The following is a 57,671-nucleotide window of genomic DNA, read 5'->3' on the forward strand; positions in this document are numbered from 1 at the left end:
GTTTTTACCTGTTATTTTTTTTATTGCAGAAAATAAAATAGGATGGAAGCAAACAACCAAATTGCATTTTTTTGCAATGGCTTCATCAATCACATTTTCTAAAGCATCATGACAAACTAAAATGCCAGTCGCTTTTGTGTTTTCGTTACCAATTATTAATCCTACATTGTCAAAATCTTCGGCATAAGCCAATGGTGCCATTTCTTCAAGGACAGAAAGGATTTCTTTTATCGTACTCATCTTTTTTAATCTTTTTTTGGGTATTTTATTAGTCTGTACGCTGTAAAATTAACAATATAATCAGTTGTTAGTATTTTGTATTGTTAGTGTTACGATGTTTTTAAAATTTCCGTCCAAAGATAAAATATTATACATTCGAAATATAAATTTATATCGAAAAATTATTATTTCATTTGCTATTTTATATGGCTTTTTTTATTAAGTGGTTAAGTATAATTATAGCATCAAAAGGTATAGTTATTTATATCTCATAAATAAACAAGATATTTATCAATCAAGAAAGTATCTGAGAAATCAAAAACACGATGAATTATAGGCTGGTGTAGTTAGAATATTAATATGATTTTGCTTTTAATTCTTTGTATTCAGCAGTCATCTCCAAAGCATTGTAAACACTTAAAAGGCTTTTAGATATCTCTTCGTCTTGAGGATTCATTTCATTTGCTTTTTGAAGATAAGGAATTGTGCTTTTATACATATCATCTCTTTTTACTTTTAAAATGTCATATTTTTTCATTTCTACTGGAGAAGTTCCTAATTTATCCATGTCTTCATTTATCGTGGCTACTTCTTCCAATTTTAAAACTGATAAATTTATATAGGCATTTATGTATTTAGGATCAATTGTAACGGCTTTCAAATAAAAATTTTCAGCTTCAGTAATGTTTTTTGCTTTTGCACTAAGAACTCCCAAATTATAAATTACATTGACATCATTTGGATTAGTTTTTAAAATCGGAGCTATTGTTTTTTTATAAGATTCATAGTCTTTGGATTCCAAAAATAAATCAGCTTCTGTCAATACCAAAGAAATGTCTTCAGGATTTTTTATTCGCGCATCTGAAATTACTTTTTTAGCTTTTTCCCGATCTCCATTCTGAGCATAAAGAAGGGCCATATTTTTATAAATTTCACCTCTTTTGGATTGTCTTTTTTCAGTTCTGGGTTTTTCATGTGTTCCAGCTTGAATAGAAAGTTCCCTGTCATAATTTGTTGCAAAATTATTTTCCGTTTTGGTTGTTCTGTTTATTGCAAAATAATTAGTGCCAATTCCGGAATAATTAATAGCTTTAAGTGTTTCGTAATGTTTAAGAGCTGTTGTGAAATCTTTTCCATTTACAAACGCAGATGCAGCATTATATAGATTAATAGTATCTTTTTGATCCAGTAAATAAGCTTCATAGCGTTCATTGGCACTGTCAATGAATTTTTTCTCTTTGGAGTCATTATCAGCTATTTTTTCCAATCTCTCTTTAATACTTTTATAAGAACTCTGAATCTGACCGGAATATCTTCTTTTTCCGGATTCAGATTCAATTTTGATTGTTTCTTTGTATGATCTTACGGCCAAAACTAAGTTTTCACCTTCACCTATTTTTTTATCAGCTAATCCTAATAAAGCATTTCCCTTAATAAAATAATATTGTGCTCTTTCTTCGTTATTGGAATTATAAATTTGATATTCAATACTTTTAAGGATAGTTATTGCGCCTTGTAGATTTCCACTGCTCATTTCTTTTTCAGCTTCTTTTATTTTATCTTTTTGAGCTTCGATTGTTCCGGTAAACAGTAATAAGATTAAAACAATAATGTAGTTTTTTTTCATAATTAGAGAATTGTAGGTTAAACAAATTTGAAGTTTTTTGTCGTGCTTAATAATATCAATTATGTTATTTTTTTGTGTAAAATCATGTTGTTGAACAAGATTTTTAACAAAAATAGCATTAAAAATGAAGTAGTTATGGTTTTTTGTAGAAATTTCATTGTTGGTAAATAGATTTCTGAATAAGATAAAAAACGCTATGTTAATTTAAAGTTATCATAATTACACCTACCTTTTTTTATTAAATATGAATACGAGAAATTTATCTTAATTTTGGTTGAGCTAATGTCAAGTTGTAATTTTTGCGATAAAATAAAATGAGATAATTTTTTTGAGATTTGAGAGGTATTACTGTTGCCTATTTAATTGTTTTGACCTTTTTTAGGTTTGGGATTGCTTTCGCTTTTATCATAAAATGTTTACTTTCGTAAAATGAATTTACTTCGAAAAATATTGTTTCCGTTTGCTGTTTTGTATGGCTTTATCACGGGTATTCGGAATTTTCTTTTTGATAAAGGGTTTTTAAAATCATATTCTTTTGATTTGCCTGTAATTGCTGTGGGAAATCTTAGCGTAGGGGGAACAGGAAAAACACCGCAAATTGAATATTTAATTCGATTACTTTCTGGTCAATATAAGGTTGCTACTTTGAGTAGAGGTTATAAGAGGCAATCTGAAGGTTTTGTTTTGGCTAATGAAAATTCGGATGCAGTACAATTGGGAGACGAACCCTTTCAGTTTTATCAAAAATTTAAAAATATTCAGGTTGCAGTTGATGCAAATCGAAAGAATGGTATTGAACAGTTGCTTTCTGGCTCAATTAAACCAGAAATTATTTTATTGGATGATGCCTTTCAACATCGAAAAGTAAAAGCAGGTTTTTATATTATGCTTACTTCATATGATGATTTGTATTGTAATGATTTCATATTGCCTACAGGAAATTTACGTGAAAGTCGAAGCGGTGTACAAAGAGCTGATATTGTAATTGTTACAAAATGCCCGCCTAGTCTATCTTTGGATGCTCAAAATGCTATTAAAAAGGAATTAAATCTTTCTCCTAATCAAAGTTTGTTTTTTACTTTTATTGAGTATGATGAGGTAGTTTATTCAAATAAAAAAACGATACAAGCAAATGATATTAAATCAATGGATAAATTGCTTTTAGCTGGTATTGCAAAGCCTGAATCATTTTTTGCCTATTTGAAACATGATAATGACGAATGCTTAACTTTTCCAGATCATCATCATTTTAACGAAAGTGAATTACAGGAAATTAAGAAAAAAGCAAATGGTGGAATTATCGTAACAACCGAAAAAGATTATGTTCGATTAAAAGGAAGTATTTTAAGTGAACAGCTTTATTATTTACCAATAAAAAGTTCTTTTCTTTCAGGTAGTGATGATTTTAATAAAAAAATTTTGAATTATGTGGGACACAGTACAAGAAACAGTTAATTACATTAAAGGCAAAATAAATTTTGACCCGGAGTATGGTATAATTTTAGGATCAGGATTGGGAGGCTTTACTGAGGAAATTGAAATTGAATATGTATTGCCTTATGAAGAAATTCCTAATTTTCCTGTTTCGACAGTCGAAGGACATAAAGGAGCATTGGTTTTTGGGACTATCGGGAATAAAAAAGTTGTTGCTATGCAAGGTCGCTTTCATTTTTATGAAGGATATTCCATGAAAGAGGTAACTTTTCCAGTTAGGGTGTTGAAATATTTGGGAATTGAAAAATTAATAGTTTCAAATGCTTCAGGAGGTGTGAATCCAAATTACAAAGTGGGCTCTATTGTAATTATTAAAGATCATATTAATTTTATGCCAGAACATCCTTTAAGAGGAAAGAACGACGAGCGCTTTGGTCCAAGATTTGTAAATATGAGCCAGCCTTATTCGGTAGAAATGATTGCTAAAGCTAAACTCATTGCACAAGAATTTAATATAGAAATTCACGATGGCATTTATTTAGGTCTGCAAGGGCCAACTTTTGAAACCTTGGCAGAATACAAAATGGTCAAAATTTTGGGAGCTGATTGTGTGGGAATGTCTACTGTTCCGGAGGTTATTGTTGCTCGTCATATGGAGTTGGAAACCTTTGGCGTTTCCATTATTACCGATATGGGTGATGAGGAAAGTATCCTTACCGTTTCACATGATGAGGTTTTACAAGCTGCAAAAAGTGCTGAACCTAATTTACGAATGCTTATTAAAGAACTTATTATAAGGAATTAAGAATTGCTAAAATTTTGTGCAATTGTTGTGTAGAAATCTTCTGGAATAAAAGGTTTTGTAATTACATCTGTCATACCATAAGAGATCAACATTTCTCTGTTTTCATTTAATGAAATAGCTGTAAGTGCAATAATAGGAGTTGTAATATCAAACTCTCTAATTTGTTGAGTAGCAATAGTTCCATTTATGCCTAATAGATGTACATCCATTAAAACTAAATCATAAGTATTATTTTTTAAAATTTGAATTGCTTCTTCACCATTGTCCAAAATAGTGCATATCATTTCTTTTCTTGAAAGCATTTTTTTGGTAATCATTTGGTTGATTTTGTTGTCTTCAACTAATAATATTTTTTTGTCTTTGAATATTTCTGGATTGTAATTTTTATCTTTTGATTTGATTTGAACTGGTTTTGTGTCTGCTTTAAAATTCAATTCGAATGAAAAAGTAGAGCCTTCACCAACAGTGCTTTTTAATCTAATGCGCCCGCCTAACATTCGAACGAGTTTTTTTACAATGGTTAATCCTAAACCAGTACCACCGAATTTTCTATTGATTTCAACTGATCCCTGAGAAAAACTCTCGAAAACTGTTTCTAATTTTTCTTCTGGAATTCCAATTCCAGTGTCAATAATTTGGAAATAGACTGTAGCATTTTCGTTGGTACTGTTTCTTAAACGTGCTATAACGCTAACAGTACCATTGTTGGTAAACTTAAGTGCGTTATTGATTAGGTTCATGAAAATTTGAGATAATTTTGTTGGATCACCAATTAAATTTTCCGGAACATTCGGATCAATTTTTAGAATAAATCTGTTATTATTTATGGTAGCAATTTCTTTAAGGGAATTTTGAATATCACTTAATAATTGTTTAAGATTAAAAGAAATATATTCAATTTCCATCTTGTTGGAATCTATCTTGTTTATTTCTAATATGTCATTGATAAAATTAGTCAAATAATTACCGGAGAACTTCAATGAAGACAGGTAGTGCATTTGTGTTTTTTTTGGATTTTCTTCTAAAAGTAAATGAGTTATTCCGTTAATTGCATTTAGCGGTGTTCGAAGCTCGTGACTTACTGTTGATAAAAATTCTGACCTTGCTTTTGAAGCCTCTTCGGCTTTATTTTTGGCAGCAATCAATTCATTGTTTTTTTCTTTTAATAATAAATTTGATTGATTACGTATAATATTGTTTTTGTAAAGAGATAAACTTAATAGGGAGAGGATGGAAATAATAGCAATAGCTAATATGCTAATTAGCTTAGAGAACTTGTCATTTTTTTCTTGCTCTTTGTTTTCTTTTGCCTTTAGTAAATCTTCTTGAATTCGTTGCGATTCTTTAAATGCTTCGTAATCGTTGACACCTAGCTTTTCATCATTTGCAAGAACAATACTTTCTTTTAAATTCAGATGTTGTTTTAAATAAGTGTAAGCAGAAGTCTTGTCTAATAGTTTGTCGTATACTGTACTTAGGGCTAATAAAATGCTTGACTTTTGATTAAGATCTTTACCTTTTCTATTTAATTCCAGTGCTTTATTGAAGTAGATTAAAGCCAAGTTATATCGTTTGTTTTTGGCTTCAATAGTTCCTATTTGGTATAGTGCTTCTGCTTTTGTGTTTGCTAAAACAGTATTTTCTGGTTTCGCGGCAATGATCGTAAAAAAAGCTGATGCTAATTTATCATTGCCCTTTTTTTTGGAAAGTATTCCTTTTTGCAGATTAATTAAATCAACATCTTTTTTAATGTTTAAATTTTCTTTAATTTTTTCGGCTTTGAGAATAGAAGTTTCAGCAAGATCATATTTCTTTTTTTCAATATAAACCAAACCGATGTAATAGTATGCGTTGGCCACTTTGTTATTAGGTTTTCTAGAAATACTATTGAATATTACAATGCTTTTGTTGAAAATTTCAAGAGCGTCATTGTGAAGTTTTAGATCAAAGTATATTTTGCCTAAGTTGAAAGTTTGATTGGCTTCGTCTTCAATTTTATTGTTCTTTTTACAATAATTTATTGATTTCTGAGTATATGATAAAACATCTTTATAGTTATTTTCTTTTACATTTTCTGCAGCTAATTTTGAGTAATATGCAACGCTGTCTATTGACACTCTTTTTTGAGGATAGAGTAGTGTTTGAAAGAAAAATAATAATAATAAGAAGTATTTCATGTGTTGCTATTTAGGATATGTGTTATCTCAGTATAGTAACTTATAGGTGATTACTTATATTTGTTTCACTAAATTTATTTTTTATTAAAACTCAATAATGAAATTAGATCAATGATTCGGGAAGAGTATCCAATTTCGTTATCATACCAACCTACTACTTTTACCATTTTATCGATTACGGAAGTAAGCTGAGAATCAAATATACATGAATTTTTGTTACCAAGTACGTCTACCGATACAATTGGATCTTCAGTGTATTCTAAAATCCCTTTCAAATTGGTTTCTGAAGCTAGTTTAAATGCTTCATTTATCTCTTCTATTGTTACATTTTGTTTTACATTGAATGTAATATCAGTTAGAGAACCATCTGGTACTGGGACACGAATGCCGCAGCCACCCATTTTACCATCTAGGGTTGTGAAAATTTTGGTTAAGGCTTTTGCAGCTCCAGTTGTTGTTGGAACAATGGATTGACTTGCTCCTCTGGCTCTTCGTAAATCTTTATGAGGCTGATCGTGTAAACTTTGGTCAGTAGTAAAGGAGTGGATAGTTGTGATATAGGCTTGTTCAATACCACAAAGCTCTTCAATGACTTTAATCATAGGAGCAGCATTGTTTGTGGTGCAACTTGCGTTGGATATAATGACCTCAGTTCCGTCAAGAATAGATTCATTAACGCCTAATACAATTGTTTTTATACTATCTACTTCAGATGGTGCAGACAGGATAACTTTTTTAGCTCCAGCCAAAATGTGAGCATTAATTTCATCAAAAGTTTTATATTTTCCAGTAGATTCTACAACAAAATCGATGTCAATGCTTTTCCAATCTAGGTTAGAAATGTTTTTTTCATGGAAAAATAAAAAATGTTTTCCATCAACTAAAATTCCTTTTTCGTCATGGTTTACTTTAAATGGTAAAACGCCATGAATACTGTCGTATTTTATCAAATGTGCCATCGTTTTTTTGTCGGCAATATCATTGATGGCAACTACTTCAATAGAAGGGTGGTTTAATAGAAGGCGAAATAAATTTCTTCCAATTCTTCCAAAACCATTAATAGCTATTCTTGTCATAAGATTTAAAGTCTTAAAATCTAAAGTCTTAAAGTCAATATTTCTTGCCTTTCGACTTTCTGACTTTCTAACATTCGACTATAATATATGTTTTTGTGCTTTATATGAAGATCGTACCAAAGGACCACTTTCTACATGACGGAAGCCAAGTTGCAAACCATACTCTTCATATTTTTTGAATTGCTCTGGCGTTATGAATTCTTTTACAGGGAGGTGTTTTTTACTTGGTTGTAAATACTGACCAATAGTAACAACATCAACGTTCGCATTTCTTAAATCACGCATGGTCTGGAAAACTTCTTCTTCTTGTTCACCAAGGCCTAACATAATTCCAGATTTAGTTCTGTTAATCCCTTTTTCTTTAAGATATCTTAAAACTTCTAAGCTTCTGTCGTATTTTGCTTGTATGCGTACTTCACGAGTTAATCTACGAACTGTTTCTACATTGTGTGATACTACTTCAGGATTAGCTTCTACGATACGATCGATGTTTCTTTCGATACCTTGAAAATCAGGAATCAATGTCTCTAAAGTTGTGTTTGGGTTCATTCTACGAATGGCTTTTACAGTTTCAATCCAAATAATTGAGCCACCATCTTTCAAATCATCTCGGTCAACACTTGTGACTACAGCATGTTTTATATTCATTATTTTGATTGAACGAGCTACTTTTTCAGGTTCATCCCAATCTACCGTTTCAGGTCTTCCGGTTTTTACACCACAAAAACCACAAGAACGCGTACAGACATTTCCTAAGATCATAAAAGTGGCAGTTCCTTCACCCCAGCATTCTCCCATATTTGGGCAACTTCCAGAAGTGCAAATAGTATTCAAGCTATATTTATCGACAAGTCCTCGAAGTTCTGTATATTTTTGTCCAATTGGTAGTTTTACCTTTAACCATTTTGGTTTTCCAACGGGTAATGTATTATCTAAAATAGTTTCCATATTTCAATTTTCAGACTGCAAAGATAAGGAATGTTGTTTTAGAATTAGAGTTCCATATTTGTGAATTTTAATAAAACTTGTTGGGTTATTGAGCTGATTTTAGGATTTTAAAAAATATTAACTTGAATTCGATTGCAATTTTAAATAAATGGCAAAAATGCATTAATATTTCTTTTTAGTCCTGATCTCTTAAATTACTACCGCAATTACCGTTGTCTTTTTGTTTGAAAAACAAAGATAAAATGAAGAACTGAAACTATATTTTAAAAAGCTAAATGTTTCTCCTTCAAAAGAAATAATACAATTTCAGTTTTAATTAAATTAATTTTTGAGTTTTAAAGGTTTTAAAATACGGAATTTAATAATAAAAGAAAATTCCGTATTTTTTAATACTTGTAGTATCTTTGTTTATTAAATATAAATCAAATATAAGATGGATACAAAATCATTATTACTAGGAGCTTTAGCTGTTTTGTTTGGAATTTCTACAGCAGAAGCACAAATTAATTTTAGTGAAAAAGCCTTAGGAGCTGTTCAAAAGGGAATGACTGGATTTACTTTTAGTGATGAAAATGCTGCAGCTATGTCTAAGCCTGCCGTTGATAAAATGGATACTGAAAATAAAGTAGCATTAGCTACAGATCCTTATGCGATTCGTTTGGCTAGAGTTTTTGGTAAATATACAAAAGGAGAGTTTTATACTTTGAATTACAAAGTTTATCTGACCAAAGATATCAATGCTTTTGCTACTGCAGATGGTAGCGTGCGTGTGTTTTCGGGTTTGATGGATGTAATGGATGATAATGAGTTAATAGCTGTTATTGGTCATGAAATAGGACACGTTAATAATCATGATTCCAGAGATGCTATGAAAGCTTTGTATCAAAAAGAAGCATTGATTGATGCGGCTGCTTCTCAGTCAAATACGATTGCTACGCTAACTGATAGCCAGTTGGCTAAGATTGGTAGTGCTATGATTGATAGTAAATTTAGTCGTAAGCAAGAGTCTGAGGCCGATTTATTTGCATATGATTTTATGAAGAAAAATGGCTATGATGTAAATGCAGAAGAATCAGCATTTAGAATATTAGCAAAAATGAGTGAGGGCAAGGAAAGTTCTTTTATTGATCAAATGATGAGTTCGCATCCTGATTCTAAACTAAGAGCAGATAATGCTAAAGCAAGAGCTGAGAAAGACGGTTTGTATAAAGCGTATGTGCAAAAACCAATCGTTAATACTCTTCCAAAGAAAACAACAACTAAAAAGAAAACAACTAAAAAGAAAAAATAATTTTTCGTTTTTAATTGTAGCAAAAAAAAGGAAAGCTGAATTAATAAAAATTCAGCTTTCCTTTTTTTAATTATAATCTAATTATTTTAAACTAGTTCGTTTGTATCATAATAGGCAAGTTATAGGAAGTTCGAACCGCTTTGCCATCAATCATTCCTGGGTTCCATTTGGTTTTTAATGATTTTAAAACACGAATTGCTTCTTTTCCTAACCCATAGCCAGGATCTTTTAGAACTCTAATATCTGTCATGCTTCCATCTTTCTCAATAACAAAAGAAACGCTCACACGGATGGCAGCTTCGCTATCTAGTTCAGGTTTTTCAAAATTATTACCAACATAAGTATAAAATTTATTGATTCCCCCAGGGAACTCAGGTAATTTGTCTAATGCTGTGCTTGGCATAATGGCATTGGTTGGAATACTAGGAGTGCTTACTACTGCAGTTCCTGTTGAGGGTTCTGTTCCTGTTCCTCCTCCTTCTGTTCCTGTTGCGTTAGTGCTAGGATTGTTTTTGAGATCATCATTAGTAACAATAGGTTCTTGGGTTGCTGCAGTTGCATGAACGATTTCGGGGTTTATAAGTTGTTGATTAGTATTGTTGTTTTCTGTAACTGGTTCTTGAATGTGAGGTACGATGGCTTCTTCAATCTCTGTTTGAGGCACAATAGGAGTTATATCTACAACTACTACCGGAGGTAAATCGGGGACTAAGGAAGGAATCCTATGGTCTGGATTTAAATAATTATAAATCACAGGAATACTAATGGCAGCTGTCAAAAGTAATACTCCCATAAAGAGAGCAAAAAAGGATGTTTTTGTGTTTTCCTGACGTAAATGATACGCTCCGTATTCTTTGTTGCGGTTTTCGAATACAACATCAATCCAGCTAGTTTCGTAGATGTTTAATTTAGACATAATTTACAGATTTAATGGTTAAAGTAGAGATTAAATCATAAGCTAAAGTGGTTTTAACTTCTAACGTATAGAATAAGAATATTATTATCTAAGATAATAAATATTTATTAATTATTTTGTTAAATAATTAAAATATTATACGCGTATGAATAAATACAGGAAATTAATGTCTAAAAAATTAACATTTTTATCTTCTGTTTTGAATAATTTCTGAGAGTAATTTTTTGGCACGAAGCAATTTGATTTTTACATTGCTCAAAGGTTCGTCAATTTTGTTGGCGATTTCCTGGTAGCTCATTTCTTGAAAATAACGCAATTGAATTACTTCTTGATAATGAGGTTTTAGTTCTTTGATGAATTGTAATAATTGAGAAAGATTTTGCTCAGTAATTAAGACATCTTCTGCGGATGGAGTAGTATCGGCAATATTGTAAGCCGTTTGATCTTGCTCGTCAGTAATTTCTATAAAAAGGCTTGATTTCTTTTTACGAATTAAATCGATATGTACATTTTTAGCAATAGAAATTAACCAGGTATTGAATTGAAATTCTGAGTTGTAAGTGGCTATTTTGTCAAATGCTTTAGAGAAAGTTTCAATAGTAATGTCTTCGGCTGTCGTTTCGTTTTCAGTTCTTTTTAGCATAAAACCGTAGACCTCATTCCAGTAGTAATCCAATAGAAAAGTAAAGGCAACTTGATTTCCTTTTTTTGCTTTCTCTATTTGTTTACTTATTTCCAATGTGCGGGTTTTGAAAAAATATTGGTTACAAATACATTAATTTGAGTGAATATAAGTATAATTTCTATAATAGGATACCAATATACTACATCTTTTTCTTTTAATTTTCCTGAAGCAAAGCCAATGATAATCCAAGTAACCAAATATCTAAATCCTATAAGGCTTAAAACCAATATCCATTGAAATTGAAAAACCAATAAGATAATAGGGACTAATAAGAATAATAATTGAGAACTAAAAAATAGACCAAGTTGTATTTTATCAAATGTTTTATAAAAGTTGGCTGTCGCAACGTGTCTTCTTTTTTGAATAAACCAATCTTTGTATGCGGTTTTTGGTGCTGAGAATGTGAAACTTTCAGGCAAATAACTAATAGTTGTATTCTCGGAATTTGCAGCCTGATTGATAAACAGGTCGTCGTCTCCAGAACGAATTTGTATATGGTCTATAAAGCCGTTTACATTAAAGAATTCATCTTTTTTGTACGCTAAATTACGACCGACGCCCATATAAGGTTTTCCTATTTTTGCCCAAGAAAAATATTGAATTGCAGTTAGTAAAGTCTCAAAACGGATTATCTTATTCAAGAAGGAATTATTAATTTTTTCATAAGCTCCATACCCTAAAACAATGGTTTTTTCTTTAGTAAACTGAGAAGCCATGGCAGTTATCCAATCTTTTGAAGTTGGATAACAATCAGCATCTGTAAATAAAAGATGTTCTTTTTGGGCAGCTTTGATACCTAATGTCAAAGCATATTTTTTGTTTCCCCAAAAGGCTTCGTTATTTTTTACTTTAACTAAACGAATATTTGGGTATTGTTTTTCAAATTCTTCAAAAACTTCTAAAGTGTTATCACTGGAAGCATCGTCAATCAAAACGATTTCGAAGTCTGGATAATTTTGTTCTGCTAATAACGGGATGTATTTAATAACATTTTCTTCTTCGTTTTTGGCACAAACTATAACAGAAACCGGAATGTTTTTTTGGCTGATTTCTTGTGTTTTAGCAAAAGAGAATTTTGCAAAAACAATTAGATAATAAAAAAGTTGAATAACAACTATGGCAATAAAAAAGTATAAAATAATTAGTAGCATCTTTTATTTTTTGGCTTTTAAAAACGATTGCAAATGTAATTAGCAATTGTGGATTATCAATATAAAATCAGTAATTACTTTAATTTTTCACCCATTTCTTTTGCTACAGCCAGAGATTGAGGGTTTTTGGTTTTTTCCAGTTCTGTAATAATGTTTGCGTAATTTTTGGCATCCCGATTTTGCGACATTTTTTTTGTGGCTTGAATTTCATCAATTTCAATTTCAAAAGCAATAATGCCTTTGGCTTCACGCATTGTTTTTGCAGATAAATCCTCGACACGAACCGGGTTTACAGAATTGGCTTCATATTTGTCAACTAATTTTTTTAGGGATTCTATAGCGGCAGCTTCATCAACAATCTTAATTCGGCCGTAAACATGTACGGCTAAATAATTCCATGTTGGTACATTTTCATGATCATACCAAGAAGAAGAAATGTAACTATGTGGTCCCGTAAAGACAGCCAAAACCTGATCGTTTTCTGCAAAACCTTCTGCTTGTGGATTTAATTTTGAGATATGCCCTTGCAAAATTTCTTTTCCATCAGGATTTATTTCAAGTTCTATGGGGATATGTGTAGCACATAGTTTGCCATTGGTTTGATTGATCAAAATGCCAAAACTATTTCCTTTCAAAAAAGTTCTGATGGATTCAGGATCTTCGTTTTTATATAAGTCAGGGGTATACATCTTTATTAGTTGTGAAATTATTTTAAAGATTTTCCAAAACAAATTGCTTCAGGTTTATCTATATATTTTCCGTAATTCGGTATAATTTTATATTCTTTTTTCGTGTAAAATTGAGTGGCTTCCTGATTTTTCAAACGAGTTTCCAAGATCAATTCTGAGTATCCAATCTTTATAGCATGGTGTTCCAAAAAGTTTAAAATTGTTTCTCCAATTTTATTTCGCGGTAATTTAGAATACATTCGTTTTACTTCACCAATAGTTTCAGAAATAGGTCTGATGGCTCCACAGCCTACAATTTCATTATTCAATTCAGCAACAACAAATACATATTTTGAATTATTGTATTCCCAATCTGTAAAAGAATTTTTTCCGTCACTTCCAAAACGAAGATAAAGATTTGCAGACAATTCTTCTATGATTGCTGCAGCTTTTTCATCATTTGGGTTCGCTATTTTTATAGAAAGTGTTTTAGTCATTAAATTCGAAATGAGTATTTTCTAAATCACATTTACTTCGGCTTCGATGTGAATGCCAAATGTATTGAAAACTGTATCCTGAACCGTTTTGGAAACTGCAAGAATTTCTTGTCCAGTAGCTCCTCCATAATTAACAAGAACCAATGCTTGATTTTTGTGAATTCCAGCATCTCCAAAACGTTTTCCTTTTAATCCGGCTTGTTCAATTAACCATCCAGCAGGAACTTTGACTTCCGTTTCTGAAATGTCAAAGAATCTCATTTCGGGAAATTTTTTATGAATTGGTTCGAAATCAGTTTTTAAAAGGATTGGATTTTTAAAAAAACTACCACTATTTCCTAATTCAGCAGGATCAGGTAATTTGCTTTTGCGAATAGCTATTACAGCGTTACTTACGTCTTTTAAACCAGGAGTTGTGATATCGTTTTTAGCTAATTCGGCTTGAATGTCTCCGTATGAAGTATTGATTTTGTGATTGCGTTTTGTTAGTTTGTAAATTACCGATGTGATTATATACTGGTCTTTTACTTCGTTTTTGAAAACACTTTCTCTATATCCAAAATTACATTCGTCATTGGTGAATGTTTTTATTTCCTGAGAAACAATATTCACGGCTTCACAAGAAACAAAAGTATCTTTGATTTCGGTACCGTAAGCACCAATATTTTGAACAGGAGTAGTTCCAACATTTCCAGGGATAAGTGACATATTCTCTAGTCCTCCAAAGTTTTGATCGATGGTCCAAAGTACAAATTGATGCCAGTTTTCACCCGCCTGACTTTCGATCCAAACAAAATCATCATCTTCTTTTACTATTGATTTTCCTTTTAAATCAATATGGATTACCAAAGCATCAATATCTTTTGTTAATAGCATATTGCTTCCTCCACCAAGAATGAATTTTTTTTCGTTTTGGTTTTGTACCAAAATTGTTTTCAATTCGGGGACAGTATGAACAGCAACAAATTGTTTTGCTTTGGCTTCAATGCCAAAAGTATTGTAGTTTTTTAAAGAAAAATCATTTAAAATCTCCATGTGGAATTGTAATTAAGTTCAGCGTAATTCGTAATTTTTAATTCGTAATTACAATTTAAAGAGTGTTTAGCTTTTGGAATTATTCAGTGTCTAAAGCTCTGTCGATAAAATTATTGAAAGGTTTCAAAGCGATCATTTTTTCTACGATCATTGGCACGAAATCTTTTTGAGTAACTAATTTTGAGTCGAATTTTTGAGTAGCAGTAAAGCTTTTTAATTTTAAAAATTCAACGGCGGGATCTTCTTTATCGTAGCCTTTTGGAGGATTTTTTAAAGTTGAATTCTCATCTCGATTTAAATTTTCATAAATAGATTTAAAACCTTTGTCATTAATAATCTCAAGTAAATCATCGTAGAAAAAGTGAATTTCTTTTCTGATTTTTTGAAGTTGGTCAGGTTGTGGGCAGTACAATCCACCGCCTACAAAACAAGTTCCATTTTCTATATGAAGGTAATAACCCGAAGCTTCTGTATGTTTGGCTCCCGCTGATATCCAAATCCCTAAATTGGTTTTATAAGGTGATTTGTCCTTGGCAAAACGAACATCGCGATTGATTCTAAAAGTACAATCTTTAACTTCCAGCATTTCTAATGAAGGATCAAGAGGTTTTAGTGCTTCAAGTAAAGCAGCAATCAATTGATGATAATCTTTCTTTACGATTTCGTAACGTTTTTTATTTTCCAGAAACCAATCTCTATTGTTATTGGCTTTTAAATCTGCAATGAATTGTAAGGTATCTTTTGAGAGCATGGGCCTATTATTGTAATTGAGTTTTTAAATCTTCTTCGCTAACAAATCCTGATTTTTGCCATTTTACGGCTTTATTTTCATAAAGTACAAAAGTTGGAAGTTCACTGATTTTTAGCTCTTGCATAATGGTTTTATTTTCGTCAGCATTCAAGCGAATGATCGTTACTTTGTCAGCCATGTCTTTTTGCATTTTTAGGATATAAGGTTCCATTTTTTTACAAGGCGCACACCAAGGCGCATAAAAACTAATCAGAACTTTTTTGTTTGTTTTTAATAATTCGGCATATTCCTGGCTGCATATTCCAATGATTTTAGTATCAGGTTTTGCTAATCCGGCAGCTTCCCATTTTAGCATTCCTCCATCAAGATTGTAAACAGTTGTAAAACCTAATTCGGCTAATTTTTCGGATGCTTTAAGGCTTCTTCCACCGCTTTTACAGTAAACAAAAACTGGTTTTGTTTTGTCGTATTTGTCTGTTAGAGCAACAAAATTATTGCCTAACCAATTTACATTGTCAGAGTTTTCAATATGTCCTGATGTGTATTCTTCGGGAGTACGAACATCCAAAATTTGAGCTTTTGGAGTAGCTTCTATTTTCTTTGAATAGGAAGTAACATCAATAGTTTGAACCGCTGTTTGCGAATTACAAGAGAAAGCTATAAAGGAAATAACGAATAAATAAAGATGCTTTAATTTCATTGGGGGTGTTCTGTTTTAATTGATGTAAAATTAAACAATTTTTACCTTTTGAATCTGGAACTCACCTTAAATAAAAGTTATAAATTAAAAATTGTGTAGCTCTGGAGCGTTGCCTTTACAATTGTTTCAGTGCGTTCGGGATGAGTATCTGAGATAAAAAGTTGTCCAAAGGTGTCGTTGTTGACCATTTCTATGATTTTTGACACTCTGTTTTCATCTAATTTATCAAAGATATCATCAAAAAGAAGAATAGGTTTTACGCCACTTTGTTTTTTAAGGAATTCGAATTGGGCAAGTTTCAAAGCTATTAAAAATGATTTTTGCTGCCCTTGTGAACCAAATTTCTTGATAGGGTAGTTATCTATTTCGAATGACAAGTCGTCTTTATGAATTCCTACACTTGTATATTGCAACATTCGGTCTTTGTTGATGTTTTGTTGCAATAAAGTGAGTAAATCATTTTCGAATAAATGACTTTCATAAATGATTTGAACAGATTCTTCTGAACCTGTTATGTTATGATGATGAAAGTTAAAAATAGGCAAGAACTCGGCAATGAATGCTTTTCTTTTTTCGAAAATTGATTGACCATATTCGGTTAACTGTTCATTATATATCGATAAGGTATCGTTATCATAAGTGTGATTCAAAGCAAAGTACTTTAGTAAAGCATTGCGTTGATTCATTACTTTTTGATAATGAATGAGTTGTTGCAAATAGTTGGAGTCGAGTTGGGAAATTACGCTATCCATAAACTTTCTTCTGGTTTCGCTTCCTTCTACAATCAAATCTCTGTCTGCAGGGGAGATGATAACTAGGGGAATAAATCCAATATGGTCTGAAAATTTATCGTAGGCTTTCCCGTTGCGTTTCAGGACTTTTTTTTGTCCTTTTTTGAGACTGCAGACAATTTGTTCGGTTCTTTCGTTTTTCTCAAATTCGGCGTCAATTACAAAAAACTCTTCACCGTGTTTGATGTTTTGAACGGCGAGTGGATTGAAATAACTTTTTCCATACGACAAATGATAGATAGCATCCAATACATTGGTTTTTCCGATACCGTTTTTGCCAACGAAACAATTGATTTTATTATCAAATTCGAAATTGGCTTCGGAGAAATTTTTGTAATTGAATAAGGATATTTTTTTTAAATACATCTGAAGGTCTTACTGGAATTGTTGACTTTACACCCTTTTTGAGGCTGGTTGTAAAGAGGGTGCAAATTATTGAAAAATATCGATATAAAGTCAGACTATCTTATGATAAAATGCAAAGCATTCGCTTTTAACTTTTTTACCGTTCACAAAGAGGGCTGATTATTATTTCTGCAACAGATTTTACAGATTTTTACTAATTATTTTGAAATGAGAATCTGTAACGAGAAAAACTATTTTTATTCAAAGAGAGAGTTGTGTTTTATAGCTTACTTTTTAAGGACATCATTCCGTGAAGGATTCTGGTTACTTCAATTTCATTTTTTGAAATTAGAGTATAGAAAATTATGTGCTCACCAGATTTGTATCCAAATATTCCTTTGGTTACAATGTCGTATTGTTTTCCAAGTTTTGGGTTTTTGGCTAGTTCATTACAAGAAATACATAATAGATCATAATATTTGTCAGCTTGTTTTTCAGACCAGTTTATGACTGTATAATTCCAAATTTCAGATAAGTCTTCGACCGCTTTATTGGTAAAATAATATTTAGCCATTTATTTTTCTTCTGGCTTTTAGAGAAGAAAGATGTTGCTTTGGGTCAAAATCAATAGCACGGCCACTTTCTAATCCCTCAGTGATTGCTTTTCTTAAGGCAATTATTTTAATTTCTTCATCTTCCAAAAGGCGAAGTCCTGCTCTGACAACTTCACTTGCATTATTGAATCTTCCATCGCTAATGCTGTGTTCAATAAAATTTTCAAAATGGTCTCCTAATGATATTGAAGTATTTCGTCCCATGATTTTATTTTTATGCTAAATTACCAAAAATTGGTAACATTACAGTTTAAGAGATACGTTTTTTTGAATCTAACTAATATCCGCTATAGGAATGCTTGTCAAGGCTTTTCTCCAGAAGTTGCTGCTCCAACATCTCCAAAATATTCATCTTTATAGCTTATAATAGCATTGGCAATTGCTTTTGCAATATTATTCTGTCCCTCTTCGGATTCTAGTATACTCTCGTCAATTTGGTTCGAAATAAAACCGATCTCGATTAAAACTCCTGGCATTGTAGTAGCGTCCAGAACCCATAGCGGTTCTTGTTTAATACCTCTGGATTTTATAACTATAGAGTTCGAAAAATTATTCTGTATTCTAGTCGCAAGATCAATACTACTCGCCAAATTACTTTCCTGTACTATTTGTAATCCTATTAATGTTCCTGGGTTGTTTGGGTCAAAACCTTTATAGGTTTTCTCGTAATTATCTTCTAAAAAGATTACAGAGTTTTCTGTTTTAGAAACTTCCAAATTCATATTGGCTCTTGACATACCCATTACATACGTCTCACTTCCGTTTCCAGATGAATTTCTGTTGGCATTGCAATGAATTGAAATGAATAAATTGGAATTTGCACGATTGGCCATTTTTGCTCTTTCTCTAAGCTCAATAAACTCATCGGTTTTTCGGGTATAGATCAAACTAACATTTGGATTTTGCTCTAATAGCTGACCTACTTTCAAGGTAACGGCCAAGGTTAAGTCTTTTTCTTTATTGCCAAAATACTGAGCTCCATTGTCTTTACCGCCATGACCAGCATCTAGAGTAACTTTGAAATTGTTGGATTGTCCGTATATATTGACCATTAACAGCATGGTTAAAAAGGTAAATACAGTTTTTGTTTTTTTCGATAAATGCATCTAATATTTGATTTAATTAAAAGATTATGATTGTGATGATTGCTTTATTTCTTCGCTGTCACTCGGTTGTGCAAATTATTGAAAAAAATTAATATATAGAAAGTGAATTTGTGTTTTTGTGTTTTATTTTTGAAGTAGGAATAGTTCTAAAAAAAAAACAAACTACAACTTTTTTAGGGTTGTAGTTTGTTTTGTCTGATTTTTATTGTGGGCACAAGCAAGATGCTCGCGCCAGTTGACCCCCGTTGGCTGGAGATTATTATTTGTAATAATGGTTTTTTAGATATTTTACGAAATCCACTATAAATATTATTGAAAAACAAAAAACACTTATATATAAGAATATGTTTTTTATGTTATCACATAATTCAGATACTTGTAATAGAAAAAATATTATTAATGTTAATGACCCTATTATTCTCAATTTTACTTTTATTTTTGTTTCCATTGATTTTGATTATTGAGGTTGTTGCTTTGCATAAATTGATGGTTTTGTATTCTTTGTAAGATTACCAGTGTACAAAACCATCTTCAAATTCAGCCAAATGGCCAAATATCTTGTAACGGCTCCTATGTTTTTTTATGTAGTTTGTCTTGGCTCAACAAATTTTTTCAACGCTTTGAAATTTTCATAATGTTCGAAAAAATGTTGATTAAAATTCAAATATATCACTCCTCCTTTTATGTGTTTTACACCAATATAAAAAAAGCTTGACTGAATTTTATGCAACAAGTTTATTAAGTCGTAATCAACGGATGAAATATATGGAAAAGAAAAAATTATTTGAATGTTATTTTTAACCATTTCTCTTTCTTCATCAAACAAATCTATTTCACTGTAAGTTCCTGTTGAATAATTTGTATTTATTCCTAATGTGTTTATTTGCTGGTACCTAAAATTAATTTGAGTGTTTTGTAGTGTAGTTAAGTTACTAAAATCTCCTAATGTCAATGTTTCAAAATCTACATTATTGAAATAAGTTTTATTTAAGTAAAGTTGTCCAACTTTCATTTGAGTTGCAAGGTCGGTAAGGTAATTGTTTATTAATTTTCTCGTTTTCTTTTCTCTAATATAAGTTACTATTTGAATGTTAATCACATAGAAAATATAACTTGCAATAATGTTGGTAGCGAGATTAAAAACAATATCATTTGTCTTGTCAATGGTATCTATATCAAAGTTTAAATAATTAAATTTGATATGGAAAAATTTGATTTGTAGTATTGTCAAAAAGCAAAGAATACTTAAAATTAAAAGAAGTCTGTCAAATTTTTTTTGTGTCATTGTTATTGAATTCTCTGTTGGTTTTTTAAAATTACTGGTAACTCGTATATATGTGCAATAAATTTGCGAGTATACATCCTAATTTATATGGATTGGCACAATTGCATTGCGTGTTATTATTTTCTCGAAGATATTAAAATATTCTTACAAATAATGATTGATATCGAAAGTTATTACTTACTTATATAGAGACAAATTTCTTTGTCATTAGTTTTCTAGATACCTACTATTAAGAACAATCCATTTGTTCCACTTTAGTCTATTTGCGGTTCATCTCTCTAAAAGCTTCCAGCTGAATTTCCATTTTCAGGATAAGAGCATCTTTCTGAGCTAGTTCTTCTTTCAGGGCTTTTTCGCGTATGCTTTCAAAACGGTACGGTAGGTATTCGCCCAATTGTGCTATAAAATTGTGTTTCATCGCATGGCTCAGCTTCCATAAAATGGCAAATTGTAAGGAGTCTCTTTTGTAATAATCGTTCAATCCCGTTGGAAGTATCTGTAACGTCCGAGCCAGATCGCCTTTCTTGATTTTATGCTGTATAATATGGTAATGAATAAAATTGCCAATTGATGGGTAGTTGTCCCCAAGATTCTTTTTGTATTTATTGCTACTGGATGTCATTATTTTGATGTCTTTATGGTTTGTTAAATATCTTTATTTTCCCAAAAACAGGTGTTAATCACCAATAGTATTGGTGTGAATAACCAATACTATTGGTACGAAGTACCTCTGTTATTATGGTGAGTTACCAATACTATTGGTGTAAGCAACCTGTTTTATTGGCTATAATTACCAATACTATTGGCTAATCGTACCTGTCTTATTGGTGCTTCGTGCCAATAGTACAGGTACGAAGTACCAATAAAACAGGTACGACCTACCTCTATTGTTATGGTTAAGCACCTGTTTTTTATATATTACCGTTGTTATGGGGTGAATTGCTAATTGCATTTTGGCAAAAAAAATGCCTCTTTTGAATGTAAAGAGGCAGTTACTATTGAGGTACTAAATAGTATTATGGCAGAGCAGGTGCCACTGGAGGAGTGGTAACGGTACTGCCCGTACTGGTAGCAAAACGTTTCTTGAGTTGGTCTACAATACTATCAGTGCCAGATACTCCCGCATCGGCAGCGGCGCCAAAGGCTTTATAGAGAGATAGTGCTGCTCCATAGGCCTCACTTCCAGCAAGCATTTTGGTGTCTTCGATGCGTTCGAAAAGTTGGGTTGCCATTGCGGATAGTTCGTCTAGTTGGGTAAAAAGGGTTAAGTCATTTTTCATATTAGTTACCGAAATGTACGATGGAATAAGTGTCGGATTGTTTACGGCTGCATTGATTGCATCCTCGGTAAAGGCTTTGTTGTTGACATCGATAGTGGTTAATGATTTTCGCTCATCGGCAGTCAAGCCTACGAGGAAAGGCAGATTGGTTGTAATGGTTTGAAATGCAGCTTTGATGGCTGTTACTTGCACAGCTGTTGCTGTAGTGTTTACACGATTGTTGAGTAAATTGGACATAAATTGTTTTTTAATGGTTTGATTAATTAATAATGAGAAAACAAAACTAGATTATTCTTACTTTAATTTATAGTTTTTTTCTTCCTTTATTTGGTTTATTTGTTAAAAAAATAAAGGAAAGACTACGAAATTGAAATGGAGGGGTTTTGATAAGAGTAGTAAATACAAAACAAGAGAATGTTTTTTTTTAACCATATAAGGCATATAAGGTCACCTAAGCTAAATCTTGAATGTATTTATATGGCTTATAGGGTAGAGTAATGTGACATTATTTTGCTCTTAATTAATTAATCTGTGGTAGGAATAAAATTTTTTTAGTAATCTGTGTGCTATTCCTGACCAAAATAAAAGGGGAGAATTTCTCTTTTTTCGTTTTTTTTACTACGTCTGTGGGCTCGCGTGAGGGATAGAAGCTGGCTACCAAAGTAGCGCGGATAGCCCGACAGCAGACAGAGAAAAGGGCGCATACCCGCAAAGAGAATAGCCCTTTTTTCTGGCTGGTGGCACGCCCTGATTATTCGGATTTTAGAGCGTGATTTTGCAGTGAAAATAAGGGATTAAAAATATTTTTCTAAAATTTAATATAAAATCCATTTTTTTTACGTGCATTAGAATAAAAATTTTATTTTTGCCGTTCACATAAATTAAATTTTAAATGGCTACTTACAGTAAAAGAGGATATAAAGCACCAAAGGAAAAGGAAGTTAAAGACGATGCAATTGAAAATGTAACGATTGACGAAAAAGACAGTGCTACGGCTGAGGTTTTTTCGAAATTGGATGAAACGGCTTCTAGAACAGAGGACTGGGTTGCTAAGAATCAAAAAATTATAATTGGAGTTGTTGGTGCTATTACATTGGTAACTGTTGGTTATTTTGCTTATCAAAAATTTATTGCTACTCCAAAAGAGGATGATGCTGCTAACGAAATGTTTGTTGCTCAATCTAATTTTGAGAAAGCTACTAATGGTGTGGCTAGTGATTCATTATATAAATTATCATTGAATGGTTCTGAAGGGAAATTTGGATTTGTAAAAATCGCTGACGAATATTCTGGAACTGCTGCTGGAAATTTAGCTAACTATTATGCTGGTATCGCTTACCTTAATACAGGTAAATATGATGAAGCGATTGCTTCGTTAGGTAAATTCAGTTCAAAAGATATTATTTTGAGCGCTTTGGCAAAAGGAGCTATTGGGGATGCTTATTCTCAAAAGAACCAACCAAAAGAGGCTTTGGATAATTATGTTAAGGCTTTTGAATCTAGTAAAAATGATTTTACTACGCCTCGTTTCTTGATGAAAGCTGGTAAAGTAGCTTTGGCTCTAGGAAATAAAGCAGATGCTTTGAAATATTTCACAGATATTAAAGAAAATTATGAAAGCTCTCCAGAAGCTGCTACAGTGGATGGTTTGATTGGTTTGGCACAATAAAAGATTTAAGATTGTAGATTTAAGATTGTAGATTTATTTCAAAAAATCTATCTTTAATATCTGAATCTAAATTCTAATATTCTAAAATCTAAAATAAAGATGGCTACCGAAAATAAAAATTTATCTGATTACGATAAAAACTCAATCCCAAACGCGAAAGATTTTCGCTTTGGGATTGTTGTTTCAGAATGGAATGATACTATAACCGAAGGGCTTTATAATGGAGCTATTACAGCTTTGTTGGACAATGAAGTTCCTGCTCATCACATTATCCGCTGGAATGTTCCAGGGAGTTTTGAGCTGATATATGGTTCTAAAAAAATGTTGCAAACTCAGAATGTTGATGCTGTAATCGCCATAGGTTGTGTGATTCAGGGTCAAACGAAACATTTTGATTTTGTATGCGAAGGGGTTACACAAGGAATTAAAGACTTGAATGTTCAAACGGATATTCCTGTTATCTTTTGTGTGTTGACCGATAATACTATGCAGCAGTCTATTGACAGAAGTGGAGGAATTCACGGAAACAAAGGTACTGAAGCAGCGATTGCAGCTATAAAAATGGCTTATATCCGTCAGCAGGCTTCTTTATCGCACCAAATTGACAATCAGCATTTATTGTCATCTGGCGCTTTGCGAATTGGTAACGAACCTTTGCAAATCGAAGAATAAAATGAATCAATTAGGAATTATCAATTAGGAATTACGAATTGGTTGTTATCCATAAAAAGAACCTATACTGTTCGATGAATAGTATAGGTTTTTTTGTGCGATTTATTAATTGAAAAATAGCTGAGAGATGACAATGTTAAAATGTATTTTTTATTAGTCTCAAAATTTTTTTAACCACAAATTATCACAGATTAATTTGCGATAATTTGTGCAATTTGCGGTTAATTTTTAAACTAGTTTATTTAACCTGCATTTTAATCTATGTTAATCAGTTAAATCCGTGTGATCTGTGGTCTAATTTTTATGGTTTTTTTATGGGTCGAAAACTGTAAAAACACAATAGAAATTCCTTAAATTTGTCCTTCTTGGTTTGAAAACTTTAAACCTTAAACTTTAAACTAATTTTTCTTAATGTCGAGTATAATTCAATTGCTTCCTGATCATGTTGCCAATCAAATTGCTGCTGGTGAAGTAGTGCAAAGACCTGCTTCAGTAGTGAAAGAACTATTGGAAAACGCGGTTGATGCCAAAGCTACCGACATCAAATTGATTATCAAAGATGCCGGGAAATCATTGGTTCAGGTGATTGATAATGGCTCTGGAATGAATGTTACCGATGCTCGTCTATGTTTTGAACGTCACGCTACTTCCAAGATTCGACAAGCCGAAGATTTATTTTCATTACATACCAAAGGGTTTCGTGGAGAAGCATTGGCCTCTATTGCTGCGATTGCGCACATGGAAATGAAAACCAAATTAGAGCAGGAGGAACTGGGAACTCATATTGTTATCGAAGGGAGTAAGTTTATTTCCCAAGATGTGGCAGTTCTGCCTAAAGGGACTTCATTTGCTGTTAAAAATTTATTTTTTAATATTCCTGCCCGCCGTAATTTCTTAAAATCGGATACGGTGGAATATCGTCATATTATTGACGAGTTTCAACGCGTGGCTTTGGCTCATCCCAAAATTCATTTTACGTTTTATCACAATGGCAGTGATATGTATAATTTGCCGCCATCGAGTTTGAGACAGCGTATCGTTAATTTTTTTGGTGGTAAAACCAATGAGAAATTAGTTCCGGTTATCGAAGATACAGAGATGATGAGCATTCAGGGTTTTGTTTGCAAACCTGAGTTTGCCAAAAAGAACAGGGGAGAGCAGTTTTTCTTTGTTAATGATCGTTTTATAAAAAGTCCGTACCTGCATCATGCGGTTATGGCTGCTTACGAAGGGATTCTAAAAGATGGTTCACAGCCTAGTTATTATTTGTATTTGACGGTGCCGCCAAATACTATCGATATCAACATACATCCTACAAAAACCGAAATCAAATTTGATAACGAAAGTGCGATGTATGCTATTTTAAGAGCTTCTATTAAGCATAGTCTGGGTCAGTTTAATGTGGCTCCGGTTTTGGATTTTGAAAGAGATGCGAATCTGGATACGCCTTATCATTATAAAAATTTAGATGGAGAAATTCCAACGATTCAGATTGATACAAATTTCAATCCTTTTGCTGAAGAAAAACCTGCTAAGAGTTATTCGTCTTCATCATATAAAAGGGCGGAACCAACTGCTACATGGGAAAGTTTGTATGTGGATGTGAAACAGGATACCAATGCAGTTTTTGGTGGTAATGAATTTGCTTCGAGTAACAATAATGATTTTTCGTATGAAAATAATGAGTTTACATTTGAAAATGAAGAGGTAACATCGTCTTTGTTTAATGATGAAGATGTAGAGCAGACGGTTCAGAAAACGTATCAGATTCACAAAAAATATATTGTTTCGCCTATTAAGTCCGGAATGGTAATTGTCGATCAAAGCAGAGCGCATCAGCGTATTTTGTATGAGCAATTTTTGGTAAACATGACAGTGCATCATGCATCTAGTCAGCAATTGCTGTTTCCTATTAATTTGTTTTACTCAGCAAGCGAAATGGAACTTATTGCCGATTTGCAGCAATCATTGGTAAATACTGGTTTTGTTTTTGAGGAATCCAATCCAGATCATGTTGTGATTTCCGGTATACCTGTAAATATTACAGAGAGCGAAGTAGCTATGGTTTTAGATCAGTTACTAAGCGATCTGCATAACGGAATTCCTGAGAATAGTTTCAGCCAAAATGATACAATTGCCAAATCGATGGCAAAAAGCCTGGCTGTCAAAACAGGTGCTTATTTAACCGAAAAAGAACAAGAAAATTTAGTTAACGGTCTTTTCGCTTGTAAAGACCCGAATGTATCCCCATTTCAAAAACCCACTTTCATCACTATGCGTGTGGAAGATTTAGATAAAAAGTTTGCCTTATGATGAATATTACGCCTACAGTTAAGCAGCTGTTAATAATAAATGTGCTTTTTTATATTGGTTCTATGATGGTTGGCGAACCAGCCTATAAAATGCTTTCCATGTATTTTTTCGAAAATCCAGATTTTCATTTCTGGCAAATTTTCACACACATGTTCATGCATGCGCCATTGCCTAATATTTGGCACATTGCTTTCAATATGTTTGCTTTATATTCTTTTGGTTCGGCATTAGAGCATTATTGGGGTGGTAAAAGATTTGTTTTCTTTTATATTTCTTGTGGTTTAGGAGCTGCATTATTACATACACTTGTCAATTATTATTTCTTCGAAAGTGGTATTGATACTCTGGTTGCCAATGGTTACTCAAAAGTGGAAATACTAAAAACGTTAAGTGAAGGAAAATTCGATTCTAGATGGCAAGAACTATTAACTCCTTCTGCTTTTGATGGTTTTACAGGGGCCTATTTTGGCAATGTGGTTGGTGCTTCGGGTGCTATTTATGGTTTGTTGGTAGCATTTGCTTTTATGTTTCCTAATGCTGGATTGTCTTTGATGTTTATTCCAGTTCCAGTTCCAGCTAAATATTTTGTTCCTGGATTATTATTAGTTGATTTGTATTTGGGAGTTTCTGGAGGTTCTATTTTTGGAGGATCAAGTGGGATTGCACATTTTGCCCATATTGGAGGTGCAATAGTTGGTTTTGCAATGATGTGGTATTGGAGGAATAATAAATTTAATCATAAACGATGGAACTAGTTAAAAAGCTTGTGTTCTGTTAATTGAAATCAAATTACAAATTGTAAATTTCAGATAAATAATCGAAAAGAGAAACGTATGAATATTTTAGACGATTTGAAAATGCAATATAGATTGGGTGGTATCGCCATGAAAATGATCTTTTGGAATATAGGTTGTTTTTTGGTTTCCTTACTTTTTTTCTATCAATTTAGCATTGGGGAATTTGATTTCCCTAATTGGATTGCTTTGTCATCCGAACCTTCAGTTTTTGCGTTAAGACCATGGACTTTTTTAACGTATGCTTTTTTTCATGATGGCTTTTTGCATTTATTCTTTAATATGATAGTACTGAATTTTGCAAGCTACTTGTTTTTGACATTCTTTTCAGCCAAACAGTACTTAGGTGTATATATTTTGAGTGCCATTTTTGCAGGATTAATTTTTGCTTTAGCTTTTAATTTAATGCATTTTAGTGGAGCGATAGTTGGTGCATCGGCAGCAATTATGGCTATTTTAGTTGCTGCAACAACATATAATCCTTTGATGGATGTAAGGTTGTTATTGGTGGGAAATGTCAAATTATGGCACGTTACAGCAGTAATTATTGTTTTGGATTTAATGCAGTTTCGTTTAGGGAATTCAGGAGGGCATATATCACACTTGGCAGGAGCTTTTTTTGGTTTTATCTATGTGAAGTTATTGCAAAATGGAACAGATTTGAGTAAGATAGTAAGTTCAGTTTTGGATTTCTTTACTAATCTGTTTAAAAAGCCATCAACACCGTTCAAAAAAGTTCATAAAAATTATAAGAAACCAGTCGAAAAATCTACTTCTAAAATAGTGGTTAAAGATAAAAAACAACAGCAGATTGATGAGATTTTGGACAAAATCAGTCAGTCTGGATATGATAGTTTGAACCAAGAAGAAAAAGAATTTTTGTTTCAAGCAGGAAAATAGCTTATTTTTATATCAATATTGAAGTGTAAATCGAGAACTTTTAATTTTTAAAAGTTCAAAATACATTAAAAAATGAAGAACCTTTCATGGTTTAATAAAGGAATGTTTCTTTTGAATTTAGTACTTATTGTACTAACATTCATTGCTTATCTACTCCCTTTTCTGGCACCAAAAATCTTCCCGTTTGCATCGGTATTGACTTTGTTTATGCCCTTGTTTTTTTTAGCTAATGGATTGTTTTTTCTATACTGGGCGATTCAGTTTAAAAAACGCATGATTTTGTCAGGCTTAGTTCTGTTAGTCGGAATTACTTTTTTTAATAAATTTTATAAATTCACAGCAAAAGAATTGCAGCCAAGCGACAAGGATTTTACCGTTATGAGTTATAACGTGCGATTATTCAATGTCTTTAAATGGTTGGATCGTGATGATGTTCCGGATACCATTTTGGAATTTATCAATAGCCAAAATCCTGATATATTGTGCATTCAGGAATTTTCGAATTCAGCTGATATTGACTTAAAAGTCTATCCTTACAAATACGTCTTGATGGAAGGAGAACAAATTAAAACGGGTCAGGCAATATTTTCTAAATTTCCTATTATTGATCAGGGACATATAGTATTTCCTCATTCAAATAATAATGTTGTGTATGCCGATATAAAAAAAGGTAAAGATATTATTAGGGTATATAACATGCATTTACAGTCTATAAAAATTTCACCAGAAGTGGGTGAGATTTCCGAAAACATTGATGCAATCAATCAGAAAACGTCCAAATACCTTTTCATTCGAATTAGTAAGGCTTTTAAACAGCAACAAGAACAAGCAGCTATTTTTAAGGAACATGAGAAAGACTGTAAATATCCTATTATCATCTGTGGAGATATGAATAACAGTGCTTTTTCGTACGTATATCGCAACATAAAAGGAAAATTAAAGGATAGCTTTGAAGATGCTGGTAAAGGCTTTGGGGCTACTTATAAATTTAAATACTATCCGGCTAGAATCGATTATATTTTTGCCGATGAAACGATGGAAGTGAAGCAATTTGAGAGTTTTCCAGATTTTCAAAACTCAGATCATTTTCCTATCATGGCAAAACTATCTATGGAATAGTTTTATAGCAGAGATTTTGAAGATTAATGAGTAATCCGAATGAGATAGCGGGTAGGCAAAGTAATTGTTTTTCTTTTCTAATACGAATCTCAGTTTATCGAATGAGAGCTTGATTCTTTAGATAATCCATTGCAAATTTCCCTTCGTTAAAAAGCAAATCCAGAACGCTTAAGTTATTCAAAAATCCATGTTTATCATCAAATACTTGAGTATAAGGTTCAAAAGCGGATTGATCTTTTTTACCATTTACTAAATAGCGAAAATCGACAACTTGTGAGTTATCTAATTCATGAAAATATTCAATCGTAGTATCAAACTGTAATTTCATTCGCAAACATTTGCAAACAATATCAAAAGCTTCCAAATTAAGATCCATCAAGAAAGTATGTTTCTTTTGAAAAATAGGCAGTAAATCATCTTCAAAATATTCAAAAAATGGAGAGCTTCTATACGCTGCTTCCAGCGATTTGAAATGTTGCTTTTGCCAATCAAATTCCTGTTCTATCTTAATCTCTTTTGTCTTCTGATGACTTAAATTAGAATGTTTTATAGGTATATTCAATAATTGAAGGCCATTTGGGCTATAAATATAAGTTCGATTGCGATTGGTTTGTTTCTGGAAATTATCCTCCATTTCAAATGTAACATTATCAGATTGCGCTATAGCTGCAAAATGACTTATGGATGGAAAATAGGAAGGATGTAGTAGGATATCCATTTGTTAAGATGTTGAATGTTTAAAAGGCTGAGATAATTGCGATAACTTTAAACTAGAACTTTACCGTTTTCTTTGCTAAATATTTTTTTTCTCTTTTCTTTTTTTCCAAAAATAGTCGCCAATAAAAAAGGCTGCAAGTGCAATTAAGAAATGAATCAGATAAGATTTTGGCTCTCCATTTTCATTTGTAAAAGAGAAAACACGATTCCATCTTATTTTTTGAATTCCTTTTCCATCTTTATCCCAACTAAACCAAATAAATACTGGCTTACCTACTACATGATCAAAAGGAACATATCCCCAAAATCTTGCGTCTAAAGAGTTTTGACGATTATCTCCCATCATCCAATAGTAGTCTTGCTTGAAAGTGTAGCTGTTTGCAGGTTTTCCGTTTATTATAATTTTGTCACCGTTAATTTGTAATGTGTTTTTTTCGTATTCCTGAATGATACGTTTGTAAAACGGAAGTGAGTTTTTGTCTAGTTTAACTGTCGCTCCTTTTTTTGGAATATAAATAGGTCCAAAATTGTCAATATTCCATCCTAAGGAATGAATATGCGGAAAAACATCTCCATCTACTCCTTTTGGTTGTAAATACTTTTTGACACTTTTAACTACTGGATTAGTAGCTATTCTGCTTGCTTCACTATCTGTTAATGTTAATACATAATCTCCATCAGTATTCAATGCAAAATTTCCATTTCCATCCTTCATGCCATCTCTAGCTCCATACATATGTATTAGAGAGCCCTGATCCATACTCGTTCCTTGAGTATTTACAAAAAAGTTATATTGAAGTTTTGCACTTTCTGGTAATTTGGAAGGTTTTCCATTGATGTAAACATTTCCTTCACGAATCTCCAAAGAATCTCCAGGTATAGCAACACAGCGTTTTACTAAATTTGTTTTTTTGTCAATTGGTTTGTAATAATTTCTTGCTGGTTTAAAATTATTCATGTCCAACAAAGTATCTGCCGGTTGATTAAAAACGACAATTTCGTTGCGTTTAATCGTTTCAAACGAAGGGAGCCTAAAATAGGGTAATTGAAACTTGTTTAAAATTGAAGTTTCCTTTTTGGTAATGTCATCATTGAATAAGTACGACTTAATACCTAAAAAAGGAATTGAATCATGTACCATGGGTAACGCAATTGCAGTCATAGGAACTCTTGCACCAAAATTTATTTTACTTACAAATAAAAAATCACCTATGTATAATGTTTTTTCTAATGATGAAGATGGAATTGTAAAAGGCTGTATAATGTATGTGTGAACCAAAGTAGCTACAATAATCGCAAATAGTAATGAACTAATTGTATCGGATGTTTTATCCTTTGCTGTAAGGTTTCTTTCTGCTTTGTAGCTTAATTTTTGAGTATAATTGATGTAATAAATATAAAATCCTAAAGTAAAAATACCTAAAAAAGTATCAGTACTTGAATTTTTTCCAAAACTTCGTAATGTTTCAACCCAAATGACAGGAAACATTATTAGATTGATGATAGGGATAAAAAGTAGTATAGTCCACCAGGCAGGTCTGCCAATGATCTTCATTAAAACAATTGCATTGTAAACTGGAATTAAAGCTTCCCAGCTTTTTCTTCCTGCAATTTTATATAATTTCCATGTTCCTAAAAAATGGATTACTTGAATAATTATAAAAAAAATGAACCATTGGTTTACTGACATAATGTGAGTTTTTTATAATTCTTTTTTCGCTTTTCTTTTTTTCCAAAAATACTCTCCAACAAAAAAGGCTGCAAGCGCAATTAAGAAAATTTTGAAGTAAGATTGTGGTTGTCCTTCACCACTAACAGTTGTAAAAACTCTATCCCAACGAATTTTGTTTAACCCTTTTCCATTAGTATCCCAACTCAACCAAATGAAAATTGGTTTTCCTACGATATGATTTTCAGGAACATATCCCCAATAACGACTATCTTCAGAGTTATGACGATTGTCTCCCATCATCCAATAATAATTTTGGTCAAAAGTATAAGTGCTTGCTACTTTTCCGTCAATTTGTATTTCATTGCCATTTACTTTAAGATTTTTTTTCTCGTAATCGGTAATGATGGTTTTGTAGAAAGGTAATGTTTCTAAATTTAAGGCGACTGTTTTTCCTTTTTGTGGAATATAAATTGGTCCAAAGTTGTCACGGTTCCATTTGTTAATATGAGGAAAAATACCATCTTCAACACCTTTAGAAATAATTCTGTTTACAGCAGTTATTCCAGGAACAGTTTTTAATCGCTCTGCGCCGGCAGCAGTTAATGCACTTATGAATAAGGTATCTCTTGTTTGTTGATTTAAGAAACCAGCACCGTCAGTGATATCCATATCTTTGAAAAGATATTCAAAGTCAATAGGCGTTTTTCCGTCTAAAACAACATTGTATGAAAACTGCGGTTTTGCACGCTCAGGTAGAATCAATTCTTTCCCATTAATATATACTAATCCGTCTTTTATAGACAAACTATCACCTGGAATACCAACGCAACGTTTTACATAGTTAGATTTTTTGTCAATAGGTTTGTCTACTCTAAGTCCAGAATGATCTCTGAATTTATATACGGTATCTGCTGGCCAGTTAAAAACAACAATATCAGTTCTGTCAATAGTTTGTAAGGCAGGAAGTCTAAAATAAGGTAATTGCGGCCAGTTTAAATATGATTTTCGTTTAGTCATTGGGATGGTATCATGTACCATTGGCATTGCAACTGTTGTCATAGGGACTCTAGCTCCGTAATTCATTTTGCTTACAAATAGAAAGTCTCCAACCAATAATGACTTCTCTAATGAAGAAGTAGGGATAGTGTAAGGTTGAATGAAGTAGGTGTGTACAATTGTAGCAACAATGATTGCAAAAAGTAATGAACTAATAGTATCGGCACCTTTATGATCAGGGCTTGAGCTTCTATCAGATATGTAAGTTAAGGATTGTGTATAATTAAGATAAAAAATATAAAAACCTAAAGTTGCAATTACAAGGAAAGTGTCGATAGATGTTTTTTTTCCAAAACTACGAATGGTCTCTACCCAAATAACTGGAAACATAATCAAATTAATAATCGGGATGAAAAGTAAAATTGTCCACCAAGTTGGGCGATCAATTATTTTCATTAAAACAATAGCATTGTAAACTGGAATAGCAGCTTCCCAACGTTTTCTACCAGCACTCTCGTATAGTTTCCATGTTCCTAGAAAATGAATAACCTGAACAGCTAAGAAAAATACAAACCAAAGATATAGTGTCATAATTTGAAAAATTTGAGGTTAAAAACTAGAAATTAGTGTTTGCCTAAATTCTATTTTAAAATTGTATTTGGGGTTGTTATTATGAATTAAGATTTAATACATCTTTCATGGTAAACACACCTTGTTTTCCAGCCAGCCATTCGGCGGCGATAACCGCACCTAATGCAAAACCTTCACGATTATGAGCAGTGTGTTTTATTTCTATAGAATCCACTTCTGAGTTGTAAGTCACTGTATGAGTTCCAGGAACTGTTCCAGTTCTCACCGCTTCAATATGAATTTCTTTTTCTTTAGGTTCGTCAAGTGTCCAGTTAGAATAGTTACTGTTTTCAATAACACCTTTTGCAAGAGAAATCGCTGTTCCACTTGGAGCATCTAATTTTTGATCGTGATGTATCTCTTCCATTTCTACTTTATAATGATCAAATGGAGCCATTATTTTTGCTAGATATTCGTTAAATTCAAAGAATAAATTCACACCAAGACTAAAATTAGAACTAGATATGAAACCTCCATTTTTTGCTTTACAAAGGGCAATCATTTCATCATAATGCTCTAACCATCCCGTCGTACCAGAAACTACAGGCACGTTGGCATTAAAACAATTTGAAATATTAGGTACTGCAGCAGTTGGTACGCTAAAATCGATAGCAACATCTGCAGTAGAAAGTCCGTCGTAAGTATTGAATTCATCTTTCTTTAAAACAATTTCATGTCCTCTTTCTAAAGCAATCCTTTCGATTACTTGCCCCATTTTTCCGTATCCTAAAAGCGCAATTTTCATTATGTGTTATTTTTTTGATTTTTAAAAAGATACGGATAATTTCCGAATCTAAAAACGATAATTAAGTGTTAGTCCCAAATTTGATTTTAATGTTACAGCATCTGGGGTTATTTCTGGTCTTACTGATAGACTTTGATTGACGTTGAATTGTATTAATGCAGCGTCAACATTGGCATCTATAATGTTTAGTACATAAAAACCAAGTACAAAAAGGCCTGATAAAGAAGCATTTCTTTGGTAGAATTCTTGTGCAGAAATTAATTGTGTGTCAGTAAGATAGTCGTATTTTGGGTCGGGATTACCAGATAGACGACTTTTGTAGGCATCTCTATATTCGTGGTATTTCTTTTTGTTATCAACATAAAGATATAAGCTGGTTCCAATAGCTCCGTAAACTATTGGAATTTTCCAGTAACTTTTATTATATGCTTGCCCAAGTCCAGGTAATATTGCTGAATAAAAGGCAGCTTTTGCAGGTGTCAAAGGGTCTATTTCTACTAATTTCAAAGTGTCTTTTGATTGTAAAACACCATCTTTTTTTGCTTGTGCAAAAATCGTTGCGTTTCCAAAAAGAAAAAGCAATAGACCTATGAATATGATTTTATTCACTACCCTTCTATTAGTTTTATAATTCTATTGAAGTCTTCTTCAGAATGGAAAGGGATGGTGATTTTTCCTTTACCATTTCCAGCGACTTTTACATCTATTTTTGTTCCAAAATATTTATTAAAAGTACTCACATCTTCATCGTTAATTTCAAAAGAAGCTGTTTTTGCAGGCATCGCAGGTTTTGGTTTCAAACTTTCATGGTAGTTTTTTACCAAAGTTTCTGTTTCTCTAACCGAAAGATTTTGACTAACTATTTTTTGATAAATATCGGTTTGAACATCGTGATCTTCAATGTTGATGATAGCACGACCGTGACCCATACTGATGAAACCGTCACGAATTCCCGTTTGGATAATTGGATCAAGTTTTAAAAGTCTTAAATAGTTGGCAATAGTGGAACGTTTTTTACCAACTCTTTCGCTCATCTGCTCTTGAGTCAATTGAATTTCGTCAATTAATCGTTGGTATGAAAGAGCAATCTCTATTGGATCTAAGTCATGACGTTGAATATTTTCAACCAAAGCCATTACTAGAGACTCATTATCGTTTGCAATACGTATGTAAGCAGGAACAGTAGTAAGTCCAATTAATGTAGATGCACGCAAACGACGTTCTCCAGAAATTAACTGGTATTTGTTAAAGTCTAATTTACGAACGGTAATAGGTTGAATTACCCCCAATTCCTTGATAGAAGTGGCTAGTTCACGCAAAGATTCTTCATTAAAATTACTTCGGGGCTGAAATGGATTAATTTCTATAGCATCAATTTCAAGCTCTATAATATTCCCTACAACTTTATCTGCATTTTTATCTTCTACCGATTGAATATCGTTTTCAGGATCTTTTAATAATGCAGATAAACCTCTACCTAAGGCTTGTTTTTTTATTGCTTTTGACATACAACTATTTACTATTTTTCTTTATAATTTCTTGAGCTAAATGAATGTAATTAACGGCTCCTTTGCTAGTAGCATCATAGTTGATAATACTTTCTCCAAAACTTGGGGCTTCACTCAATTTTACATTTCTTTGAATCACTGTTTCAAAAACCATATCGTTAAAATGTTTTTGAACTTCCTCAACCACTTGATTAGACAAACGCAATCTTGAATCGAACATGGTTAATAATAATCCTTCAATATCTAAATCCGGATTGTGAATTTTTTGAATACTTTTTATGGTATTCAATAATTTACCCAAACCTTCTAATGCAAAATATTCACATTGAATTGGAATAACAACTGAGTCTGCAGCTGTTAATGCATTTAACGTTAATAATCCAAGAGATGGTGCACAGTCAATTAAGATGTAATCGTATTGATCTTTTACACTTTCTAATGCTTTTTTAAGCATATATTCTCTGTTTTCTTTGTCGACTAGTTCTATTTCAATCGCAACAAGATCGATATGTGCTGGAATTACATCTACATTTGGTGAGGAACATTTAACAATAGCCTCTAGTGGCGTATGACTATGTTCCAAAATTTGGTAAGTTCCTATTTCAACTGTTTCAACATCAATGCCTAATCCTGATGTTGCATTTGCTTGAGGATCAGCATCTATAAGTAATACTTTTTTTTCTAATACACCAAGTGAAGCAGCTAGGTTTATTGAAGTTGTAGTTTTTCCAACTCCGCCTTTCTGATTCGCAATCGCTATGATTTTGCCCATTTATTTTCTAAATTTTGAACGGTAAAAATACAATTATTTATGGGTTTTGAAAATCTATTTTGTTAACAAAAACAAATAGTTTTTAGACTTGCTTTTATATCTTAAATAATATTGTGTATTCTTAACTGTTTTTGTGTTTGATAAAACAAAAAAGAGAACTGTGTAAGTTCTCTTTTGTAGTTGTGTTTTATTTGTTTTCTTAATAGTAAAAATAATTTTTACTATGGTACATTACTAACGATTCTTTTTCGCTTTAATCATCATTTCTAATTGATCCCATAACTCTTCGGGAATAGCTTCTAATAAATTAAATTGTCCAGCACCTTTTAACCATTCTCCTCCATCAATAACTATTACTTCACCATTTACATACGCAGAAAAGTCAGAAACCAAATAAGCTGCTAAATTGGCTAATTCTTGGTGATCACCAACTCTTTTTAAAGGGACTTTTTTAGCCATATCAAATTTTTCGGCAAGGTCACCAGGCAATAATCGATCCCAAGCCCCTTTGGTAGGGAATGGTCCTGGAGCAATTGCATTGGTACGGATGCCATATTTAGCCCATTCTACAGCAAGACTTCGTGTCATGGCTAGAACACCAGCTTTTGCTGTAGCACTTGGAACGACATAAGCAGAACCTGTCCAGGCATAAGTAGTGACAATATTCAACACAGTTGAAGAAGTTTGTTTCGTATCTATCCAGTGTTTTCCAAAAGCAAGAGTACAGTTTTTGGTTCCTTTTAAAACAATATCAATTACAGTGTCAAAAGCATTAGAAGACAAACGTTCTGTTGGTGAAATGAAATTTCCAGCTGCATTATTCAATAATACATCTACTTTCCCAAAAGCTTTCAATACTTCTTGCAACATGTTTTCTACTTCTTCGTAATGGCGAACATCACATTGTAAAGGCAAACACGTACCGCCAGTTTCAGTTTCTAATTCTTGTGCCGTATTTTTTAGTTTGTCTAAATCTCTAGATGTAATAGCAACTTTTGCGCCTAATTCTAAGAAATACTTGGTCATCGCTTTTCCTAAGCCACTTCCGCCTCCTGTAACTACTATTACTTTGCCTTGTAAAGCGTCGTCTCTTAGCATTTTATCGGTATAACTCATAATTTTTTATATTTTGGATTGTAAATATAGTAAAATAAAGTAGTATGCATGCATAATATTTTTTAAGTTTTTTGGAATAAAAGATACTAAGTTACTAAGTTGTGAAATGGTTATTTGAAATTCATACAATAATTGTCTTAAAATTGTGAAATGTAATACATAGTACATTTAGAGGCTAAGTTTAAACAGCACATAATCTTTTTGCAGCTTCTTTCAAAGTGAAATTGTCCTTGGCGAAACAAAAGCGAATTAATTTTAAATCTTTTCCATCAGCATAAAAAGTAGATATAGGAATTGCAGCAACTCCATGCTCTGTAATTAGTTGTTTGCAAAAATCCACATCATTTTCGTTAGAAATACCTGCATATGATACTACTTGAAAATAAGTTCCTTCACAAGGCATCAATTTGAATCGGCTATTTTTTAATAATGATCTAAAGTAATCTCTTTTCTCTTGATAGAACGGGCTAATTTCTTTTATTGTCACTAAATCCAGATATTGAGAAACGGCTACTTGACAAATACTGTTGACGCTAAAAACCAGAAACTGATGCACTTTTTTGATTTCTTTCATTAAATATTCAGGAGCTACGAGGTAACCTATTTTCCAACCAGTAACATGGAATGATTTTCCAAATGAGGAAACCGTTATGCAACGATCTAGTAGTTTTTTTCGAGTGTGAGTTGAAATATGTTTTTCTTCGAAAGTAATGTATTCGTAGACTTCGTCAGAAAGTAAGAGTACGTTTGGGTGTTTTTCCAAAAGTATTTCAAGTTTTTCTAAATCAGATTCGTTTAAGATTTTCCCAGTCGGATTGTGAGGATTGTTAATGATTATCATTTTGGTTTTATCCGAAAATGCATTTGCAATAGTGTTCCAATTTGGTGTATAGTCATCGTTGAGTGCTACGCGAATGGGTTTTGCATTACTTAATAGAATTGGAGCTTCATAGCAATCATAACTTGGGTCCAGAATAATTACCTCGTCGTTTATTTTTAGTAAGGCTAGTAATGTTGTAAATATTGCTTGAGTGGCACCAGCAGTAACAAGGATTTCTGTTTCGGGTTCGATTGTTCTGTTGTATGAACTTTGAATTAATTTTGCAATTTGATCCATCAATGGTGGATAACCTGCCATCGGTGTATATTGATGTACATTTTCACTAGAAAGTTTTGATACGATTTGAGTTAATCGCTCGTCAACAGGAAAATTTGGAAATCCTTGCGAAAGGTTAATAGCATTGTATTCAGTTGCCATTTTGGACATTACCGTAAAAATGCTCGTAGTTATATTTGGTAGTTTGCTCATGCAATAAATAATTTAAAAGGATATAAAAGTAATTGTTTTAAATATCATTTACTCTTATAAATTATTGAAAAGCAGCTGTCTTTTACATTTTATGAATGATAAAAATAGTCGGACGTTTATGTAAATCAATAGTCTCTTTTTTCCAAGCCGAAATTTTCTTTGTTTTAATATATTCAGTTGGTAAAGTAATGTCTGTTGCAATACATAAATGGGTTTCAGGATGCAAAGTTTGGATTAAATCTTCCAATAATTTATTGTTACGATAAGGTGTTTCAATAAAAATTTGAGATTGATTTTTTTCGAAAGAAATGCGTTCTAAATTTTTAAAACTAGCTTTTTTTTCGTCTTTTTCAATAGGCAGATAACCATGAAAAGTAAAACTTTGTCCGTTCATTCCTGAAGCCATCATTGCTAATAAAATGGAAGAAGGGCCAACTAAAGGGACAACTTGAATGTTGCGATCATGCGCTAGTTTCACAATTACAGCACCAGGATCGGCAACACCAGGGCAACCGGCTTCACTCATTAGACCCACATTTTTTCCTTCTAATAAAGGCTTTATGAAATCCAAATGTTCTTTGGTTTCGGTATGTTTGTTTAGTACAAACAGATTTAATTCTGATTGTTTTTTCTCGGGATTCGTTAGTTTAATTGATTTTCGAGCTGTTTTATCATTCTCAACAATATAGTAATCGATAAGTTCAACACATCTTTTTATGGTTTGTGGTAATACATCCATTGGGTCGCAATCGCCCATTGTAGTTGGAATTAAGTATAGTTTTCCAAAAAGAGGTGCTGGTTTCATATTTTATAATAAGATATTTTACTTTTCGAAAAAAACGATTTTGCATTTGATTTTATAATCAAAGCTATAAAAACGCATTTAGTTTTTATTGAGGGTGTTTATCGATTAGTCTTTTAGCAATTACTTCACAAGCTTCGTCCAACATTTGGTATACCATGTCAAATCCATTCGTTACTCCGTAGTATGGATCTGGGACATCCACATTTTCATCAGGAAATATAGAATTTAAAATCAGTTGAACTTTGTTTTTTTGAGTTTCGTTTTGAGCAAGATGAATTACATCATTGTAATTGCTGTTGTCCATTACAAAAATATAATCAAAAGTATCAAAATCAGCTCTTGAGAATTGTCTCCCCCTTTGATTACAAATGTCTAAACCATTTTTTTGGGCAGTAGATATTGAGCGTTTGTCTGGAGAATGACCAACATGCCAAGAACCCGTTCCTGCTGAATCAACAAGAAATTTTTCAATAGGAAGTTTAGAGGCTAATATGCCTTCTGCCAAAGGAGATCGACAGATATTGCCCAAACAAACCATTAAAATCTTAATAGGCATTGTTTTATAGTGTTAATTTTGAATTGATGTCCTCGACATACTTTTTGAATTGTTTGTCGGTAGCAACTAAATTATCAACTGTTTTACAAGCATGCAGTACGGTAGCGTGATCACGATCCCCTATTTGAGAACCGATATTAGCTAATGAAGCTTTTGTGAATTTTTTAGCAAAAAACATAGCCAACTGTCTCGCTTGTACAACATGTCTTTTTCTGGTTTTAGATTGTAAAGTTTCTAAATCTAATTGAAAATAATCGGAAACAATTTTTTGAATATAATCGATAGAGATTTCTCTCTTTACATTTTTTACAAATTTTTCTACTACACTTTTGGCCAGTTCAATCGTTACTTCTTTTTTGTTGAAAGATGATTGTGCAATCAACGATATGATAGCACCTTCCAGTTCACGAACATTTGACTTGATGTTTCTAGCTACATATTCTATAATTTCGTCTGGCATTTCGACACCATCACGATATAAAATGTTTTTTAAGATTGAAATTCTAGTTTCGTAATCAGGTTGGTGTAACTCAGCTGATAATCCCCATTTAAAACGAGATAATAAGCGTTGTTCGATATCTTGCATATCAACAGGTGCCTTATCTGAAGTTAAGATTACCTGTTTGCCATTTTGGTGTAAATAATTAAAAATATGAAAAAATACATCTTGTGTTCCTGATTTTCCAGAAAGGAATTGAACATCGTCGATGATTAATACGTCGATTAATTGATAAAAATGAATGAAATCATTTCTGTTGTTTTTCTTTACTGAGTCAATATATTGTTGTGTAAAGATTTCGGCAGAAATATATAAAACTGTTTTTTCAGGAAATTTATCTTTGATTTCAACACCAATAGCATGTGCTAAGTGAGTCTTTCCTAATCCAACACCACCAAAAATTAATAATGGGTTAAAGGAAGTTCCTCCAGGTTTGTTAGCTACAGCCATACCTGCTGAACGTGCTAATCTATTAGAATCACCTTCTAAAAAATTATCAAAACTATAGTTAGCATTCAATTGAGATTCGATTTTTAAATTTCGAATACCAGGAATTACAAATGGATTTTTTAATTCAGGATTAAGATTTTTAAAAGGGGCGTCTACTTCTTGTGCTTTTACAGGACCTCTATTGGCGCTTGGTAACTGTTCAGTAAACGGTTGTTTGTTGCCATAAGTGTTTTCCATTTTAATTTTATACAGTAACTTTGCATTTTTTCCAAGTTCTTTGGTCAAAGCTACTTTTAATAATTTTACGTAGTGTTCTTCTAGCCATTCGTAGAAAAATTTACTTGGTACTTGAATATATAATGCATTATCGGTAAGTTCAACTGACTTAATCGGTTCAAACCAAGTTTTATAGGCTTGATCTTGAATATTGTCCTTTATAAAGGACAGACAGTTTTCCCATACTGATTGTGCAGTCTTGTTCATATATCTAGTTAAATTATTTTATTTGGGTACTTATTATCTTACAAAAAGGATGCGAAAAAAATCCTTTTTTCGGGATAACAAATATGTGAACAATTATCTATAAAAAAAAATATTTTAAGTTATAATTTTTGAAAAAATTGTTGTAAGAAGCTTTTTGAAGTTTAAATTTTTAATGCAAAATTAATGAAAGATCATCAAATTCAAGTCCGTGTCCGTTACTCTGAAACGGATCAAATGGGCGTTGTTTATCACGGGAATTACATTCCTTATTTTGAGATAGGAAGAGTCGAATGGCTTAGAAATAAAGGGGTTTCATATAAAAAGATGGAAGAAAGCGGTATTGGGCTTCCAATTGTAAATATGAATATCAATTATAAAAAATCAGCAGTTTATGATGAGTTGTTAACAGTACATACGGTTTTCAAAAGTCAGACGTCTGTGAAGATTGAATTTGATTGCGCTATTTATAATGAAGCGAAGGAGTTATTAACAACTGCTCAATTTTTGTTGGTTTTTGTGTCTCTAAAAACAGGCAAACCAACTGCGCCTCCGGATTACATTTTGGAACTATTAAAAAGTTTTGAATAATAATCAAAATGAGTTCTTTTTAATGAGAATTTACAGTTTTTTTATGCCAATTTCAAACAAAGAACTAAAAGTGTCGAATATCATTTCGGCATTTTTTTTTCTGGTTTTTATTACAAATTTGCCAATTGGTAAATTAGTTTCTTCGTTTATTTCCATTTCTTGATTCACAATGTCTAACTTTTTTTCTTTGATTACCCGCATGACTTTATTCATGTTTTTATAATCAAATGAAATCTGAAAAGAGATGTCAATTGTCTTTTCGATAATTTCAGATGATTCTAAAGTAATTTGTGCGGAAGTTTTATAAGCAGTAATCAATCCGCCAACCCCCAGTTTTATGCCTCCATAAATTCGAACCACAACTACAAGAACGTTGGTAAGTCCAAAAGATTGTATTTGGCCGTAAATTGGTGCACCTGCAGTGTTGCTGGGTTCTCCATCATCATTTGCTCTGTATTGAATAGTTTCTGCTCCTATTTGGTAGGCATAACAGTAATGAACAGCGTGTGGATGTTTCTTTTTTAAGACTTCGATTATAGGTTTTACTTCGTCATCGGATTCTATAGGGAATGCATAACCGAAGAATTTGCTGCTTTTTTCCTTAAATAAAGATTCTTCAGAGGGAAATGCAATAGTATTGTAAGTGTCTTTCATTTTCAAAAATCGAATTCAATATCAATATTCAATTTTGATATTGTTATATTATTTTTTTATCAAATAAATGAACAACATCTTCTTCTCCTACCTGTAAATTCCATATGTGAAGACCGAGTGCTTGGGCTGCATCGGTATTTTCTTTTTTATCATCTATAAATAATGTTTGTTTGGCTTGTAATCCGTTTTGGTCTAGTACAAAACTGTAAACATCAGGATTTGGTTTTCTCATACCAATTTCAAAAGAAAAATACACTTTCTCAAAACACTGGTAAAAATCGCTGTAAAATGAAGTTCCGGATTTTTGTTCGAAAGTGTCAATGTGGATTGCATCGGTATTGCTTAATAAAAACAAACGATACTTTTGCGAAAGCATTTGAAGAAATTCTAATCGATATAATGGAAAATCTGTCAGTATAGAATTCCAAGCTTCACGAATGTCTTCAATAGAGGCATTGTTAGTATGTTTTTGAATTCCAGATAAAAAATCTTCTCCTGTAATGGCACCAACTTCATATTGTAAGTTCAATTGGTCTAAATCTTCGTTCCACTCAGAAATGCCGAGATTTTTTAAACCATCTTGGGTTGCTTGTTTGTCTAAATTGATAAACACATCTCCAAAATCGAAAATAATAGCATTAATCATCGTTTCTTAGTATTGTAAGTTCGTCCTTTTCAATTAATTGTTTTTCGGAATTAGTTCTTGATAACAAAGGGGCTTTGATTCCTTTGTTTAAAGTTGTTTTTCCTGTAAAAATTCGAGCTTCATCCCAAAGATTAGCATCGATAAAGGTCTGTAGAGTTTGAAGTCCTCCTTCTATAATAACCGATTGAATGTTGTATCTGTATAAAAAATCAACAATTTGTCTGGCAATATTTTGTTTAAAATCTATTCTTTCAAAGGTAGTGTTTTCTTTGGAGATAGCGTTTTCAGAATTGGTAAAGACAATGGTTTTTGTTTGATTATCAAAAATGGAACTTTCTTTAGGAATGCGATTGTTTTGATCCAATATGATTCGGATAGGGTTATTTCCTTGCCAATCCCTAGCATTTAGTTTTGGATTGTCATCAATAACAGTTTGTGTTCCTACCAAAATAGCCTGTTCTTCTGTTCGCCATTTGTGAGTTAATTGTCGTGAATAGGTATTACTGATCCAAACTGGTTTTTTTTCGCTTTTCTCAAAAGGAGCAATAAAGCCATCCTGACTTTGTGCCCACTTTAATATAATGTATGGTTTTTTCTTTTGATGAAAAGTAAAGAAGCGTTTGTTGAGTTCGTTACATTCATCTTCCAGAATACCAACAGTAACATGAACGCCGGCTTCAATTAATTTTTTAATGCCATTTCCTGAAACTTCACTAAAAGGATCTATAGTGCCAACAACAACATTTGGAATTTTATTTTTTATAATCAAATCACAACAAGGAGGTGTTTTTCCAAAATGACTGCAAGGTTCCAAACTGACGTAGATTGTCGCTTTTTTTAGTAATGATTTATCTATAACCGAATTTACAGCATTGACTTCAGCATGAGGTTCACCTGCTTTTTTATGCCAGCCTTCGCCTATGATTTTGTCTTCATAAACAATAATGCTTCCAACCATAGGATTTGGATATGTAGTTCCAAGACCGTTTTTGGCTAGAGCGATGCAACGGCTCATATATTTTTCATGTATCTTCACCTTGCAAAAATAGTAATTTTGAGATTAGGATTTAGTTTGAAAGTTTGGATGTTTTTACCATTTACAATGGCTATTTTTGTATTATTAAATGAATAATAGAGGGTGTTATGAATAATTGGATCATTAGAAAAATACAAAAAGAAGATAATCAGGCGGTTGCTCAATTAATAAGAGATGTTTTTGACGAATTGAATATTCCAAAAACTGGAACTGCTTATGAAGATCCTTATCTTGATTTGATGTTTGAAGAATATAGTAAACCAAGATCAGTTTATTATGTTGTAGAAAACGAGGGGCGAATTGTGGGATGCGCAGGAGTGGCACAGTTAATAAATGAAGCTGATACTTTCTGTGAATTACAAAAAATGTATTTCCTGCCAGAAACCCGTGGAAAGGGAATTGGCAGCCAAATGATGGAACAATGTTTACAAAGCGCTCGTGATTTTGGATTCGAGAAATGCTATTTGGAAACCATGCCTTTTATGTTGGATGCTCAAAAATTATATAAGAAAGTAGGTTTCGAAAACATTTGTTCACCAATGGGAAGTACAGGGCATACGAGTTGCCCAGTTTGGATGTTGAAAGATTTAAAAATTTAATTTCCGATGAAAATTAAAGAATACAGAACTCAATTTATTGCAGAACTCACACCAATTTACGATGCTACGGAAGCAGAGAGTTTTTTCTATTTGATATTGGAAGAAAAACAACAATTGAAAAGAATTGATTTGGCTTTACAGCCTGATTTGGTATTTACAGATGAAGCTATTTTGGTTTGGAATGCTATTTTGAAATCATTAAAACTAGAAATCCCAGTTCAGTATTTGTTAGGGAAAACCAGCTTTTATGGATTGGATTTCGAAGTCAATTCAGATGTTTTGATTCCGAGACCGGAAACAGAGGAATTGGTTGATTGGATTATTAATAGTCAAAAGTCTGAAGGCGAAAATCAAAAGATAAAGATTCTTGATATTGGGACAGGAAGCGGTTGTATTGCTATTTCGTTGGCAAAAAATATTCCGAATGCTCAGGTTTTTGCTCTTGATGTTTCTGAAAAAGCTTTGGCAAAAGCCCAAAAAAATGCAGTCCTCAATGAGGTAAATATTACGTTTCTTCATCAAAGTATTCTGGAAACGGTAGATTTAGAGCAAGAGTTTGATATTATTGTTTCGAATCCTCCTTATGTTCGAAATCTGGAAAAAGAGGAAATCAAGAAGAATGTTTTGGAGTATGAACCACATTTAGCACTATTTGTCGAAGATAATGATGCATTGATATTCTATCGAAAAATAGCCGAATTGGCAAAGAAGAATCTCTCAGATTCAGGGCAATTGTACTTTGAGATCAATCAATATTTAGGAAAAGAAATGATTGATTTATTGGAGAAAATGAATTTTAAAAATATCGAACTTCGTAAAGATATTTACGAAAATGATAGAATGGTTCGAAGCACGAAATAATATATTTGGTTACGATAGTTAGTCTTGAATATCGTAACCAATATGGTGATTTTAAAACCTATTCATATCGTAAAGCCTCAATCGGATCCAAATTTGCCGATTTTATAGAAGGGTACAATCCAGATACAACTGCTACAATAAAACTGGTTGCAAAGGCAGCAATAATAGCTCCCCAAGGAACTACAAAGGCAAAGTTCATTAAGCTCGAAATTCCAAAGCCAATTAAAATTCCAAAAATAATCCCTACCAAACCACCAATTTGACCAATCAATAATGTTTCGATAAAAAACTGAAAAGCAATAGTCGTTTTTTTGGCGCCCAATGCTTTTCGAACTCCAATTTCTCGAGTACGTTCGGTTACCGAAACAATCATAATATTCATCAAAGCGATCGATGATCCAAAAATGGTGATAATCCCGATAAGCCATGCTGCCATATTTAAATATTCGGAGATACTCATTATTTTATTAATCAAATCATCGCTTCGTACAACACCAAAATTATTGTCTTTTACGGGGCTTAATTTTCGAATCCCACGCATGGCACTAATAGCGTAGTCGGTTGCAGGGCTTAATAACTCTTTTTTTCCAACCATAACACTCACAGAATAGTTAATGTTTGGAGCAGTAAATAAGGAACGAGCTACTTGTATAGGAATTAAAAGCCTTAAATCCTGGCTGTTTCCAAAGGTAGAACCTTTCTCTTTTAGCACACCTATAACTTTGAATTTGGCACCACGTACAGAAATCGTTTTGCCTAGCGGATTAACATCTTTCAAAAGTCCTTTTTTAAAATCGGATCCGATAACACAAACATAAGCATTGTTCGAAATATCAAAATTGGTAAAATTTCTTCCCGCATCAGTTTCTAGTCCCGAGTTGGTCAAAAAATGTTCATCGACACCTAATACACTAATTTCGGGATCTGTTTTTGTAGCTTCATATTTTACTTCGGCAGTAGTTGTAGCTGTAAAGGATAATGACGTTTCGGTCATTGGGTAATTGTATTTGTTCTTGAAAGCCAACGCTTGAGGATAGGAAATAATTGGATTTATAATTTCGCGTTCCCCGCCACCACGACGGCGAGAGGTGTTTTCGTATTGATTTATGTTAAAAGTATTGGCTCCCATCGAAGCAAAATCAGATGATAATGTGTTCCCCAAAGCCGCTACAATGGTTAGGATTGCAACCAGTGCTGTTATACCAATGGCAATAATTAATACTGTCAATGTGGTTCGTAGCAATTGCGTTCGGATAGAACCGAATGCAATTCGGATATTTTCTTTAAATAGTTTTGGCATCATGGTAGTTTGACACGAAAATACAATTTTTGTTACAAAAATGATTTCAGGAAATTCAGAAATATTTGAGTGTTTTTTTCTAAGGAGCTACTTCCAGCTTTCACTACAATTTTTTGTCAAAATAATTTATTTTCAATTGCCCAAAAGGAGCTTCCGTTGGTCGCTCTTTTTGTCAAGAAAATAATATTATTTTTTCCTGCAAAATTTTCACTACATCTGGGCTAGGGCATTTGTGATTAAATAGTGAATTTAGTCTTTATAATTTACACCAAATAGATTGCAGCTCTGTCTTGTTAGCCATTTTGTTTAGTTTATCATGCTGATGAAGGAAGTATCTCCCGAACACTCTTTACAAGATAACCTTGCGAATAATTGTCCACAGATTAAAGGGATTCACACTGAATTTATATGTTTTACTTACTTCAAATTACATTGACTGAGTGTAGGTACGCCTATGTAAACTGTAGGCTCGCCTACCAAAAGCATAGGCATGCCTACGAAATCTATAGGCGTGCCTATCTAAATTGTAGGCGAGCCTATCAAAAGCATAGGCGTGCTTACGAAATCTATAGGCGCGCCTATCTAAACTGTAGGCTCGCCTACCAAAACTATAGGCGTTCCTACTAAAATTGGAGGGCAGCCATACTAAAATCGTGGCTCGCCTAAACAATTATGAGGTACTCCCTGTAAAATGAGAGGCGATACCTTTGAAATAGCGAGGTGAGCCTATCGATTTTGAAGGGGAGACTTAAAAAAACGAGAGGCGAGCCTTTGAAAATCGAAGGAGCGCCTCTCAAAAAAATAGGCGACACATACAAAATCGAGAGGCGAGCCCTACTATTAGTATGGCGTGCTGTACTATGATTGTGAAGCTACTTGCGAAGATGCTTCCTTCGTCAGCATGACAAACTCTTCGGGATGACTTTGGGTAATAACAAATTACTATATAGTATTCTACTTTCTGTCTTCTGAAAACTGCTTTCTAAAATAATGTGTTTGATTGTAAATAATAACAAGGAATCACTATTCTCTCCCTTTAGCCCTGATAGAAGTGGAAATCCTTTTTGTACCGATTTTTTATCGGGACAAAAAGATTGTAACGGATAGCAGGTACCATCTTCCTGAAAATGCCAAGTCTTTCTGCTCCAAAAAAATAATCAGTAGCCGTTTTTGGTTTTGGTTCTTTGCTTTCTCTTGTTTTTACCATATTATTTACTACTAAAAACTTTGATTGGATTTTTGGGAGTAATAATTTTAAAAATAAGATATTTGCACTCTATTTAGGATTTGAACCATTTTGTTGAAATCCGAAACTAAATTCTAAAGTAAAACAATGGCATCAAAACCAAGTATTCCAAAAGGAACTAGAGATTTTTCACCTGCTGAGGTGGCAAAAAGACAATACATTATGCAAATCATCAAAAGCAATTTTGAGAAATTTGGATTCCAACCTATAGAAACTCCTTCATTTGAAAACTCCGAAACCTTAATGGGGAAATACGGAGAAGAAGGCGACCGATTGATTTTTAAGATATTGAATTCGGGCGATTTTTTGGCAAAAGCAAATGAAACCCATTTAGAAGCCAAAGACAGTACACGATTAACATCAAGTATTTCCGAAAAAGCATTGCGTTATGATTTGACCGTTCCGTTTGCGCGTTATGTGGTACAACATCAAAACGAAATTGAATTTCCGTTCAAGAGATATCAAATTCAGCCAGTTTGGCGTGCCGACCGTCCTCAGAAAGGGCGTTTCAGAGAATTTTTTCAATGTGATGCCGATGTGGTGGGTTCTAAATCGTTGTGGCAAGAAGTAGAGTTGGTGCAATTGTACGATTCTGTTTTTACGGCTTTGGGTTTACAAGGTGCAACTGTGAAAATTAATAACAGAAAAATACTTTCGGGAATTGCCGAGGTTATTGGTGCATCGGATAAGTTGATTGATTTTACAGTAGCCTTAGACAAACTTGATAAAATTGGCGAGGATGGTGTGAAAAAAGAAATGATTGAAAAAGGAATTTCGGAAGAAGCTATTGTTAAAGTTCAGCCGTTGTTTAATTTCACAGGAACAATTACGGAGAAAATCGAAAAGCTTTCTGTTTTATTATCTTCTTCAGAGGAAGGTATGAAAGGAGTAGAGGAACTTCGTTTTATTTGTGACAATGTTTTGAATTTAGGATTGTCTACAGCCAATTTAGATTTGGATGTAACCTTAGCAAGAGGTCTGAATTATTATACAGGAGCAATTTTTGAAGTGGCTGCACCAAAAACCGTATCTATGGGTTCTATAGGTGGCGGTGGTCGTTATGATGATTTGACTGGTATTTTTGGATTAAAAAATATGAGTGGAGTAGGAATCTCTTTCGGACTTGATCGAATTTATTTGGTTATCGAAGAGTTAGGTTTGTTTCCAGAAGCAGTAACTTCTACTTCCAAAGCATTATTTATTAATTATGGTGAAAAAGAAGCTTTCTATTCGATGAAAGCCATTAAGGAATTACGTGCTGCCGGAATAAAAGTAGAATTGTATCCTGATAATGCCAAAGTATCCAAACAGTTTCAGCATGCTGATAAACGATTTATTCCTTATGCGGTTATTGTAGGCGAAGAAGAGATGAATGATAATCAATTTAGCTTAAAAGACTTGGTATCTGGAGAGCAGAAAAAAGTAAGTTTGGAAGAGCTTGCAACGATCTTGAAATAATAAAAAAGGCTACCAATTGGTTAGTCATGGTCGGAAGAAAATCTTCCGACTTTTTTTGTTTTTAATTATTTATTTAACGAGATTTTTCTTGTTTATAGTATTGATTTTACGTATATTTATTACTGGTAAATCAGTAATCTATGGCAAATTTTAAAGACCACAAAGTATCCGTTAAAGAGTTATTAGGCTTCATTCCAGAGGCTCTCTTATCCCATCTTTCCACCAGTACTAAAGTAGATCATTATTCAAAAGTTCTTCATGGCAAAAAAGTATTTTATCTGCTTTTATATTCTATAATGGATAACGAAAAGCTCAGCCAACGAACATTGGAAGACACCTTTAACTATTCAGGTTTTAAATCTATATTTAACTTGGATGAATCAGAAACTATCCGAAGAAGTTCAATTTCAGAGAGACTCTCGAAGATTGATGCGAGTTATTTCAAAGAAATTTTTGAATGTATGTATGATCGTTTTTCTGAGAGTTACAATCAGTTAGAAAGAGGCAAGTATAATTTAATTCGGGTAGATAGTACCATTGTTGCAGAAGCTGCTGGAAAACTCAAAGAAGGTATTGATCAAAAAAGCGGTAAAAAACTTATAAAATATAGTGTTTCCTTTGACGGAATTCTTCCTTCTGGTGTTGAGATATTTAATGCTCAAAGATATTCAGCAGAAGATAATGCTCTTCCCGAAGCTATTTTAAATCAAGTAAAAAAAGATACTGAACATAGCAATATTTACATTATCGACAGAGGTATTCAATCCACCCGAACTATGAAAGACTTTGATAAAAAGAATATCAAATTTGTTATCAGGTCTAAGGAAAACCGAAAACATCAAGAAATACGGTCTTTGATTCTGGAAAATCAGGATTTAGATATTGGAGAAAATATCTTAATTCAAGACAGTATTGTCAACCTTTACACAGGTGTTCCAATAAAAAACAAGCGAGGGAACACACATCATCGCCAAGAAAAAGTCGATAATCAATTCAGGCTAGTGGTTGTGAAAAACAAACAAAATCCCGAAAAAGTTTTTTGGTTTATTACTAATGATTTTCAACTTACTGCTAAAGAAGTTGCTGATTATTACAGGAAAAGATGGGATATTGAAGTTTTTTTTAGATTTATCAAACAAGAACTCAATTTTAGTCATCTTGTTTCACTCAGCAAAAATGGAATAGAAGTAATGGTTTATATGACTTTAATTGTAGCAATGCTTATCCTTATATATAAAAAAGCAAATAATATTGGTTATAAAACCGCTAAAAGAAGATTTGTTTTGGAACTTAGAGAACTTATTACTGCAATAATGATAACGTTGGCAGGTGGAGATCCTTCAAAAGTCTTTAAAACATAAGTGGCCGGAATTTCTTCCGACCACTACTAACCAATTGGTAGCCTTTTTTTATGGGATAAGTTTAGATTGATTGAACATCCATTGGTAGATTTTGTCTTCTCGGAAGTAATGTTCTACACTACCATGATTTCCACCTTTTACAATAGTAAAAGTAACATTGGCATCAGGATCACAGGTTTGGATGGCTTTGACCATTTTTTTGGATTCCGAAAGCGGAACAATATAATCTTTGTTTCCGTGAATAACCCACAACGGAATCTTGGCCAGATTGTAGGCATCTTTTATGTTTCCGCCTCCGCAAATAGCAACTGCTGCGGTTATTTTGTCGGGATATTTACCAGCAAAATCAAAAGTTCCGTAACCTCCTAGACTCATTCCGCATACATATACTTTGGATAAATCTGTGTTGTAATGGTTTTGTACATATTCTAAAAGCTGTAAAAGTTTGTCTGGATTCCAAGCGCCATGAGCGACTTGGGGTGCTATGACGATCGCCGGGATTTCTTTTCCTCTTTCGATTGCCCGAATTACACCGTATCGCTTTACTCTGTTCAAATTGGTTCCAGACAGACTTTTTCCGTGTAGAAATAAGATGACTGGAGCTTTGTTGTCCAATACTTCTTGCTTGGGTAAATTAATCCAGAAAGGATAATCGGTTTGATCGGTTATGGTTTTTAATTGTGCTTGCGCTGTAGTAATTGTGCAAAGAATAATTAGGTAGAATAGAGGGGAAAGACGCATTATTGTTTATAATTGTTTTGACATGGGGTCGCAAATTAAGTTTTTATAATCAATGCTGACAACTATTTTTGGGTTTTAATGATAAAAAAACGGTTTAGAATTTATAAACCATTTGCGGTTAAATACTTAGCTTTTTTATTACAAACATACCAGTTATGCCCGAGATGTTTTTCAGATTCAATATGTAGACAAAATTGTGTAGTTGGATAGATGATGATTTTTATTAAACAAGCATCGTCAATTATTTGTTCTATGAAAATAAAACATTATTTTTACAATGTTTTATCCCTTCCCCCTTATAATGCAATTTGTTTTATTGCAGGATTAGTTTTCTTCTTATACTATTTTAAAGGCTATTAATTTTCAGTTAAATAATAGTACTTCCAATCCGATGTTCTCAAAGCATCATTAAACATATATTTTTATGAATCATTCCGTTCGATATTATTGGTTTTTATTAATAGCAATTTTGTGTTTGTCTTCTTGTGGTCACCACAATAAAAATCATATAAAAATTGGATTCTCTCAAGCGATGAGCACTGATGATTGGCGAAAGCAAATGAACAGCTCGATGAAAATAGAAGCATCCTTGAGGCCAGAAGTCAATTTAACAATAAGTGACGCCGAAAATAATGTTGAAAAACAAATTGGTGACATCGAAAAATTCATTTCACAAAAAGTAGATGTTATTATTGTTTCTCCTATTGAATCAAAACCTTTGACCGCCGTTGTTGAAAAATCTCTTAAAGCTGGAATTCCAGTTTTGGTCGTTGATAGAAAAATAGAGGGAGAAAATTATACCGCTTATATAGGTGCAGATAACATTGAAATTGGTCGTATTGCTGCCCGTTATATTGCCTCACACAGCAAGGGTTCTGGTAAAATTATAGATATTTCTGGAGCAATTGGTTCTTCACCTGCTTATGAACGAAGCTTAGGTTTTAATCAAATCATTAAAGAGAATAAGAATTTAAAATTAGTAAACACTATTCAAGGCGATTGGGAAAAAGAATCGGTTAAGAAACCCCTTAAAAATTACCTTTTGCAGGATTCTGATATTGAATATGTTTTTGCTCAAAATGATCGAATGGCGTTAAGTGCCTGGGAAACGGCAAAAACATTAGGACTTGAAAAAAAGATAAAATTTATAGGAGTCGATGGTTTAAATACAGTAAATGGCGGCATAGAATTGGTAAAAAGTAATGTGCTTGAAGGAACTATATTATATCCAACAGGAGGAAATGAAGCTCTGAAATTGGCTTTAAAAATGTATAATAAAGAAACTATTGCAAAAAATAATATCTTAAATACTATTGTAATTGATCAAAATAATGCTGAAATCATCGAGAATCAGATGGATAGAGTGGATCAGCAGCAGCAAGTTATCGAAAAGCAACAATCGGCAATAAATGTTCAGGAGGTTGAATATGCTTCTCAGAATAATCTGGTTCGGCTGTTGAGTTTGTTTTTGGTAATCATTTTAAGTTTGGCTGTATATAGTATCTATTCAACAATTTTTATTTCAAGAAAGAAAAAAGAACTTGAACGTATTAATAAAACGGTAGTAGAGCAAAAAAATGAAATTCAAGACATGGCTGAAATTGCAAGAAAGAGCAACGAAGCCAAATTAAATTTCTTCACTGGCTTATCGCATGAGTTTAAAACTCCAATTACTCTAATAATGAGTTATGTGGAATCATTGATAGAAAATGAAAAGATAAAAGGAACTGCGCTTATTGATGAAGTAAAGTTGATTCACAAAAACTCAAATCGATTATTAAGACTTATTAATCAATTATTGGATTTTAGAAAAATAGAAGAACAAAAGTTTACTTTAAGGGCTTCTAAAACCAATATATATAGTTTTACGAATGAGGTAATGACTAATTTTAAGGGAGAAGCCGCAAGGAGAAATATTGATTTTAAATTAATTTCGGATGCAAAAGATACGACTCTATTTATAGACCGAAGTTTAATGGATAAAGTGTATTTTAATTTGCTATCGAATGCATTTAAGTTTACTCCAGATAATGGTTCTATTACTATTTCGATTAAAGAAAGCGCTAATAATTCAGTTAAAATTCTTTTCAAAGATTCAGGAATTGGTATTCCCGAGGCTGAACTTTCTAATGTATTTGATCCATTTTTCAGAGCTTCCAATAACAACAAAAACAGCTCAGGTATTGGATTGCATTTATCCAAAGAATTCGTGTTGTTGCATCATGGGGTAATTGAGTTAAAATCAAAACAAGGCTCCGAGTTTAGTATTACTTTATTAAAAGGAAGCGGTCATTTAAAAGCTTCTGAGATTATTGAATTTACTGAAAACAAAAATGATATTTCTAGTTTACTGTTAGACGATTTAAATTCGGATACTGATTTTAATGATAATAAAATAATTGAAGATTCCGAGAAACACTCGCTTTTAATTATTGAAGATAATGGAGATTTAGTTTTATTTTTAAAAAACAAACTGACTGCCGAATTTAATATTTATATCTCTGATGGAAGAGATGCTATAGAAAAAGCATTGGATATAGTACCAGATATCATTATTTGTGACATAAACCTGATTGATAAAGATGGTTTTGAAATTAGTAAAACACTTAAAAAAGACCTGAGAACCTCACACATACCGATCATTATATTATCTGCTCAAAGTACAAAAGAGTCAGTACTTAAAGGTCTTCAGAGCGGTGTAGATCAATATATAACAAAGCCTTTCAGTCTTTCTATTTTAAAACAATCTATTACAAGCTTATTATTTAACAGAGAGAAATTACGCTATTATTATACCAATAATATTTATAGAGTTGAGCCAGAATCTAAGTTTGGTAATCAAGAGCAGGCATTCATTACTAAGATGAATGAAATTATTAAGTCTAATTTTGAAGACCCAAAATTTTCTGTTGAAGATCTGGCTGAGAAGCTTAATCTTTCAAGAGTTCAACTGTACCGTAAAGTCAAAGCTATTATTGGTATAAATATTAGTGATCATATTAATAACATTAAATTAGAAAAAGCAGCAGAGCTATTAAAAGCAAATCAGATGAATATTTCTGAGATTGCATACTCACTTGGATTCTCTACTCCTAACTATTTTTCAACTGCTTTTAAGAATAAATTTGGAGTTTCTCCAAAAGAATACAAAAATGATACATTAGGGTAGTCTTAAAATGATACAATCAGTGTATCAATTCCATAAGTAATGTATCAATATTGTAACTACAAGGTTTTCGTTAAATATTTCTAAATAGTATAAGTTACTGTAAATTAGGTACTTATGTTTAAAAATCAATATGATAATTATTAAGGAATAAAATTGTAACATCATCAAAAATAAGTTGTTTTTTTTGCGAATATCTTAGCTACAAGTTTTTAATACATGTACAATGAATAAGATATTGATTTGGTCTGTTACTGCTGCACTAGCAGGTTTTCTATTCGGTTTTGATACCGTAGTAATTTCTGGAGCTGATAAACAACTACAACATTTATGGAATTCTTCGGATGCATTTCATGGATCAGTAGTTATGGCGATGGCACTGTGGGGGACAGTAGTCGGAGCTATTTTTGGTGGTTTTCCTGCTAATACATTTGGAAGGAAAAATACACTTTTCTGGATTGGTGTTTTATACTTTATTTCTGCACTTGGTTCTGCCTTTGCAAATGATCCTTATGTTTTTGCTCTTTTTAGATTTATTGGAGGTATTGGTGTTGGAGCTTCTACTATTGCCGCTCCAGCTTATGTTTCTGAGATTGCACCTCCTGAAAAAAGAGGAAGACTTGTTGCTTTGTATCAGTTTAATATTGTTCTGGGTATTTTAATGGCTTTCGTTTCCAATTACTTTTTGAAAGATATTGGCGAAAATTCATGGCGATGGATGTTAGGAGTTCAAATGATTCCTTCTTTAATATATGCTTTAGCAATATTGACAATTCCGGAAAGTCCAAGATGGTTATTGTCTAAAAATAGAGAACAAGAGGCACGCAGTGTTTTGGCAAAAATTGATGGAGGTATCGATATCAATGTTTTTGTGGAAAATACAAAGCAAAACGGAGGAGAAAATAAGCATGAAAATATATTCATGAAGAAATACCGCTTCCCATTAATTTTGGCATTTCTTTTTGCTTTTTTTAATCAATTCTCAGGAATCAATGCCTTTTTATATTATGCTCCAAGAATTTTTGAAGAGGCTGGCGTAGGACAAAATACAGCACTTTTAAGCAGTATTGGAATTGGTGTTATAAACCTTGTCTTTACTTTGATAGGTGTTGCTCTTATTGATAAATTAGGTCGTAAAATTTTAATGTATGTTGGTTCAATTGGATATATAATTTCATTGGGACTTGTTTCTGCATCTTTTTATTTTAATTGGGGTGGTTTATCTGTACCAATATTTCTATTCTTATTTATTGCTTCTCATGCAATTGGACAAGGAGCTGTAATTTGGGTATTTATCTCTGAAATTTTTCCAAATCATATTCGTGCATCAGGACAAGCATTTGGTAGTTCGGTACACTGGATTTTGGCTGCCATTATCCCATCATTAATTCCAATGCTTTTCTCTGAAATTGGGCCAGCTGTAGTATTTATGATTTTCACCTTTATGATGGTTTTACAATTATTGTTTGTGATATTCTTAATGCCAGAAACAAAAGGAATTTCTTTAGAAGAACTAAGTGAAAAATTAACATCAAAAAATAATAACAAAAATGAAATCAACGAAACATCTACCGCTAGTATTTTTTAGTAGTCTGTTATTTTCTGTAATAGGATGTAAGCCATATTCGGCTATAGATCAAACAAATGTTGTTTCTGCAAAAGCTACGACCGAAGAACAATTATATCGTCCTAATTTTCATTTCACTCCTAAAAAAGGCTGGATGAATGATCCGAACGGAATGTTTTATAGTAACGGAACCTATCATTTGTTTTATCAATATTATCCGGATGGAAATGTGTGGGGACCTATGCATTGGGGACATGCAGTTAGCAAGGATTTAATCAAATGGGAAGAACTGCCAATAGCTATTTATCCTGATAATCAGAAATTAATTTTTTCTGGTAGCGCGGTTGTTGATAGTAAAAACACATCGGGTTTGGCAAAGGGAAAAGAAACACCTATTGTAGCAATTTATACTTTGCACGATAAAGAAAAAGAAACTCAAGGTGCAATAGATTTTGAAAATCAAGATATGGCTTATTCACTTGATAATGGATTTACTTGGAAAAAATTTGATGAAGGAAATCCAATAATCAAAAATCCAGGAATTCGTGATTTTCGCGATCCAAAAGTTTCTTGGGATGAAACACATAAACAATGGGTAATGGTTTTGGCAGTGCAGGATAGAACTCAGTTTTATAAATCTTCAAACCTTAAAAACTGGGAATATTTATCAGATTTTGGGAAAGATATTGGAGCACACGGAGGGGTTTGGGAATGTCCAGATTTCTTTCAGATAAAAGTAGAGGGAACCAATGAAAAGAAATGGGTTCTAATTCAAAACTTGAATCCAGGTGGGGCGAATGGTGGTTCAGGAACACAATATTTTGTCGGAGATTTTGATGGAAAAACGTTTACACTAGATGCTGAATTTGCTAAAAGAGTAACTGCCGAGAAAGCAGTTTGGGTAGATTACGGAAAAGACAACTACGCAGGAGTAACCTGGAATAATATTCCAAGTTCTGACGGAAGAAGATTATTTATCGGATGGATGTCAAATTGGGATTATGGGCAACAAGTGCCTACAACGACATGGAGAAGCAGTACTACGATTCCGCGTGAAATTAAGTTAATCAAAAAAGAGAATAATTATAGTTTAATCAGTAACCCGGTAAAAGAAATCAAAAAATATGTTTCTAAAACTACAACTAAGAAAAACGTAAAAGGGAAAGGACGTTTATCATTAGTAGCAGAAGGGAAAATAGATCTGACAAAAGCTATTATTGAGTTTGATTTAAAAAATATAAAACAAGATACTTACACTTTTACACTTTCAAATAAAGCTGGAGAGTCTTTAAGCTTTGGAATCAATAATTCGGATAACTACT

54 protein-coding genes (2 of these 54 cut by a window edge) are annotated in these 57,671 nt (G+C 32.6%); 17 read left to right on the plus strand and 37 right to left on the minus strand.

The window, feature by feature from the left end; genetic code table 11:
- Both CLU82_RS13180 and CLU82_RS13185 read right to left on the minus strand, forming a co-directional pair.
- A protein-coding gene (locus tag CLU82_RS13180) for a Nif3-like dinuclear metal center hexameric protein (protein WP_100843522.1) crosses the window boundary here: on the minus strand, positions 1-240 show its 5' portion. Its footprint begins 858 nt before the window's first position; 240 of the gene's 1,098 nt are visible here — the first part of the coding sequence; its start codon is at positions 238-240; the stop codon falls past the left edge of the window.
- A 334-nt stretch (positions 241-574) separates the two neighbouring features.
- Complete coding sequence (locus CLU82_RS13185; protein WP_100843523.1) at positions 575-1,846, minus strand: tetratricopeptide repeat protein; 1,272 nt, start codon at positions 1,844-1,846, stop codon at positions 575-577.
- Between the two features lie 429 nt (positions 1,847-2,275).
- Between CLU82_RS13185 and lpxK the strand changes: the two genes are divergently transcribed.
- Both lpxK and CLU82_RS13195 read left to right on the plus strand, forming a co-directional pair.
- A complete protein-coding gene (gene lpxK / locus CLU82_RS13190; protein ID WP_100843524.1) occupies positions 2,276-3,301 on the plus strand; it encodes a tetraacyldisaccharide 4'-kinase in 1,026 nt (341 codons plus the stop codon).
- Positions 3,273-4,085 carry a purine-nucleoside phosphorylase gene (locus CLU82_RS13195; RefSeq protein WP_100843525.1) on the plus strand — a complete coding sequence of 271 codons (813 nt, stop codon included), beginning with the start codon at positions 3,273-3,275 and terminating at the stop codon, positions 4,083-4,085. Before lpxK ends, CLU82_RS13195 begins: the two co-directional genes overlap by 29 nt.
- On the opposite strand, the gene CLU82_RS13200 is transcribed toward CLU82_RS13195, so the two are convergent.
- The 3 genes from CLU82_RS13200 to lipA form a co-directional block, all read right to left on the minus strand.
- Positions 4,082-6,262: an ATP-binding protein gene (locus CLU82_RS13200; protein WP_100843526.1), complete on the minus strand. Its 2,181-nt coding sequence runs from the start codon at positions 6,260-6,262 to the stop codon at positions 4,082-4,084. The two genes, CLU82_RS13195 and CLU82_RS13200, sit on opposite strands and share 4 nt — an antisense overlap.
- Before the next feature lie 74 nt (positions 6,263-6,336).
- On the minus strand, positions 6,337-7,338 hold the full coding sequence (gap, locus tag CLU82_RS13205; protein WP_100843527.1) for a type I glyceraldehyde-3-phosphate dehydrogenase: 1,002 nt from the start codon (positions 7,336-7,338) through the stop codon (positions 6,337-6,339).
- A 78-nt stretch (positions 7,339-7,416) separates the two neighbouring features.
- Positions 7,417-8,286, minus strand: a complete 870-nt coding sequence (gene lipA / locus CLU82_RS13210) for a lipoyl synthase (protein ID WP_100843528.1) — start codon at positions 8,284-8,286, stop codon at positions 7,417-7,419.
- Between the two features lie 433 nt (positions 8,287-8,719).
- Here lipA and CLU82_RS13215 point away from each other — a divergent pair, with 433 nt between their 5' ends.
- A complete protein-coding gene (locus CLU82_RS13215) occupies positions 8,720-9,577 on the plus strand; it encodes a M48 family metalloprotease (RefSeq protein ID WP_100843529.1) in 858 nt (285 codons plus the stop codon).
- 91 nt (positions 9,578-9,668) lie between these two features.
- Here the strand turns inward: CLU82_RS13215 and CLU82_RS13220 are convergent, their stop codons facing one another.
- From CLU82_RS13220 to CLU82_RS13290, 15 genes are all read right to left on the minus strand, one after another.
- Complete coding sequence (locus CLU82_RS13220) at positions 9,669-10,493, minus strand: energy transducer TonB (RefSeq protein ID WP_100843530.1); 825 nt, start codon at positions 10,491-10,493, stop codon at positions 9,669-9,671.
- Between the two features lie 187 nt (positions 10,494-10,680).
- Positions 10,681-11,232: an RNA polymerase sigma factor gene (locus CLU82_RS13225; protein WP_100843531.1), complete on the minus strand. Its 552-nt coding sequence runs from the start codon at positions 11,230-11,232 to the stop codon at positions 10,681-10,683.
- Positions 11,223-12,329, minus strand: a complete 1,107-nt coding sequence (locus CLU82_RS13230) for a glycosyltransferase (protein WP_100843532.1) — start codon at positions 12,327-12,329, stop codon at positions 11,223-11,225. Before CLU82_RS13230 ends, CLU82_RS13225 begins: the two co-directional genes overlap by 10 nt.
- Before the next feature lie 74 nt (positions 12,330-12,403).
- Entirely contained in the window at positions 12,404-13,018 is a 615-nt protein-coding gene (locus CLU82_RS13235) for an FMN-binding negative transcriptional regulator (RefSeq protein ID WP_100843533.1), read from the minus strand.
- Positions 13,019-13,035: 17 nt separating this feature from the next.
- Positions 13,036-13,494 (minus strand): GNAT family N-acetyltransferase, encoded by a 459-nt coding sequence (locus CLU82_RS13240; protein WP_100843534.1) that lies wholly within the window; start codon positions 13,492-13,494, stop codon positions 13,036-13,038.
- A gap of 21 nt (positions 13,495-13,515) precedes the next feature.
- Complete coding sequence (murB, locus tag CLU82_RS13245) at positions 13,516-14,529, minus strand: UDP-N-acetylmuramate dehydrogenase (protein ID WP_100843535.1); 1,014 nt, start codon at positions 14,527-14,529, stop codon at positions 13,516-13,518.
- Positions 14,530-14,608: 79 nt separating this feature from the next.
- On the minus strand, positions 14,609-15,280 hold the full coding sequence (locus tag CLU82_RS13250) for a DUF2461 domain-containing protein (RefSeq protein WP_100843536.1): 672 nt from the start codon (positions 15,278-15,280) through the stop codon (positions 14,609-14,611).
- A 7-nt stretch (positions 15,281-15,287) separates the two neighbouring features.
- Positions 15,288-15,980, minus strand: coding sequence for a thioredoxin domain-containing protein (locus tag CLU82_RS13255; protein WP_100843537.1), 693 nt, complete (start codon positions 15,978-15,980; stop codon positions 15,288-15,290).
- A gap of 77 nt (positions 15,981-16,057) precedes the next feature.
- A complete protein-coding gene (locus CLU82_RS13260) occupies positions 16,058-17,137 on the minus strand; it encodes a DNA replication/repair protein RecF (protein WP_100843538.1) in 1,080 nt (359 codons plus the stop codon).
- A gap of 259 nt (positions 17,138-17,396) precedes the next feature.
- Positions 17,397-17,690 (minus strand): type II toxin-antitoxin system RelE/ParE family toxin, encoded by a 294-nt coding sequence (locus CLU82_RS13265; protein ID WP_100843539.1) that lies wholly within the window; start codon positions 17,688-17,690, stop codon positions 17,397-17,399.
- Positions 17,683-17,934: a type II toxin-antitoxin system ParD family antitoxin gene (locus CLU82_RS13270; protein WP_100843540.1), complete on the minus strand. Its 252-nt coding sequence runs from the start codon at positions 17,932-17,934 to the stop codon at positions 17,683-17,685. Before CLU82_RS13270 ends, CLU82_RS13265 begins: the two co-directional genes overlap by 8 nt.
- Positions 17,935-18,032: 98 nt before the next feature.
- Positions 18,033-18,782, minus strand: coding sequence for an N-acetylmuramoyl-L-alanine amidase (locus tag CLU82_RS13275; RefSeq protein WP_157813356.1), 750 nt, complete (start codon positions 18,780-18,782; stop codon positions 18,033-18,035).
- Positions 18,783-19,416: 634 nt separating this feature from the next.
- The gene (locus tag CLU82_RS13280) at positions 19,417-20,121 is read right to left on the minus strand and encodes a hypothetical protein (protein ID WP_100843542.1); all 705 of its coding nucleotides are present in this window, start codon (positions 20,119-20,121) and stop codon (positions 19,417-19,419) included.
- A 259-nt stretch (positions 20,122-20,380) separates the two neighbouring features.
- Positions 20,381-20,743: a hypothetical protein gene (locus CLU82_RS13285; RefSeq protein WP_100843543.1), complete on the minus strand. Its 363-nt coding sequence runs from the start codon at positions 20,741-20,743 to the stop codon at positions 20,381-20,383.
- Between the two features lie 394 nt (positions 20,744-21,137).
- Positions 21,138-21,638, minus strand: a complete 501-nt coding sequence (locus CLU82_RS13290; protein WP_100843544.1) for a hypothetical protein — start codon at positions 21,636-21,638, stop codon at positions 21,138-21,140.
- Between the two features lie 655 nt (positions 21,639-22,293).
- Between CLU82_RS13290 and CLU82_RS13295 the strand changes: the two genes are divergently transcribed.
- From CLU82_RS13295 to CLU82_RS13320, 6 genes are all read left to right on the plus strand, one after another.
- Positions 22,294-23,070, plus strand: a complete 777-nt coding sequence (locus CLU82_RS13295; protein ID WP_100843545.1) for a tetratricopeptide repeat protein — start codon at positions 22,294-22,296, stop codon at positions 23,068-23,070.
- Positions 23,071-23,169: 99 nt separating this feature from the next.
- Positions 23,170-23,742 carry a 6,7-dimethyl-8-ribityllumazine synthase gene (ribH, locus tag CLU82_RS13300; RefSeq protein ID WP_100843546.1) on the plus strand — a complete coding sequence of 191 codons (573 nt, stop codon included), beginning with the start codon at positions 23,170-23,172 and terminating at the stop codon, positions 23,740-23,742.
- A gap of 411 nt (positions 23,743-24,153) precedes the next feature.
- Complete coding sequence (mutL, locus tag CLU82_RS13305; protein WP_100843547.1) at positions 24,154-26,055, plus strand: DNA mismatch repair endonuclease MutL; 1,902 nt, start codon at positions 24,154-24,156, stop codon at positions 26,053-26,055.
- Positions 26,052-26,810 carry a rhomboid family intramembrane serine protease gene (locus tag CLU82_RS13310; protein ID WP_100843548.1) on the plus strand — a complete coding sequence of 253 codons (759 nt, stop codon included), beginning with the start codon at positions 26,052-26,054 and terminating at the stop codon, positions 26,808-26,810. The genes mutL and CLU82_RS13310 overlap by 4 nt, the downstream gene beginning before the upstream one ends.
- A 78-nt stretch (positions 26,811-26,888) precedes the next feature.
- Positions 26,889-27,749: a rhomboid family intramembrane serine protease gene (locus CLU82_RS13315; protein WP_100843549.1), complete on the plus strand. Its 861-nt coding sequence runs from the start codon at positions 26,889-26,891 to the stop codon at positions 27,747-27,749.
- A gap of 72 nt (positions 27,750-27,821) precedes the next feature.
- Positions 27,822-28,868, plus strand: a complete 1,047-nt coding sequence (locus CLU82_RS13320) for an endonuclease/exonuclease/phosphatase family protein (protein ID WP_100843550.1) — start codon at positions 27,822-27,824, stop codon at positions 28,866-28,868.
- 94 nt (positions 28,869-28,962) lie between these two features.
- On the opposite strand, the gene CLU82_RS13325 is transcribed toward CLU82_RS13320, so the two are convergent.
- The 12 genes from CLU82_RS13325 to dnaA all read right to left on the minus strand — a co-directional run bounded on the left by CLU82_RS13325 (position 28,963) and on the right by dnaA (position 41,126).
- On the minus strand, positions 28,963-29,586 hold the full coding sequence (locus CLU82_RS13325; protein ID WP_100843551.1) for a WbqC family protein: 624 nt from the start codon (positions 29,584-29,586) through the stop codon (positions 28,963-28,965).
- A gap of 75 nt (positions 29,587-29,661) precedes the next feature.
- Positions 29,662-31,275: a signal peptidase I gene (lepB, locus tag CLU82_RS13330; protein WP_100843552.1), complete on the minus strand. Its 1,614-nt coding sequence runs from the start codon at positions 31,273-31,275 to the stop codon at positions 29,662-29,664.
- Between the two features lie 12 nt (positions 31,276-31,287).
- Complete coding sequence (lepB, locus tag CLU82_RS13335; protein ID WP_100843553.1) at positions 31,288-32,844, minus strand: signal peptidase I; 1,557 nt, start codon at positions 32,842-32,844, stop codon at positions 31,288-31,290.
- 79 nt (positions 32,845-32,923) lie between these two features.
- Entirely contained in the window at positions 32,924-33,628 is a 705-nt protein-coding gene (gene dapB, locus CLU82_RS13340; RefSeq protein WP_100843554.1) for a 4-hydroxy-tetrahydrodipicolinate reductase, read from the minus strand.
- A 48-nt stretch (positions 33,629-33,676) separates the two neighbouring features.
- A complete protein-coding gene (locus CLU82_RS13345) occupies positions 33,677-34,237 on the minus strand; it encodes a DUF5683 domain-containing protein (protein ID WP_100843555.1) in 561 nt (186 codons plus the stop codon).
- Complete coding sequence (locus CLU82_RS13350) at positions 34,237-35,136, minus strand: ParB/RepB/Spo0J family partition protein (protein ID WP_100843556.1); 900 nt, start codon at positions 35,134-35,136, stop codon at positions 34,237-34,239. Before CLU82_RS13350 ends, CLU82_RS13345 begins: the two co-directional genes overlap by 1 nt.
- Positions 35,137-35,140: 4 nt before the next feature.
- Complete coding sequence (locus CLU82_RS13355; RefSeq protein WP_100843557.1) at positions 35,141-35,908, minus strand: ParA family protein; 768 nt, start codon at positions 35,906-35,908, stop codon at positions 35,141-35,143.
- Between the two features lie 234 nt (positions 35,909-36,142).
- Positions 36,143-37,024 carry an SDR family oxidoreductase gene (locus tag CLU82_RS13360; protein ID WP_198520225.1) on the minus strand — a complete coding sequence of 294 codons (882 nt, stop codon included), beginning with the start codon at positions 37,022-37,024 and terminating at the stop codon, positions 36,143-36,145.
- 181 nt (positions 37,025-37,205) lie between these two features.
- Positions 37,206-38,333: a methionine aminotransferase gene (locus tag CLU82_RS13365; RefSeq protein ID WP_100843558.1), complete on the minus strand. Its 1,128-nt coding sequence runs from the start codon at positions 38,331-38,333 to the stop codon at positions 37,206-37,208.
- Positions 38,334-38,415: 82 nt separating this feature from the next.
- Positions 38,416-39,138: an SAM-dependent methyltransferase gene (locus CLU82_RS13370; protein ID WP_100843559.1), complete on the minus strand. Its 723-nt coding sequence runs from the start codon at positions 39,136-39,138 to the stop codon at positions 38,416-38,418.
- An 85-nt stretch (positions 39,139-39,223) separates the two neighbouring features.
- Entirely contained in the window at positions 39,224-39,694 is a 471-nt protein-coding gene (locus tag CLU82_RS13375) for a low molecular weight protein-tyrosine-phosphatase (protein ID WP_100843560.1), read from the minus strand.
- A gap of 4 nt (positions 39,695-39,698) precedes the next feature.
- Entirely contained in the window at positions 39,699-41,126 is a 1,428-nt protein-coding gene (gene dnaA / locus CLU82_RS13380) for a chromosomal replication initiator protein DnaA (protein WP_100433499.1), read from the minus strand.
- 183 nt (positions 41,127-41,309) lie between these two features.
- Between dnaA and CLU82_RS13385 the strand changes: the two genes are divergently transcribed.
- Positions 41,310-41,714 carry a thioesterase family protein gene (locus CLU82_RS13385; protein WP_100843561.1) on the plus strand — a complete coding sequence of 135 codons (405 nt, stop codon included), beginning with the start codon at positions 41,310-41,312 and terminating at the stop codon, positions 41,712-41,714.
- Positions 41,715-41,744: 30 nt separating this feature from the next.
- Here CLU82_RS13385 and CLU82_RS13390 read toward each other — a convergent pair whose 3' ends face one another.
- The 3 genes from CLU82_RS13390 to ribD are packed head-to-tail and all read right to left on the minus strand — an operon-like array spanning position 41,745 to position 44,050.
- Positions 41,745-42,374: a YigZ family protein gene (locus CLU82_RS13390; RefSeq protein WP_100843562.1), complete on the minus strand. Its 630-nt coding sequence runs from the start codon at positions 42,372-42,374 to the stop codon at positions 41,745-41,747.
- 37 nt (positions 42,375-42,411) lie between these two features.
- Positions 42,412-43,014, minus strand: a complete 603-nt coding sequence (locus CLU82_RS13395) for an HAD family phosphatase (protein WP_100843563.1) — start codon at positions 43,012-43,014, stop codon at positions 42,412-42,414.
- Positions 43,007-44,050 (minus strand): bifunctional diaminohydroxyphosphoribosylaminopyrimidine deaminase/5-amino-6-(5-phosphoribosylamino)uracil reductase RibD, encoded by a 1,044-nt coding sequence (ribD, locus tag CLU82_RS13400; protein ID WP_100843564.1) that lies wholly within the window; start codon positions 44,048-44,050, stop codon positions 43,007-43,009. The genes CLU82_RS13395 and ribD overlap by 8 nt, the downstream gene beginning before the upstream one ends.
- 107 nt (positions 44,051-44,157) lie before the next feature.
- Between ribD and CLU82_RS13405 the strand changes: the two genes are divergently transcribed.
- Entirely contained in the window at positions 44,158-44,649 is a 492-nt protein-coding gene (locus tag CLU82_RS13405) for a GNAT family N-acetyltransferase (RefSeq protein ID WP_100843565.1), read from the plus strand.
- Between the two features lie 6 nt (positions 44,650-44,655).
- Positions 44,656-45,510 carry a peptide chain release factor N(5)-glutamine methyltransferase gene (prmC, locus tag CLU82_RS13410; RefSeq protein WP_100843566.1) on the plus strand — a complete coding sequence of 285 codons (855 nt, stop codon included), beginning with the start codon at positions 44,656-44,658 and terminating at the stop codon, positions 45,508-45,510.
- A gap of 58 nt (positions 45,511-45,568) precedes the next feature.
- Here the strand turns inward: prmC and CLU82_RS13415 are convergent, their stop codons facing one another.
- Positions 45,569-46,813, minus strand: a complete 1,245-nt coding sequence (locus tag CLU82_RS13415) for an ABC transporter permease (protein ID WP_100843567.1) — start codon at positions 46,811-46,813, stop codon at positions 45,569-45,571.
- 1,330 nt (positions 46,814-48,143) lie between these two features.
- Here CLU82_RS13415 and hisS point away from each other — a divergent pair.
- Together hisS and CLU82_RS13425 are read left to right on the plus strand one after the other, a co-directional pair.
- Complete coding sequence (hisS, locus tag CLU82_RS13420) at positions 48,144-49,514, plus strand: histidine--tRNA ligase (protein WP_100843568.1); 1,371 nt, start codon at positions 48,144-48,146, stop codon at positions 49,512-49,514.
- Between the two features lie 140 nt (positions 49,515-49,654).
- Positions 49,655-50,875, plus strand: a complete 1,221-nt coding sequence (locus tag CLU82_RS13425) for an IS4 family transposase (protein ID WP_100841957.1) — start codon at positions 49,655-49,657, stop codon at positions 50,873-50,875.
- A gap of 48 nt (positions 50,876-50,923) precedes the next feature.
- On the opposite strand, the gene CLU82_RS13430 is transcribed toward CLU82_RS13425, so the two are convergent.
- Entirely contained in the window at positions 50,924-51,616 is a 693-nt protein-coding gene (locus CLU82_RS13430) for a prolyl oligopeptidase family serine peptidase (protein ID WP_100843569.1), read from the minus strand.
- 424 nt (positions 51,617-52,040) lie between these two features.
- Here CLU82_RS13430 and CLU82_RS13435 point away from each other — a divergent pair, with 424 nt between their 5' ends.
- From CLU82_RS13435 to CLU82_RS13445, 3 genes are all read left to right on the plus strand, one after another.
- Positions 52,041-54,785, plus strand: coding sequence for a substrate-binding domain-containing protein (locus CLU82_RS13435; RefSeq protein ID WP_100843570.1), 2,745 nt, complete (start codon positions 52,041-52,043; stop codon positions 54,783-54,785).
- A 223-nt stretch (positions 54,786-55,008) separates the two neighbouring features.
- Complete coding sequence (locus CLU82_RS13440) at positions 55,009-56,370, plus strand: sugar porter family MFS transporter (RefSeq protein ID WP_100843571.1); 1,362 nt, start codon at positions 55,009-55,011, stop codon at positions 56,368-56,370.
- On the plus strand, positions 56,333-57,671 hold the 5' portion of the coding sequence (locus CLU82_RS13445; protein ID WP_100843572.1) for a glycoside hydrolase family 32 protein. 266 nt of this gene lie beyond the right edge of the window; 1,339 of the gene's 1,605 nt are visible here — the first part of the coding sequence; it begins with the start codon at positions 56,333-56,335; its stop codon lies beyond the right edge, outside the window. The genes CLU82_RS13440 and CLU82_RS13445 overlap by 38 nt, the downstream gene beginning before the upstream one ends.

Source organism: Flavobacterium sp. 5, from assembly GCF_002813295.1.
Classification (GTDB): Bacteria; Bacteroidota; Bacteroidia; order Flavobacteriales; family Flavobacteriaceae; genus Flavobacterium.

What these genes read in the sequence shown, in the direction of transcription:
- CLU82_RS13185 (WP_100843523.1), bottom strand. Translation starts at nt 1,846, where the DNA reads ATGAAAAAAAACTACATTATTGTTTTAATCTTATTACTGTTTACCGGA.
- lpxK (WP_100843524.1), top strand. Translation starts at nt 2,276, where the DNA reads ATGAATTTACTTCGAAAAATATTGTTTCCGTTTGCTGTTTTGTATGGC.
- CLU82_RS13195 (WP_100843525.1), top strand. Translation starts at nt 3,273, where the DNA reads ATGTGGGACACAGTACAAGAAACAGTTAATTACATTAAAGGCAAAATA.
- CLU82_RS13200 (WP_100843526.1), bottom strand. Translation starts at nt 6,262, where the DNA reads ATGAAATACTTCTTATTATTATTATTTTTCTTTCAAACACTACTCTAT.
- gap (WP_100843527.1), bottom strand. Translation starts at nt 7,338, where the DNA reads ATGACAAGAATAGCTATTAATGGTTTTGGAAGAATTGGAAGAAATTTA.
- lipA (WP_100843528.1), bottom strand. Translation starts at nt 8,286, where the DNA reads ATGGAAACTATTTTAGATAATACATTACCCGTTGGAAAACCAAAATGG.
- CLU82_RS13215 (WP_100843529.1), top strand. Translation starts at nt 8,720, where the DNA reads ATGGATACAAAATCATTATTACTAGGAGCTTTAGCTGTTTTGTTTGGA.
- CLU82_RS13220 (WP_100843530.1), bottom strand. Translation starts at nt 10,493, where the DNA reads ATGTCTAAATTAAACATCTACGAAACTAGCTGGATTGATGTTGTATTC.
- CLU82_RS13230 (WP_100843532.1), bottom strand. Translation starts at nt 12,329, where the DNA reads ATGCTACTAATTATTTTATACTTTTTTATTGCCATAGTTGTTATTCAA.
- CLU82_RS13235 (WP_100843533.1), bottom strand. Translation starts at nt 13,018, where the DNA reads ATGTATACCCCTGACTTATATAAAAACGAAGATCCTGAATCCATCAGA.
- CLU82_RS13240 (WP_100843534.1), bottom strand. Translation starts at nt 13,494, where the DNA reads ATGACTAAAACACTTTCTATAAAAATAGCGAACCCAAATGATGAAAAA.
- murB (WP_100843535.1), bottom strand. Translation starts at nt 14,529, where the DNA reads ATGGAGATTTTAAATGATTTTTCTTTAAAAAACTACAATACTTTTGGC.
- CLU82_RS13250 (WP_100843536.1), bottom strand. Translation starts at nt 15,280, where the DNA reads ATGCTCTCAAAAGATACCTTACAATTCATTGCAGATTTAAAAGCCAAT.
- CLU82_RS13255 (WP_100843537.1), bottom strand. Translation starts at nt 15,980, where the DNA reads ATGAAATTAAAGCATCTTTATTTATTCGTTATTTCCTTTATAGCTTTC.
- CLU82_RS13260 (WP_100843538.1), bottom strand. Translation starts at nt 17,137, where the DNA reads ATGTATTTAAAAAAAATATCCTTATTCAATTACAAAAATTTCTCCGAA.
- CLU82_RS13265 (WP_100843539.1), bottom strand. Translation starts at nt 17,690, where the DNA reads ATGGCTAAATATTATTTTACCAATAAAGCGGTCGAAGACTTATCTGAA.
- CLU82_RS13270 (WP_100843540.1), bottom strand. Translation starts at nt 17,934, where the DNA reads ATGGGACGAAATACTTCAATATCATTAGGAGACCATTTTGAAAATTTT.
- CLU82_RS13275 (WP_157813356.1), bottom strand. Translation starts at nt 18,782, where the DNA reads ATGGTCAATATATACGGACAATCCAACAATTTCAAAGTTACTCTAGAT.
- CLU82_RS13280 (WP_100843542.1), bottom strand. Translation starts at nt 20,121, where the DNA reads ATGACACAAAAAAAATTTGACAGACTTCTTTTAATTTTAAGTATTCTT.
- CLU82_RS13285 (WP_100843543.1), bottom strand. Translation starts at nt 20,743, where the DNA reads ATGACATCCAGTAGCAATAAATACAAAAAGAATCTTGGGGACAACTAC.
- CLU82_RS13290 (WP_100843544.1), bottom strand. Translation starts at nt 21,638, where the DNA reads ATGTCCAATTTACTCAACAATCGTGTAAACACTACAGCAACAGCTGTG.
- CLU82_RS13295 (WP_100843545.1), top strand. Translation starts at nt 22,294, where the DNA reads ATGGCTACTTACAGTAAAAGAGGATATAAAGCACCAAAGGAAAAGGAA.
- ribH (WP_100843546.1), top strand. Translation starts at nt 23,170, where the DNA reads ATGGCTACCGAAAATAAAAATTTATCTGATTACGATAAAAACTCAATC.
- mutL (WP_100843547.1), top strand. Translation starts at nt 24,154, where the DNA reads ATGTCGAGTATAATTCAATTGCTTCCTGATCATGTTGCCAATCAAATT.
- CLU82_RS13310 (WP_100843548.1), top strand. Translation starts at nt 26,052, where the DNA reads ATGATGAATATTACGCCTACAGTTAAGCAGCTGTTAATAATAAATGTG.
- CLU82_RS13315 (WP_100843549.1), top strand. Translation starts at nt 26,889, where the DNA reads ATGAATATTTTAGACGATTTGAAAATGCAATATAGATTGGGTGGTATC.
- CLU82_RS13320 (WP_100843550.1), top strand. Translation starts at nt 27,822, where the DNA reads ATGAAGAACCTTTCATGGTTTAATAAAGGAATGTTTCTTTTGAATTTA.
- CLU82_RS13325 (WP_100843551.1), bottom strand. Translation starts at nt 29,586, where the DNA reads ATGGATATCCTACTACATCCTTCCTATTTTCCATCCATAAGTCATTTT.
- lepB (WP_100843552.1), bottom strand. Translation starts at nt 31,275, where the DNA reads ATGTCAGTAAACCAATGGTTCATTTTTTTTATAATTATTCAAGTAATC.
- lepB (WP_100843553.1), bottom strand. Translation starts at nt 32,844, where the DNA reads ATGACACTATATCTTTGGTTTGTATTTTTCTTAGCTGTTCAGGTTATT.
- dapB (WP_100843554.1), bottom strand. Translation starts at nt 33,628, where the DNA reads ATGAAAATTGCGCTTTTAGGATACGGAAAAATGGGGCAAGTAATCGAA.
- CLU82_RS13350 (WP_100843556.1), bottom strand. Translation starts at nt 35,136, where the DNA reads ATGTCAAAAGCAATAAAAAAACAAGCCTTAGGTAGAGGTTTATCTGCA.
- CLU82_RS13355 (WP_100843557.1), bottom strand. Translation starts at nt 35,908, where the DNA reads ATGGGCAAAATCATAGCGATTGCGAATCAGAAAGGCGGAGTTGGAAAA.
- CLU82_RS13360 (WP_198520225.1), bottom strand. Translation starts at nt 37,024, where the DNA reads ATGAGTTATACCGATAAAATGCTAAGAGACGACGCTTTACAAGGCAAA.
- CLU82_RS13365 (WP_100843558.1), bottom strand. Translation starts at nt 38,333, where the DNA reads ATGAGCAAACTACCAAATATAACTACGAGCATTTTTACGGTAATGTCC.
- CLU82_RS13370 (WP_100843559.1), bottom strand. Translation starts at nt 39,138, where the DNA reads ATGAAACCAGCACCTCTTTTTGGAAAACTATACTTAATTCCAACTACA.
- CLU82_RS13375 (WP_100843560.1), bottom strand. Translation starts at nt 39,694, where the DNA reads ATGCCTATTAAGATTTTAATGGTTTGTTTGGGCAATATCTGTCGATCT.
- dnaA (WP_100433499.1), bottom strand. Translation starts at nt 41,126, where the DNA reads ATGAACAAGACTGCACAATCAGTATGGGAAAACTGTCTGTCCTTTATA.
- CLU82_RS13385 (WP_100843561.1), top strand. Translation starts at nt 41,310, where the DNA reads ATGAAAGATCATCAAATTCAAGTCCGTGTCCGTTACTCTGAAACGGAT.
- CLU82_RS13395 (WP_100843563.1), bottom strand. Translation starts at nt 43,014, where the DNA reads ATGATTAATGCTATTATTTTCGATTTTGGAGATGTGTTTATCAATTTA.
- CLU82_RS13405 (WP_100843565.1), top strand. Translation starts at nt 44,158, where the DNA reads ATGAATAATTGGATCATTAGAAAAATACAAAAAGAAGATAATCAGGCG.
- prmC (WP_100843566.1), top strand. Translation starts at nt 44,656, where the DNA reads ATGAAAATTAAAGAATACAGAACTCAATTTATTGCAGAACTCACACCA.
- CLU82_RS13415 (WP_100843567.1), bottom strand. Translation starts at nt 46,813, where the DNA reads ATGATGCCAAAACTATTTAAAGAAAATATCCGAATTGCATTCGGTTCT.
- hisS (WP_100843568.1), top strand. Translation starts at nt 48,144, where the DNA reads ATGGCATCAAAACCAAGTATTCCAAAAGGAACTAGAGATTTTTCACCT.
- CLU82_RS13425 (WP_100841957.1), top strand. Translation starts at nt 49,655, where the DNA reads ATGGCAAATTTTAAAGACCACAAAGTATCCGTTAAAGAGTTATTAGGC.
- CLU82_RS13430 (WP_100843569.1), bottom strand. Translation starts at nt 51,616, where the DNA reads ATGCGTCTTTCCCCTCTATTCTACCTAATTATTCTTTGCACAATTACT.
- CLU82_RS13435 (WP_100843570.1), top strand. Translation starts at nt 52,041, where the DNA reads ATGAATCATTCCGTTCGATATTATTGGTTTTTATTAATAGCAATTTTG.
- CLU82_RS13440 (WP_100843571.1), top strand. Translation starts at nt 55,009, where the DNA reads ATGAATAAGATATTGATTTGGTCTGTTACTGCTGCACTAGCAGGTTTT.